Origin of the sequence: Spirosoma pollinicola, from assembly GCF_002831565.1 — a bacterium.
GTDB lineage: Bacteria > Bacteroidota > Bacteroidia > Cytophagales > Spirosomataceae > Spirosoma > Spirosoma pollinicola.
Genome location: NZ_CP025096.1, coordinates 3344943 through 3402613 on the forward strand (window position 1 = coordinate 3344943; position 57671 = coordinate 3402613).

General features: G+C 47.5%; 49 protein-coding genes (2 of these 49 cut by a window edge). 25 read left to right on the top strand and 24 right to left on the bottom strand.

Annotated features, from left to right (window positions below):
* The 6 genes from CWM47_RS13930 to CWM47_RS13955 all read right to left on the bottom strand — a co-directional run.
* Positions 1-456, bottom strand: the start of a protein-coding gene (locus CWM47_RS13930) for a Gfo/Idh/MocA family protein (protein WP_100988550.1). It extends 645 nt beyond the left edge of the window; the window shows 456 of its 1101 coding nt (coding positions 1-456); its start codon is at positions 454-456; its stop codon lies beyond the left edge, outside the window.
* 20 nt (positions 457-476) lie between these two features.
* Positions 477-1682 carry a trans-sulfuration enzyme family protein gene (locus CWM47_RS13935; RefSeq protein ID WP_100993871.1) on the bottom strand — a complete coding sequence of 402 codons (1206 nt, stop codon included), beginning with the start codon at positions 1680-1682 and terminating at the stop codon, positions 477-479.
* Between the two features lie 46 nt (positions 1683-1728).
* The gene (locus tag CWM47_RS13940; protein ID WP_100988551.1) at positions 1729-2766 is read right to left on the bottom strand and encodes a sulfite exporter TauE/SafE family protein; all 1038 of its coding nucleotides are present in this window, start codon (positions 2764-2766) and stop codon (positions 1729-1731) included.
* A gap of 200 nt (positions 2767-2966) precedes the next feature.
* Positions 2967-4133, bottom strand: a complete 1167-nt coding sequence (locus CWM47_RS13945) for a DUF819 family protein (RefSeq protein ID WP_100988552.1) — start codon at positions 4131-4133, stop codon at positions 2967-2969.
* A gap of 431 nt (positions 4134-4564) precedes the next feature.
* Complete coding sequence (locus CWM47_RS13950; RefSeq protein ID WP_100988553.1) at positions 4565-5758, bottom strand: S8 family serine peptidase; 1194 nt, start codon at positions 5756-5758, stop codon at positions 4565-4567.
* A gap of 132 nt (positions 5759-5890) precedes the next feature.
* Positions 5891-7720: a DUF2339 domain-containing protein gene (locus tag CWM47_RS13955; protein WP_100988554.1), complete on the bottom strand. Its 1830-nt coding sequence runs from the start codon at positions 7718-7720 to the stop codon at positions 5891-5893.
* Between the two features lie 142 nt (positions 7721-7862).
* Here CWM47_RS13955 and CWM47_RS13960 point away from each other — a divergent pair, with 142 nt between their 5' ends.
* Complete coding sequence (locus CWM47_RS13960; protein ID WP_100993872.1) at positions 7863-10832, top strand: leucine--tRNA ligase; 2970 nt, start codon at positions 7863-7865, stop codon at positions 10830-10832.
* A gap of 49 nt (positions 10833-10881) precedes the next feature.
* On the opposite strand, the gene CWM47_RS13965 is transcribed toward CWM47_RS13960, so the two are convergent.
* Entirely contained in the window at positions 10882-11898 is a 1017-nt protein-coding gene (locus CWM47_RS13965) for an LLM class flavin-dependent oxidoreductase (protein ID WP_100988555.1), read from the bottom strand.
* 229 nt (positions 11899-12127) lie between these two features.
* On the opposite strand from CWM47_RS13965, the gene CWM47_RS13970 reads away from it, so the two are divergent.
* Positions 12128-12988: a glycerophosphodiester phosphodiesterase family protein gene (locus CWM47_RS13970; protein WP_100988556.1), complete on the top strand. Its 861-nt coding sequence runs from the start codon at positions 12128-12130 to the stop codon at positions 12986-12988.
* 137 nt (positions 12989-13125) lie between these two features.
* Here CWM47_RS13970 and CWM47_RS13975 read toward each other — a convergent pair whose 3' ends face one another.
* Positions 13126-13770 (bottom strand): NAD(P)-dependent oxidoreductase, encoded by a 645-nt coding sequence (locus tag CWM47_RS13975; protein ID WP_100988557.1) that lies wholly within the window; start codon positions 13768-13770, stop codon positions 13126-13128.
* A 65-nt stretch (positions 13771-13835) separates the two neighbouring features.
* Positions 13836-14243, bottom strand: a complete 408-nt coding sequence (locus CWM47_RS13980; protein ID WP_100988558.1) for an RrF2 family transcriptional regulator — start codon at positions 14241-14243, stop codon at positions 13836-13838.
* 186 nt (positions 14244-14429) lie between these two features.
* On the opposite strand from CWM47_RS13980, the gene CWM47_RS13985 reads away from it, so the two are divergent.
* Positions 14430-14810, top strand: coding sequence for a ribosomal maturation YjgA family protein (locus tag CWM47_RS13985; protein ID WP_240625902.1), 381 nt, complete (start codon positions 14430-14432; stop codon positions 14808-14810).
* A 68-nt stretch (positions 14811-14878) separates the two neighbouring features.
* On the opposite strand, the gene CWM47_RS13990 is transcribed toward CWM47_RS13985, so the two are convergent.
* Together CWM47_RS13990 and CWM47_RS13995 are read right to left on the bottom strand one after the other, a co-directional pair.
* Positions 14879-16480: a carbon-nitrogen hydrolase family protein gene (locus CWM47_RS13990; protein ID WP_100988559.1), complete on the bottom strand. Its 1602-nt coding sequence runs from the start codon at positions 16478-16480 to the stop codon at positions 14879-14881.
* Between the two features lie 115 nt (positions 16481-16595).
* Positions 16596-17627: a threonine aldolase family protein gene (locus CWM47_RS13995; RefSeq protein WP_100988560.1), complete on the bottom strand. Its 1032-nt coding sequence runs from the start codon at positions 17625-17627 to the stop codon at positions 16596-16598.
* A 247-nt stretch (positions 17628-17874) separates the two neighbouring features.
* On the opposite strand from CWM47_RS13995, the gene CWM47_RS14000 reads away from it, so the two are divergent.
* The 3 genes from CWM47_RS14000 to CWM47_RS14010 all read left to right on the top strand — a co-directional run bounded on the left by CWM47_RS14000 (position 17875) and on the right by CWM47_RS14010 (position 20179).
* Complete coding sequence (locus CWM47_RS14000) at positions 17875-18840, top strand: OmpA family protein (protein WP_100988561.1); 966 nt, start codon at positions 17875-17877, stop codon at positions 18838-18840.
* 83 nt (positions 18841-18923) lie between these two features.
* A complete protein-coding gene (locus CWM47_RS14005) occupies positions 18924-19415 on the top strand; it encodes a hypothetical protein (RefSeq protein ID WP_100988562.1) in 492 nt (163 codons plus the stop codon).
* A gap of 26 nt (positions 19416-19441) precedes the next feature.
* Positions 19442-20179: a hypothetical protein gene (locus tag CWM47_RS14010; RefSeq protein WP_100988563.1), complete on the top strand. Its 738-nt coding sequence runs from the start codon at positions 19442-19444 to the stop codon at positions 20177-20179.
* Positions 20180-20250: 71 nt separating this feature from the next.
* Here CWM47_RS14010 and CWM47_RS14015 read toward each other — a convergent pair whose 3' ends face one another.
* From CWM47_RS14015 to CWM47_RS14025, 3 genes are all read right to left on the bottom strand, one after another.
* A complete protein-coding gene (locus CWM47_RS14015; RefSeq protein ID WP_100988564.1) occupies positions 20251-20982 on the bottom strand; it encodes an endonuclease III domain-containing protein in 732 nt (243 codons plus the stop codon).
* A gap of 266 nt (positions 20983-21248) precedes the next feature.
* Positions 21249-21644, bottom strand: a complete 396-nt coding sequence (locus CWM47_RS14020) for a LytR/AlgR family response regulator transcription factor (protein WP_317046732.1) — start codon at positions 21642-21644, stop codon at positions 21249-21251.
* A gap of 238 nt (positions 21645-21882) precedes the next feature.
* A complete protein-coding gene (locus tag CWM47_RS14025; protein WP_100988566.1) occupies positions 21883-25917 on the bottom strand; it encodes a hybrid sensor histidine kinase/response regulator transcription factor in 4035 nt (1344 codons plus the stop codon).
* 141 nt (positions 25918-26058) lie between these two features.
* Between CWM47_RS14025 and CWM47_RS14030 the strand changes: the two genes are divergently transcribed.
* The 5 genes from CWM47_RS14030 (at position 26059) to CWM47_RS14050 (ending at position 31015) form a co-directional block, all read left to right on the top strand.
* The gene (locus CWM47_RS14030; protein ID WP_100988567.1) at positions 26059-26511 is read left to right on the top strand and encodes an SRPBCC family protein; all 453 of its coding nucleotides are present in this window, start codon (positions 26059-26061) and stop codon (positions 26509-26511) included.
* A gap of 211 nt (positions 26512-26722) precedes the next feature.
* Positions 26723-27967, top strand: a complete 1245-nt coding sequence (locus tag CWM47_RS14035) for a dicarboxylate/amino acid:cation symporter (protein WP_100988568.1) — start codon at positions 26723-26725, stop codon at positions 27965-27967.
* A 98-nt stretch (positions 27968-28065) separates the two neighbouring features.
* Positions 28066-28503, top strand: a complete 438-nt coding sequence (locus tag CWM47_RS14040; RefSeq protein WP_100988569.1) for a chromate transporter — start codon at positions 28066-28068, stop codon at positions 28501-28503.
* A 187-nt stretch (positions 28504-28690) separates the two neighbouring features.
* Complete coding sequence (locus CWM47_RS14045; protein ID WP_100988570.1) at positions 28691-29608, top strand: ABC transporter ATP-binding protein; 918 nt, start codon at positions 28691-28693, stop codon at positions 29606-29608.
* Between the two features lie 81 nt (positions 29609-29689).
* Positions 29690-31015, top strand: coding sequence for an ABC transporter permease (locus CWM47_RS14050; protein ID WP_100988571.1), 1326 nt, complete (start codon positions 29690-29692; stop codon positions 31013-31015).
* 93 nt (positions 31016-31108) lie between these two features.
* Here CWM47_RS14050 and CWM47_RS14055 read toward each other — a convergent pair whose 3' ends face one another.
* Positions 31109-34054 (bottom strand): TolB-like translocation protein, encoded by a 2946-nt coding sequence (locus tag CWM47_RS14055; protein ID WP_100988572.1) that lies wholly within the window; start codon positions 34052-34054, stop codon positions 31109-31111.
* Between the two features lie 282 nt (positions 34055-34336).
* Entirely contained in the window at positions 34337-35767 is a 1431-nt protein-coding gene (locus CWM47_RS14060; protein ID WP_100988573.1) for an aldehyde dehydrogenase family protein, read from the bottom strand.
* A gap of 134 nt (positions 35768-35901) precedes the next feature.
* Between CWM47_RS14060 and CWM47_RS14065 the strand changes: the two genes are divergently transcribed.
* The 8 genes from CWM47_RS14065 (at position 35902) to CWM47_RS14100 (ending at position 46288) form a co-directional block, all read left to right on the top strand.
* Positions 35902-37104: a helix-turn-helix domain-containing protein gene (locus CWM47_RS14065; protein ID WP_100988574.1), complete on the top strand. Its 1203-nt coding sequence runs from the start codon at positions 35902-35904 to the stop codon at positions 37102-37104.
* Between the two features lie 276 nt (positions 37105-37380).
* On the top strand, positions 37381-38139 hold the full coding sequence (gene truA / locus CWM47_RS14070; protein ID WP_100988575.1) for a tRNA pseudouridine(38-40) synthase TruA: 759 nt from the start codon (positions 37381-37383) through the stop codon (positions 38137-38139).
* Positions 38140-38309: 170 nt separating this feature from the next.
* Positions 38310-38912, top strand: coding sequence for a nucleotidyltransferase family protein (locus CWM47_RS14075; protein ID WP_100988576.1), 603 nt, complete (start codon positions 38310-38312; stop codon positions 38910-38912).
* A 27-nt stretch (positions 38913-38939) separates the two neighbouring features.
* Positions 38940-39515, top strand: coding sequence for a DinB family protein (locus CWM47_RS14080; protein ID WP_100988577.1), 576 nt, complete (start codon positions 38940-38942; stop codon positions 39513-39515).
* A gap of 25 nt (positions 39516-39540) precedes the next feature.
* Positions 39541-41862 (top strand): glycoside hydrolase family 65 protein, encoded by a 2322-nt coding sequence (locus tag CWM47_RS14085; protein ID WP_100988578.1) that lies wholly within the window; start codon positions 39541-39543, stop codon positions 41860-41862.
* A 174-nt stretch (positions 41863-42036) separates the two neighbouring features.
* Positions 42037-43101 (top strand): hypothetical protein, encoded by a 1065-nt coding sequence (locus CWM47_RS14090; RefSeq protein ID WP_100988579.1) that lies wholly within the window; start codon positions 42037-42039, stop codon positions 43099-43101.
* Positions 43058-45544, top strand: coding sequence for a hypothetical protein (locus tag CWM47_RS14095; RefSeq protein WP_157815964.1), 2487 nt, complete (start codon positions 43058-43060; stop codon positions 45542-45544). The genes CWM47_RS14090 and CWM47_RS14095 overlap by 44 nt, the downstream gene beginning before the upstream one ends.
* A 111-nt stretch (positions 45545-45655) precedes the next feature.
* Positions 45656-46288, top strand: a complete 633-nt coding sequence (locus CWM47_RS14100; protein WP_100988581.1) for a class I SAM-dependent methyltransferase — start codon at positions 45656-45658, stop codon at positions 46286-46288.
* Between the two features lie 40 nt (positions 46289-46328).
* Here the strand turns inward: CWM47_RS14100 and CWM47_RS14105 are convergent, their stop codons facing one another.
* The 3 genes from CWM47_RS14105 to CWM47_RS14115 are packed head-to-tail and all read right to left on the bottom strand — an operon-like array spanning position 46329 to position 48718.
* Positions 46329-47069 carry a hypothetical protein gene (locus CWM47_RS14105; protein ID WP_100988582.1) on the bottom strand — a complete coding sequence of 247 codons (741 nt, stop codon included), beginning with the start codon at positions 47067-47069 and terminating at the stop codon, positions 46329-46331.
* A gap of 27 nt (positions 47070-47096) precedes the next feature.
* On the bottom strand, positions 47097-48194 hold the full coding sequence (locus CWM47_RS14110) for an AMP-binding protein (protein WP_100988583.1): 1098 nt from the start codon (positions 48192-48194) through the stop codon (positions 47097-47099).
* 56 nt (positions 48195-48250) lie between these two features.
* Positions 48251-48718 (bottom strand): QcrA and Rieske domain-containing protein, encoded by a 468-nt coding sequence (locus CWM47_RS14115; protein WP_100988584.1) that lies wholly within the window; start codon positions 48716-48718, stop codon positions 48251-48253.
* Positions 48719-48837: 119 nt separating this feature from the next.
* Here CWM47_RS14115 and CWM47_RS14120 point away from each other — a divergent pair, with 119 nt between their 5' ends.
* The gene (locus CWM47_RS14120) at positions 48838-49296 is read left to right on the top strand and encodes a DUF2452 domain-containing protein (protein WP_100988585.1); all 459 of its coding nucleotides are present in this window, start codon (positions 48838-48840) and stop codon (positions 49294-49296) included.
* 88 nt (positions 49297-49384) lie between these two features.
* On the top strand, positions 49385-50209 hold the full coding sequence (menB, locus tag CWM47_RS14125) for a 1,4-dihydroxy-2-naphthoyl-CoA synthase (protein ID WP_100988586.1): 825 nt from the start codon (positions 49385-49387) through the stop codon (positions 50207-50209).
* A 72-nt stretch (positions 50210-50281) separates the two neighbouring features.
* On the opposite strand, the gene CWM47_RS14130 is transcribed toward menB, so the two are convergent.
* A complete protein-coding gene (locus CWM47_RS14130; protein ID WP_100988587.1) occupies positions 50282-51184 on the bottom strand; it encodes a DUF2911 domain-containing protein in 903 nt (300 codons plus the stop codon).
* 65 nt (positions 51185-51249) lie between these two features.
* Here CWM47_RS14130 and CWM47_RS14135 point away from each other — a divergent pair, with 65 nt between their 5' ends.
* The 4 genes from CWM47_RS14135 (at position 51250) to CWM47_RS14150 (ending at position 53704) form a co-directional block, all read left to right on the top strand.
* Positions 51250-51789 (top strand): NUDIX hydrolase, encoded by a 540-nt coding sequence (locus CWM47_RS14135; protein WP_100988588.1) that lies wholly within the window; start codon positions 51250-51252, stop codon positions 51787-51789.
* 79 nt (positions 51790-51868) lie between these two features.
* Complete coding sequence (locus tag CWM47_RS14140) at positions 51869-52270, top strand: hypothetical protein (RefSeq protein ID WP_100988589.1); 402 nt, start codon at positions 51869-51871, stop codon at positions 52268-52270.
* 122 nt (positions 52271-52392) lie between these two features.
* Positions 52393-52767: a DUF983 domain-containing protein gene (locus CWM47_RS14145; RefSeq protein ID WP_100988590.1), complete on the top strand. Its 375-nt coding sequence runs from the start codon at positions 52393-52395 to the stop codon at positions 52765-52767.
* Between the two features lie 31 nt (positions 52768-52798).
* The gene (locus CWM47_RS14150) at positions 52799-53704 is read left to right on the top strand and encodes a carbon-nitrogen hydrolase family protein (protein WP_100988591.1); all 906 of its coding nucleotides are present in this window, start codon (positions 52799-52801) and stop codon (positions 53702-53704) included.
* A gap of 46 nt (positions 53705-53750) precedes the next feature.
* Here CWM47_RS14150 and CWM47_RS14155 read toward each other — a convergent pair whose 3' ends face one another.
* The 4 genes in view from CWM47_RS14155 to CWM47_RS14170 are tightly spaced (at most 57 nt apart) and all read right to left on the bottom strand, a layout consistent with a single transcriptional unit that may run on beyond the window.
* Positions 53751-55391 (bottom strand): S8 family serine peptidase, encoded by a 1641-nt coding sequence (locus CWM47_RS14155; protein WP_100988592.1) that lies wholly within the window; start codon positions 55389-55391, stop codon positions 53751-53753.
* Entirely contained in the window at positions 55378-56067 is a 690-nt protein-coding gene (locus tag CWM47_RS14160) for a hypothetical protein (protein ID WP_240625903.1), read from the bottom strand. The genes CWM47_RS14155 and CWM47_RS14160 overlap by 14 nt, the downstream gene beginning before the upstream one ends.
* A gap of 25 nt (positions 56068-56092) precedes the next feature.
* Positions 56093-56596 carry a hypothetical protein gene (locus tag CWM47_RS14165; protein ID WP_100988594.1) on the bottom strand — a complete coding sequence of 168 codons (504 nt, stop codon included), beginning with the start codon at positions 56594-56596 and terminating at the stop codon, positions 56093-56095.
* A gap of 57 nt (positions 56597-56653) precedes the next feature.
* On the bottom strand, positions 56654-57671 hold the 3' portion of the coding sequence (locus CWM47_RS14170) for an acetate and sugar kinases/Hsc70/actin family protein (protein WP_100988595.1). The gene runs 29 nt beyond the window's last position; the window shows 1018 of its 1047 coding nt (coding positions 30-1047); its start codon lies beyond the right edge, outside the window — the gene reads right to left on this strand; its stop codon occupies positions 56654-56656.

Sequence of the window (57671 nt, forward strand, 5' to 3'; positions counted from 1 at the left end):
TTCATAGTTCGTGAGCAGTTGAATTTTGTGCTTCTTCACCAGTTCTGCCATCTGTTTGGCATCGGCAAACGTGGTGGCCAGCGGTTTTTCAACCATTACATGAATACCGCGAGGGGCGCAAACGATTACCGTTTTCTTATGATCGACAACTGGCCCGAAATCGGTTACGGCTTCGGGTTTGGTTTTGTCGAGCATTTCTGTTAGCGTTGGGTAAACCAGACTCATGCTGAACCCATGCTGTTTTGCCAGTTTTTCGGCTAGCTCCCGATTCGGTTCGGCAATGCCTACGATTTCGATGTCGGTCTGCCCCGTTTGCCTGAATGCCTTATTCAGAATGCCATGAACATGGTCATGTGCCATACCAGCTATGCCTATCCGAAGAGGTTTTTTAGGTGACTGGCTGTAACTGACCTGGGCTAACAGGAGCAAGAGTACGTAGACAACTGGACGAATCATGACGGATTGATTTAGGTTTGTTATACCTTTTCTTTAACCGCTTCGGCCGACTTTTCTACTGCCTGTGTGAAATCGTCGATCAAATCTTCAATAGCTTCCAATCCAACCGAAATCCGAATCAGGCCCGGTGTAATACCCAAAGCGGCTTTTTCATCAGGTTTGAGTTTGGCATGGGTCGTCGTGTTCGGGTTCGTGACAATGGTGCGCGAATCGCCGAGGTTTGATGACAGAGTGGGAATTGTCAAGGCGTCGAAGAAGGCTTTCACCCGGTCGAAACCACCTTCCAGTTCAATCGTTACAATGGCACCGCCCGCGCTCATCTGGCGTTTTGCCAGATCATACTGCGGGTGGGAAGGCAGGAATGGATAAAGTACCCGCTCCACGTCGGTGTGGGTGTCCAGGGCTTCGGCCAGTTGCAGGGCGTTGCGGCAATGGCGTTCCATGCGAAGGTCAAGTGTTTCCAAACTCTTGGATAGAACCCAGGCATTGAACGGCGACAGAGCAGGGCCTGTATGGCGCGCAAAGAAGCGAATGGGTTGAATCAGATCGGCATGGCCAACGACAATGCCGCCCAGAACACGGCCCTGACCATCCATATATTTGGTAGCCGAATGCACCGATAAATCGGCACCATAATCAATGGGAGTTTGCAGAATTGGCGTGGCAAAACAGTTGTCTACGTTTAGAATAAAACCGTACTTCTGCTTTAAACGCCCCAGCATTTCCAGATCAACGAGTTCTAAACCGGGGTTAGAAGGCGTTTCCAGATACACCATGCGAGCGGCTGGTCTTCCGGTATTCGCCTGAATGGCCGCTTCCCACTCCGCTTCGCTGGCGCTGGCATCCACATAGGTATGCGTAATACCCCACTTGCTCAGAATCTGGGTGATGATCTGGTGCGCCGATCCAAACAAAGCCCTGCAAGCTACCAAATGGTCGCCCGATTTTAACAAACCAGCCATGCTCGCGAAAACAGCCGCCATTCCGGTAGCTGTGGCAATACCATCTTCGGCATTTTCCAGCATGCAAACCTTATCGACAAATTCCGTCACGTTGGGGTTTGAGAAGCGTGAGTAGATATTGCCATCTTCCGTTTCATCAAACAAGGCTTTGCCCTGTTCGGCACTTTCGAAAGCAAAACTCGACGTTAGATATAACGGAACGGAATGTTCACGATTTCCAGACTTCTCCGCCTGGATGCGAATGGCTTTGGTTTGTTTTTTCATATTATTTGTGGTGTCGGTTTTGAGAAACCGACACCACATCAAGTGGCTAAAAGAACTTAATAATTTTCCGCAAACTTACGAGGATAACCACAATTCCGACCAATATCATCATGGTTTTGATCGGTAGTTTCTGCGACAAACGGGCCGCAATCGGGGCCGCGATCATACCCCCTAAAATAAGGCCGAGTATCACCATGCCGTAGTTGTCCAGTCCGGCATACAATGCAAACACGACAGACGAAGCAAACGACACAAAGAACTCGGCCAGATTTACCGAACCAATGGTATAACGTGGGTGCCGCCCCGAAGCAATGAGAGTTGAGTTAACTATTGGTCCCCAGCCGCCCCCGCCAATGGCATCGACAAAACCGCCGAACCAGGCTAACAGGCCAATTTGCCGGACGGGTTTCTTCTTCGCGTTTTTCGTCAATGCTTTTTTGAGAATCAATATCCCCAATATCGCCGTGTAAACAGAAATTGCCGGACTTAAGTATTTTGCGACCACTTCCATGTCGGCCAGTTTGGTAATTAAAAAGGCACCCAACGCAGCGCCAATGACTCCGGGAATCAGGATAATCTTAAATAACCGACTATTTACGTTACCAAATTTAAGGTGCATATACCCTGATACACCACTGGTAAAAATCTCGGAACTGTGTACACTTGCCGTGGCGAACAATGGGCTGATACCTACACTTGTCAGAAAGGTAGTTGCCGTGACACCGTAAGCCATGCCTAAAGCTCCGTCAATCATCTGAGCCACAAACCCGGCCATGATAAAGTAAAAAATTTGGGGTGTAAGATCAATGCTATTCGCCAGGAGCGTTAGCCGACTCAGGGTAAAGTAGCTGAACAGGAGATGCCCAACGAGCATTAACGCGAGAGCTGAAAAAGCATAGATTGCAATTTCAGTGCGATTACGTCGGCGTAGTAATGGGCTGGACGAACCTGTTTGCACATTGGCATCTGGAAATGCCGCCCGCAACGCATCGGCCTGAGTGGCTGCATTGTCTCCCTGGATGCTGATCGTCAGACCATTAAGGTTTAAATTCTCTTTTTCCGTTACGAGCGAGTCGGTAGCCATGTCGGTCTGTAAGACAATCGGTAATAATATAGGTAATAAACCCTATCGAGTTTATAGATTATTTTTCTTATGAAAAACGGCACGTTGAAGTGCCGCTAGCTGAGCCAACTTTTAATAGCCTTACAACTTGAGAAGGGCTTAAAAAGTGCTGCAAAGGTACAGAAATGATGAGCACAGATGCAAATTGAAGAGGAAACAGCCTAGGCAGCTCGAAGGACTTCGGCCACTACAATGCCCAAATAACTTCCAATAGCATTGCCCAGAGTTCCGACCAGTACGGCAGGAAGTTGTAAATCCGGGCGATTAAGACTTTTGGCGAGCGCCAACGCAGACGTTGCCCCGCCAACATTGGCCTGTGACGCAATGCCCAACACGTCCCAATCCTGCTTGAAAAAAGCGCCGATCCCGAAAAGGATAACTGCGTGAATGAGTACCAGCGTCAATATCATGCCGAAAAGTATGATCGCTAATTGCCCATCATGAAGAAGTGTAGCAATGTCGCAGTATGCACCAATAACAGCCAGGAACACGTAAATGCCGAACAAGCCCAAAAGTCGGCTTCCACGCAACTTGTTCACAACCCGAAACTGAGCCAATACAAGGGCTATAGTGGTTAGGATCAGTACGAATGGAATCATTGGTAATATGGCCGCTAGTTGTTTAGACAAAAAGATGGAGCCAAAACCCAGGGCCAGCAACAATGCAAGATCACTGGGATTCATGGTTTCTGCATCAGTAAATGGATTGGTATCACTCTGTTCATCGCCCAACTGGAAAACTGTTTCCGTTGATGATGCGCTGCTCATTTGCTTACGAGGGAAATATTTTTGAAGTATGCGGGGTAACGATAGTGTGGCAGCCATCCAGAGGGCCGTCATAATATTGTCGGCAGCAGTAGCCGCAATAAACAGGTTTCCTGCCTTGGATACGCCATAGTGGAGGGCAACCGCATGGAAATTAACACTCCCTCCAATATACGTCCCGGTGAACATACCCGCTAGTGCATAATACAAGTTCCCGACCGTGTTTGGCGCCGAAAATAGCCATACACTTACAAAAACCCCAATGACCGTACCCGCCGAGCCGACCAGAAACATGGTGACCATTGGCAACCCTGCCTGCCGTAAGTCCTTCAGATTAACACTTAGTAGAAGAAGGAATAATGAGAAGGGAGCCAGGTAACTGAAAATACTTTCGTAGACGGGTGTTTCTGTAGTAGGAATTAAATGAAAGTTGGCTTCAATGGCTGTGAGTATGATGACCAATAAAGCTGTTCCAATGTGGTGAAAGCCAGGTTTACGAGTTAGCCATTCGCAAATAACAACATTGAGGCAAAGCACAAAGAGAATGAAAATAGAGTCAACCACGCAAGTTTGTATATTTAAATGAAGAGTAATGTGAAAAGCTTTGAACTGCCCACACTATTAGCGGCCGAATATAGGAATTAACAAAATAAGATTGGGTTATAAGTATGTATTGTAAAATATTAAAGGGTTAAAGATGTACTTTGTGAAATAAGAATAGTATTTAAAGCGAAAATTAATATTTAGTATAAATTTAGCTCATACGAAAGTCAAAAATTATTAATTGGCTTATAGTTAATTCTCAAAATTTTGGGAATAGCTATAGCTCAAACCCCTGTATATGTGGCACAATCAACCAAGCTTTCAGACTGAAAGATTGGGTTTGGACTTGCTAAAGTCGTGGTACAACCCACGACAGGAATTCATTGTGCCTAACAACATCGTTCAGTTAGCTTAGCATTTGTCAAACAAATCGTGCGGGTGCTCCCAACAGATCACTCGCCCGCCATTGGGTCGGGTGTTCCGTCGTGATCGCCCGTAACGGTTCCGTGTGTGGGCAAGTTACTCCCTCTGATCAGCAATAAACCTGCCACATGAGGAGCTGCCATCGAGGTGCCACTTAAGGTTGCATACTTGCCGCCAATGTAGGTGGAGGTAATGCGAACCCCATACGCACAGACGTCGACACTGCTGCCAAAGTTTGAAAACGAGGCAAACTGGTTAGCACTATTCATCGCTGAGACGGTAAACACATTGGCATGATTTACCCGCGCCGGAGAATAATTGTCACTGTTCTTACCCTCATTGCCGGAGGCAATGGCAAAGAAAATACCTGCATTGGCTGCCTGTGTTATAGCTCGGTCGAGCGTTGCCGATGTGCCCTCACCCCCCAAGCTCAAATTAACAACGTCGCCTGCCTTCCCGTTTTGCCCCACATAATTCACCGCCTGAATAATTCCTGACAGCCGTCCCTCACCGTCTTCGTCCAGAACTCTGAGTGATACCAGCGTGGCACCCGAAGCAACACCTGTTACACCGATGCTGTTGTTTTTGGCCCCTATGATACCGGCCACGTGGGTACCGTGCCCATTTTGGTCATCGGCCGAAGTTTGCCCACTCACGAAGGAGCGGCTGCGCTCGGTGTCCACGTTCAAATCGGGGTGATTGAGTTGAATACCCGTGTCAATGATCCATGCCGTTTTTGTGGTCTGCAAGTCGCCCCGGCCGTAGCCCGTTTGTTGAATATTCCAGGGTAACGTCGTGGCCGTTGTTACATCGACGAAATTGCACATGGACATAATCCGATCAGGCTCAACTAATAGTATAGAAGGGTCCTGCCGTAATTTCTCCGATTCACCCTCGGTTAGGGTAGCCAGAAAACTGGTTTGTTCACCCGTTGCCAGTACATCTACCTGTGTGTTTGCAATCGAATAGGTGGTCAGCAACTGTTGGGCGAGGGTTTCGGTGGCGGTAATGCGGGCGTTTGGAGCGACCGGCAGCGTTTGTGATGGTTTGTATGTAACAATATACGCACCTGTAATGGCCGTTCCGTTCTTGGAAGAGGCTTTTACCAGACAGTCGGCCGAAATACTGGTTGGCTCAACAGCGCTATCGGTCTGGCAACCAGGTAAAATACAGGCAAGTAAAGCGACATTGATTAATGTCGAAAACGAGAAAAAACGTCGCATGAGTATCTACGAAATAGACAAATGAAGAAATTATCAATCGTAAAGAGTCACGCCATGCGTCATTAATGGATTGTTTCTAATTGGGTATACGCCTGAAGGCGACGGGCCGTTGCGTATTTTAGTATATAACGATTATTTTCTGCTGTCAAGTGTAAGAAAAACAACGCGGCCAGCCTCCGGGAATCGGGTTTCGGCAATCGGTTGACCGTATCGCTTGTAAAATTGAGCCACCTGCTCCGGCAAGAGTAAATCGACATACAAATTGATGCCCGCAAATTTATTCTTCCGAAGAAACGAATCCATAAACTGCCAATCCTGATTCGTGAAAACACGATCGGGAGTAAGCAATTGGGGCCAGCCCTCGCGAAGGAAAGGTTTAATCTGATCGGGGTGGAGCCGACCGAAATATTGACCCACCGTGCTTTTATCATAAAAGCGTCGATAGGCGAATACGGCGTTCTGCTGTTTATAATAGGGGCATAGCCCTTCTTTATCGCCGACGCCATTGGCGCCAATGGTGCAAAAAGGCCAGTCGAGTACGGCTTCGCCGGGTTGTTGCTTTACAACAGCACAGTATCGAAGTAAACTATCCGACGCTACATTGGTACCAATAAAAAGGCGTAATGAATAACTCGTGTACCATTCCAGGCCCATTAAGGCGACCAGCAAGGCGCAACTAAGTTGACCGGGTAAACGGGAAGGCCACCGAAGTGGAAGAGCCAGCAATACCAGCATTACAGGATAAATCAGACTGGCTCGCCCGCCATGCCGGTTAAAGCTAAACCAGGGAAATAGTTTCAGGGTTGGTAGAAGGACCGGATGATAGAGAAGACACAGCACCAGCATACCAGCAACTGGTAACCACTGACTTATCTTGTGCCGGGTCTGCCACCAGCCAACCCCTGCGGCTATCGTTAAATATAAACCAGGACTGCCTTGCCCATAACTTTCGAAGGTATCATGAAACCATTGCTGATAAGGAATAGAGAAACTATCAAGACCTCGCAAATGCGGAAGCAACAGGCGTGCCGGGTGCGACCAGGCGGGTAGTTCGGGTACCAGACCAAAATCGAACTGCCAGGCTGTAAGAGCAATTTGAAGCGTAAGCGGCAGGTAAAGCCAAAGGCTAAGTGCCACCAATCCGGTCAACCCAATAATTGCCCAGCGATGCTGACGCCATTCAGTACGCATATAGCTTGCTGCAAGCACCGGCCATTCTGATATGGTTGAAAACTGCTGAAAGAAACTTACCAGTAGAACGGGCAGGACAAGCGTCGTAAATGTTAATGCGAACCCAGCCACGTAGGCCAGTTCCTGGCTGAGTACCTGAACGTGAAGCCATACCCATAGAATGAAAAAGGGGAGAGAAACCGGTTTTCGATCAAGTACGTCAAGCAACAGGCTGTATGTCGCAATCAGGCAAAGAGCTGTCCAGTGAGCAACACAGACGTTCATGTGAACCGGAAATTTCCAGAGTGCATAGACGTTGAAAATGGAGACAATCAACCCGGCTACAAATGATTTTCCGGCACCAAAACGGGACCGTAACAGCAGAAACGTTCCAACGGCCGTTACGACCAGACTATATACATAGTAATATTGAAGATAGGGGCCTGGGCCGCCAAACAGCCAACTGCAAAAGGCATACCAGTAGTCACGCTCGAAGCCCCAGTCTAAAAAAGCCTGATTGGTGCCATAGGGGTAAAATGTTTGTGTATTGATGAGATTAAGGTGGGGAAAGGGGAAAAAATGCAGATTCTTTCCAAAAAAATACCCTACATATTCATATTGATCTGTATCATTTCCATCGGAGAGCGGATGGCTAAAATCGCCTACGACCCAACAGGTCAAAACGGCTATGAGGGTGCCCAGCACAACTGTCCAGGGCCAACAGGGTTGGGAGGAACGGCTGGTAAGCAGACTTCTGGCCGATGAGGGAGTAGGAGGGCTAACCTGATTCATTTGAGAGTTTGTGCAGTCATCGTTCGGTAGGATAAGCAAAAGTCTTCTTAAACGGCTATTTTTGCAAGAAAACTAAGTGGTGTGTCTTTTCGACCGCACTTTAATTAAGCGAATTATGCGGCTTCCTGGCCGCACTACTATTATGGCCGACTATAACCACCGTGAGACCGAACAGAAATGGCAACGGTTTTGGGATGAAAATCACACCAACAAACCCGCAGAACAGACCAACCGACCAAAGTATTATGTGCTTGATATGTTTCCGTACCCATCTGGGGCCGGGCTGCATGTAGGGCACCCGCTAGGTTATATCGCTTCGGATATTGTATCGCGTTACAAACGGCTTAAAGGTTATAATGTACTGCACCCGATGGGTTTCGATTCCTTTGGTCTGCCTGCCGAACAATACGCGATTCAGACAGGGCAGCACCCGGCCGTAACGACCGAAGCCAACCTGACCCGGTATATTGAGCAACTAAAAAATATAGGCTTTAGCTATGACTGGAGCCGCGAAGTCCGCACGTCTGACCCATCTTACTACAAATGGACGCAATGGATTTTTATGGAGCTGTTCCGCTCCTGGTACAATAAGGAGACGGACAAAGCTGAGCCGATCGACACCTTGCTGGCCAAATTTTCGGTCAATGGCACGAAGGGTGTTCAGGCAGTTTGCGACGATACTGTTTCTTCGTTTACCGCCGATGAATGGAATGCCCTCTCCGAAACGGAACAGTATGCTATTTCCCTGCACTATCGGCTGACTTACCTTGCCAACGCGGTAGTGAACTGGTGCCCGGCCCTGGGTACAGTTCTGGCCAACGACGAGGTGAAAGATGGCGTCTCTGAGCGGGGCGGTTACCCCGTTGAGCAGAAACTGATGCGGCAGTGGATGATGCGTATCACTGCTTATGCCGACCGCCTACTGACGGGCTTAGACACGATTGACTGGACAGAATCGCTGAAAGAACAACAGCGTAACTGGATTGGGAAATCGGTAGGGGCGAGCGTGCGATTCCCGCTTGCCTCCGCTAGTCAACAATTTATCGAGGTATTTACCACTCGCGTCGACACAATTTATGGTGTTACGTTTATGGTGCTGGCGCCGGAGCACGAACTTGTGGCCGAGTTAACTACCCCTGAACAAAAGGAGGCCGTTGATACCTACATCAATGCGGCAAAATTACGGTCTGAGCGCGATCGTATGGCCGATACAAAAGCGGTTTCGGGTGTGTTTACGGGCAGCTATTGCGTTAATCCGTTCAACGAAGAGAAAGTCCCCATATTCCTGGCCGACTATGTGCTGGCGGGTTATGGTACGGGTGCTGTTATGGCCGTTCCGTCGGGCGATAACCGCGACTGGAACTTTGCCAAACACTTCAATTTGCCCATTGTGCCAATTCTGGATAGCCAGAAAGATATTGAGCATCAGGCTGATAATACCAAAGAGGGTCGTTACATCAACTCGGGTATGATTAATGGCATGACCTATAAAGAGGCTATCGCTACGCTAACTGCCTGGCTGGAAGAACGGGGTTTGGGCAAAGGGAAAATCAATTTCCGGATGCGCGATGCCGTCTTCAGTCGTCAGCGGTATTGGGGCGAACCGGTTCCTGTCTATTTTAAAGAAGTGGGCGACGGGCAGGTTTTGCCCTACCTGATCGACGAAAGCGACCTTCCGCTGGAGTTACCCGCTGTTGACAAATACCTGCCAACCGAAACCGGAGAACCACCACTGGGCCGCGCCGAAGGTTGGAAATACAAGGGTAAATATGAGTATGAGCTTAGCACCATGCCTGGCTGGGCGGGTTCGTCCTGGTACTGGTATCGGTACATGGACCCGCAAAATAACAGTGAGTTTGCCAGCAAAGAAGCAATCGACTACTGGCAGAACGTGGACCTTTACATTGGCGGCACCGAACACGCCACGGGGCACTTACTGTACAGCCGTTTCTGGAATAAGTTTCTCTATGATCGAGCCTACGTGCCACAGGATGAGCCATTCAAAAAGCTTATCAATCAGGGGATGATTCAGGGGCGGTCAAGCTTAGTCTATCGCATAAGTTACGTAAATGGGATTGGGCAGAATGATGAAGGTGAAAACTATATAAAGCTGCGTCAGATATACATCCCTTACAATCTTGTTAAAGAATTAGTAGTGGACAATAATGCTCCTAATACTCTTAGAAGTATTGTTGCTACGCAGTTAGGCCAAGAAGTAGCAGATAAACTAAATTTTACAGCTCCTGATATTAGCAAGGAAATAATTAAAATTTCGGAAGGTATACGTGTTCCTATCCAAGCAGTGAAAAATGACGTACTTGATATTGAAATTTTATCACAATTGCGACCTGATTTAACGAAAGACGCTGATTTTATTGATGCAGATAAATTTACCTGCAACTACGAAATTGAGAAAATGTCAAAACGTTACTCTAACGTTGAGAACCCTGATGACATCGTAGAGAAATACGGGGCTGATGTGCTGCGTCTTTACGAAATGTTCCTCGGGCCGCTCGAACAGGCCAAGCCCTGGAATACCAACGGTATCGACGGTGTGTACCGCTTCATTCGCAAATTCTGGCGGTTGTTCTATAAAGACAACGCAGAAGGTGTGAGTCAATGGATTGTAACGGACGAGCAGCCAACCCCTGCCGAACTGAAAGTCCTGCATAAGACTATCAAAAAGACGGAAGAGGACATTGAGCTTTATTCGTTCAATACGTCGGTGAGTTCATTCATGATCTGTGTAAACGAACTGGCTACGCTAAACTGTCATAAGCGGGCCGTATTGCAGGATCTGGTTCTGTTAGTGTCACCTTATGCGCCCCACATTGCCGAAGAACTTTGGGCCGCTTTGGGTCATGAGCCGGGTACGCTGTCGAAAGCAGAATTTCCGATATTCAACCCGAACTATCTGGTTGAGGATGCGTTCGAGTATCCCATTCAAATTAATGGCAAAGTCCGCACAACGATTAGTTTCGCCATCGACCGGGCGCCCAACGAGATTGAGCGCGAAGTATTGGCCGACGAAATCGTGCAGAAATGGATGGAGGGTAAAACACCCAAAAAAGTGGTGGTCGTACCGAAACGGATTGTAAACGTAGTGTTGTAAGTAAAAGGGTCGGATTATGAATCCGACCCTTTTACTTACAACACTACGTTTATACCGCAACTGACTCAAATTGCTGGGACGTCAGTGCTTCCCGCACTTGAGCGGTTAGAGTGAGCGAATGCTTACGAGCCTCGTGGTCATAAATAGGAGCGGTGATGATCAACTCATCAGCTTTCGTTTGCGAAATAAAACTCGCCAATACACTCTGAACCGTTTCCGGCGATCCAACTGCTGAGCAGCGAAGCATCGAGTCAATATTGGCTAGTTCATAATCGGGCCAGTTCTCCTCAATATTATTAACGGGTGGCTGCATCTGTCGGGCTTTTCCGCGCCGGATATACAGAAACTGCTGTTGAACCGACGTGAAGAGACGCTGGGCTTCCTCATCTGTATCGGCAGCAATAACATTGACCGCCACCATTGCATAGGGCTCCTTTAAGTGTTCGGACGGTTTGAACTGCGTCCGATAGACCTGTAGCGCCCGTAACAACTCAGCCGGGGCAAAGTGGGAGGCAAACGCATAGGGTAATCCCAGTATAGCGGCCAGTTGTGCTCCGAATAAACTTGATCCTAAAATCCAGATTGGGATGTTCAATCCATTGCCGGGTACAGCCTGAACAAACTGATTGGAGTCGTCGGGTTGAAAATAACGCTGTAGTTCAATTACATCCTGCGGGAAGGTGTCCGGTCCAGTCAGGTTACGGCGTAATGCCCGTGCGGTTGCTTGGTCAGAACCCGGTGCTCGACCCAGTCCGAGGTCGATCCGGCCGGGATAGAGCGATTCAAGTGTGCCAAATTGTTCGGCAATGACAAGTGGGGAGTGATTTGGGAGCATAACCCCACCAGACCCTACCCGAATGGTGTTGGTGCCCCCGGCTACGTAGCCAAGAACTACCGATGTTGCTGCACTGGCAATGCCCGGCATGTTGTGGTGCTCGGCCAGCCAATAGCGGTTATAGCCCATCCGTTCAGCATGTTGGGCAAGATTTAATGTATTTCTTAATGCCTGGGTGGCGGTGTCACCTTCAACGATAGGCGATAAATCCAGAATTGAAAAGGGAATCATACGACGTTGCTAAAATGTTGCCTTACTTTTGTGGCTATATAGACCCGCACCAGCAACCTGGACAGATTTTTAGGATGATTAAGATTTATAGAATCTTTTTGACCTCATATAGATCATAAAAATCCGTCCGGACCTTCGGTGCGGTTCTATATTAACAATACTGGTTATTGGAACGGTTCCAGACTAGCAGGCTTTCCAATATCTATAAAACACTTCTCTGGCATACGAAATGACCACAAAACACCTCATTCTACTTGGCCTTAGCATTGGGCTGATTACCTGTTCTCCCAAAACGTACACGAAAATACCGGCAGGCAAAGCGTATGAATTCTTCAGTTATAAGCCCAACCAGGTTGCCAAAATTTCGGCGCACCGGGGTGGGGGCGATCTGAAAGGATACCCGGAAAATTGCATCGAGTCGTTTACATATCTGGCGAAACAGATGCCGGTTATTATTGAGTGCGATATTGACCTGACCAAAGACAGTGTTATGGTTATGATGCACGACGCTACCCTCGACCGTACAACCACCGGAACCGGCAAACTAATTGACCGGAACTACACCGAACTGGCACAATACAGGCTGGAAGATAATATGGGCAATAAAACTCCTTATAAAATCCCAACTCTGGAGGAGGTGCTACGCTGGGGTAAAAACAAAGCAACCTTTACGCTCGATGTGAAGCGAAATGTGTCTTTTGCAAACGTTGTGGAGATGATTCATAAAACCGGTGCAGGCGACTATGTGGCGGTCATTACCTACAATGCGCAGGATGCTGCCAAACTCAATAAATTAGACCCGAACCTGATGATTTCGGTAACCATCCGTAACCGCGCTGAATACGACCGATTACGCGAACTCGGTGTTCCCGATAACCGGATGGTCGCTTTTGTGGGCGTTAAAGAGCCCGAAGCCGATTTGTACAAATTTCTACACGAAAAAGGCATTGCCTGTATCCTGGGCACGTTGGGTAACTTGGATAAACAGGCAGCCGCGAAGGGGGACCAGGTCTATAAAAAATTCGCCGAAAACGGAGCTGATATCATGTCGACAGATCGACCTTTGGAAATGGCAAAGGTGCTATATTGACTGATCCAATAGGTGAATAGAGAGGAGACTAAATAGAGGTTAACCACAGAGGCACAAAGTGCACAGAGGATTGAGCCCTCTGTGCACTTTGTGCCTCTGTGGTTAACCTTTCATTTTTTGTAAATTGGCTTTAAAAATTAATACCCCAGCGTAAATCGCTTCTGAATAAACTGCGGCTGCTCGATTTCATCCAAAACGGCTATCGCTAAATCGTTCACCGAAATGGCACTCACACCCTTTTCGTCAAAAACAGGTTGCTCAGTGCCCAGACGGAATGTTCCCGTGCGCTCACCGGGAGCCAGATTGATGGCCGGGCTTACGAACGTCCAATCCAGTGCCGTATTCTTTCGAAGAATGTTCAGGTAATCACGAGCGGCAGTAGCGCCCGCTTTCCACTCGGCCGGAAATTGGGGGGTATCTACTAATTGAACGCCCGGTGCTGCTTCCAGACTACCCGCTCCGCCAATAACCAAAAGCCGCTTAACGCCAGCCTGTTGTGTGCCTTTTTCGATAGCTTCCGATCCTTTCAGGAAGTCATCGTATAAATTTGGATTTGTCCAGCCCGCGTTGAACGAATTCAAAACGGCGTCGTGCCCGGCCACAAGCTGAGCCAGGGCGTCTGCATTCTGTGCATCCCCCTGCTTTATGGTCAGTTTGGCGTTGGTGAGTGTAATTTTTTCGGGATGACGAACGATTGCCGTCACTTCATGACCACGCGTCAAGGCTTCGTCTAAAAGGGCTGTTCCAACAAAGCCTGAGGCTCCAATTATTGCAAGTTTCATAGGGGTATGCGGTTAAAATGAACGATTTATTGTAATAAAATATGTTACAGTTTTGGGTAAAAAATTTAGTCGAATTTTCGACTGAAATCATCAAGCGTACTGGCACCTAATTTCTGAACGAGAGCTGCTTCTGCCTCCTGGTATAAACTATTTAGATGCTGGTCGATCTGCTTTCCAACGGGACAGTTTGGGTTTGGATCATTGCGGGATGTTCCCAAAAAAGCACCCTGACGTGTAGCCAGAAATACATCTGAGACGCGAATCTGCCTGGCCGATTTAGCTAATGAACTCCCACCATTCTTACCCTCCCGACTGATAACCAGTCCATTCGTGCGCAGGTTACTGATTTCCTTGCGCACAAGGACCGGGTTAATGTTAATGCTACCCGCAATAAAGTCAGACGTCAGCCATTCGCCATTGGCTTTGGCCAGTAGCGTTAGGATATGCATCGATATGGCGAAACGTCCGTTCATTTGTGTAATATTTATTGTTACAGATAAGCGCCGAAAAAAATTCCCGGTGCATCTAAAATTTTTGACAAAGCCTTGTGGTTCTAGTCAAAAAAAGGGTTTTATAGGGTGGAGTCAATTTAAAAGATGAAGAGAGACCAGTATAAGGCAGTGCCTTTCAGGAGTAATCGATTAGTTTATGGATTATTGATGACTATCACCTTGCTACTGGGATTAGGATCAAGGTACTTTTTTGGCGAGATAGCCATTATAAAGAATTACATAGGAGACGTGCTTTGGGCACTCATGGTCTATTTTGGCTTTGCCCTATTGTTCAATAAATGGCCAGTTAAAGTCATTGCGCTAACGGCCATTGCATTCTCTTTTAGTATTGAAATCAGCCAATTATATCATGCTTTTTGGATTGACAGCCTGAGAGCTACACGTCTGGGCGGCCTAATGCTGGGTTTTTCGTTCGTCTGGAGTGACCTGCCTTGTTATTGTATGGGGGTGTTGATTGGGGTATTAGTTGACTTATATTTAATCCGGGCTGCGAAGCAGGGTGGCCACAAACAGTCAATTCGGGCATAATTGGAAAAATTTAGTCAGGTACAGTCTAAATTAAAAAGGTTCTTTCGTTAAGAAAGAACCTTTTTAATTTATAAGTCTGAGACAACGATCAAGGGAGCAACCTGTTCGGGGTCGTTATCGGGCGATGCTTTTTTCTGTTTCAGCGCTTTCTTGGCGGCCTTTTTCAGTGTCACATCGTATAAATCTGTTCGACGGTCTTTTAATACCTGCACTGAACCGTGCTCATGAAGTTCCTTTAATAAACTCAAATCCACATCGGCAATAAGTACCATTTCGGTATTGGTTGTGGCTTCGGCTTTTACAGCGTTGGTAGGAAACTGGAAGTCGGAGGGGGTAAATACCGCTGATTGGGCATAGTTAATGTCCATATTCTGTACCCGAGGCAGGTTGCCTACACAGCCGGAAATAGCTACATAACATTCGTTTTCAATAGCTCTTGCCTGGGCGCAGTGACGTACACGTGAGTAACCATTCTGGGTATCGGTCAGGAAAGGGACGAACAGAATCTGCATTCCCTGCTGAGCCAGAATCCGACCCAACTCTGGGAATTCAACATCGTAGCAAATCAGCATACCAATTTTGCCGCAATCGGTGTCAAACGCGCGGATTTCGTAGCCACCCACCATGCCGTAATGCTTCACTTCATTAGGCGTGATGTGAATCTTGCGATATTCCTCAAAGGTGCCATCGCGTCGGCAGAGGTACGCAACGTTATAAAGTTTCCCGTCATCGTCGACAAGTGGCATGCTGCCACCCACAATATTAACGTTGTAGGAAATCGCAAATTCGCAAAGTTTTAAGCGGACAGCTTCTGTAAAATCAGCTAGCCTGCGAATCGCCACTGGCTCTGGAAGGTCGTTGAAATCGGCCATCAGGGGCGTATTAAAAAACTCCGGCAACACCATAAAGTCGGCCCGATAGTCGCTGACGGCATTCGCGAAGAACTCAACCTGCTCCAGGAACGCGTTCAGATTTTTGAACAAGCGCATTTGCCACTGAATAACGCCCAACCGGATAATGGAGTCAGTGTGCGGGCGTTTGTCTTTTTCGGCAACATAATAAATGTTGATCCACTCCAGTAAGGTCGCGTATTCCTTTGATTCTGTATCGCCGGGCAGATACCCCCGCAGCACCTTCCGTACGTGAAAATCATTGGAGATCTGGAAGGTAAGCGTCGGGTCGTATATCTCCTTCTGCTTTACCTTGGCAATGTACTCGCGGGGCGAAAGTTCATGCGAGAACTTATTGTAGTTAGGAATACGGCCACCAGCCAGAATGCCCTTCAGATTCAGCGTTTCGCAGAGTTCCTTACGGGCATCATAAAGCCGCCGACCCAGCCGTAAATCGCGGAAGTCGGGATGCACAAATACCTCGATACCATACATGAAATCGCCTTCGTCGCTATGTGTTTTAAACGTATAGCCACCTGTAATTTCATGGTACGTATGGTTGTCTCCGAACTTCTCGTAATTAACGCGGATCGAGAGCGCACAGGCCACGACTTTTCCGTCAACTTCAACGCAAAATTGACCTTCAGGAAAGATATTAAGTAATTTATTGATTTTACTTTTCTCCCAATAATCACCCCCAATACCACTATATACCTCAATCATGGCCTCCTTAAGGTCGTGATAATCTTCTTTCTGTAATGTTCTCGTTTGTATATGCATAATGTCAGAACCGGGATTTTACTAAGATTTATAGGATTAAATAAGATTTTCAAATCACACTGAAATCCTTTACTTTTCGAGTAGCATTTCTTTGGCGGTAATCCTGTTTAATCGGTTAAATCTTAGTAAAATCCCGGTCAAGTAGAGTTTCCATTTCTGCCAGCATCACGTCCGTAAAATCCAGATGCGTTACAAAGCGCACCAAATGTTTCCCAAACGCAATACCGCGAATACCTTTTGTTTCTAGCATTTTAACATAATCTGCGGCCAGGATGGTTTCGGGGAGTCGGAAAATGACAATATTCGTGTCGATGGACAGTATTTCTTCTACTTCGGGCAAACGTTCGAGAATTGCCCCGATTTTTCGGGCGCGGGAGTGGTCCAGTTTCAATCGGTCAATATGATGGTCAAGGGCGTAAATACCCGCTGCAGCCAGAAACCCGGCCTGCCGCCAGCCGCCACCCATCAATTTTCGAAAGCGCCGGGCCTGACGAATAAAATCGGCTTTGCCGAGCAGGAGCGAACCCACCGGGCAACCAAGCCCTTTAGATAAGCAGATACTAATTGAATCGAATAGCTGTCCGTACGCCAAGGTTGGCTCTCCTGTTTCAACGAGCGCGTTGAACAAACGGGCACCATCTAGGTGTAGAATGAGGCCGTTTTCATCGCATAGCTTCCGAATGGCTGCAATTTCGGGTAGGGTATAGTAACAGCCACCACCTTTGTTGACTGTATTTTCCAGCACCACCAGCCTTGAGAGGGGTTTGTGCGAGTCGGCAGGATTATAGATGTACTCCCGGATAAGATCGGGGGTGAGTTTGCCATTTTGGCCGTGGGCCAGACTTACAGACGCAAGGGCATTGACCGATATTCCCCCGCCTTCGTATTGGTAAACGTGTGAAAGATAATCACAGATTACATCATCGCCGGGGCGGGTATGCGTACGAATCGCCAGTTGGTTAGTCATGGTACCCGACGCGCAAAAAAGAGCCGCTTCCATACCAAACATGGAGGCCGCCTTTGTTTCAAGGGCGTTAACCGTTGGATCATCGCCAAGAACATCGTCGCCAAGTTTGGCAGTAAACATTGCCTCGCGCATAGCGGGCGTGGGTTGAGTAACGGTGTCGCTACGAAGGTCAATAAGCATTCCTTTAAAAATCAGGCTGTATAAAAAGAGCAAGTTAAGGACATACCCGGCTACGGGAAGTATGGTTTAGTAACTTTTGTGAAGTTACATCTCAGTATGTATAAATTATGTGTAAGAAAAGTGTCCATAAATTACGTTTATATTGCTTTTGCGCCACATACTGCTATTTTTGAGCAACCTTTTCGATGAATTCCGTCTCATATTGGAATTTAGAATTTAATACCTGTACTAACCTTCAGCCTTATTTATGTTTACACACAAAACTCCCTGGGTTATCCTGCTTATTCTATGGATGATGGGCTCCACATGGTGGCATGTCTGCAAAATAAAGCAACTATGCGGAAATGATGCTCAGCCAGTAGCCGTCTCTGCTGACTCAACACTCGACATAACGCCGGTAAAGACGCCTGGATTTACGATAGCAGATGAAGATTACTTTCGCCTGAATTTTCCCGGCAATTTCAGCTTTGCCAAATCAGGTGCTAACGCTAATATGAATTCGCTGGGTGGTTCACTTGGGTCAATGATCACCTATATAAAGGTAAGCCCAAACCGGACGCTAGAAATTATCGGTTATTACTCTAAAGGAGAAGCTAATACGACCACGTTTCCCAATTTAGGCTTGGCTCGTGCCGAAGGCATTAAGCAATATCTGATACAACAGGGTATTTCGGCCACGTCTCTAACTACAACCGGAGTTGAGCGTGATATCCCGTTTACCGCTAAAGGTGATTCGCTTGTGGGCGGGCTTGACTTTGTGTTCACAGGAACAGCAGACGCTCCTGCTACAGATTCAGTTACAGCACCAACGCCTGTTACCATTGCAGAACCAACAACTGAAAAAGAACTGGCAGCGAGTGAAAAATTTACATCGGTGTTCAAGCCAATTGACCTGTATTTCCCACTTAGTGTGGCTAACTACATCAAAACTGATGAAACGAAGAAGTTTTTTGAGGAAGCAACTAAATATCTGGCAGAGCATAAAGATAAAAAACTCCTGTTAACAGGTCATACTGATAGTTCTGGTCCTGACGAAGTGAACATGAGGCTCTCGCTTGATCGCGCCAATCAGGTAAAATCAAAACTTCGCAAATCGGGAATAGAAGCAGACCAGATTGCCGTTAAAGCCAAAGGAGAAACAGAACCGAAAGCCGACAACAGCACTATATCTGGGCGTAAAGCCAATCGTCGGGTCACGGTAGTTGTTGAGTAATCCTGGTTTCGAAACGTATTTAGTTTACTAAGTTGGGGCTCTTCCCAAAACAGTATACGCCAACACTATAAATTCTTACAATTATGTTTGAAATGAATCCCCTCAATTTACCTGATGCCCAATTACAGCAACTACTCATGCTGGTTGTGGCTGGTATTTTGGGCTTTATAATTGGGTATGTCTCCCGGCAACGAACAATTAGCCAGCTTGAAGGCGATTTGGCCAGTACAGAACGTGATGTGGAAGATTGCTATCGGAAACCCAAAGTACCGGTTAGCAGTGCAAACGATGAAGAAACAGTTGTGTTAAATCGGATAGCTGCCCGTGCCAACGAAATTAATTTCACCCGGATTGGCGTAGCAATGGCAGACAGTGCCGACGATCTGAAAGTCATTGTTGGGGTTGGCCCATTTCTGGAGAAAAAGCTGCATGCACTTGGCATCTATACATTCCGGCAGATAGCCAATTTTAATGAGGAAGACATAGACCAGATAAATGATCTGATCGAGTTCTTCCCGGGCCGTATTGTTCGGGACAACTGGGTCGGACAAGCCGCTGAATTGGCCAGAAAATAACAAAAAACTTAAACAAGAATCCTATTATGTTTGGATTAGATCCTTTTAATGAAACGGTGGCCATCACCGAAATATTGATTTTGATGGCTTTTGCTGCCTTAGTTGGCTGGCTGTTGGGGCGGTTGATACTTGCCGGTCGGGTTAGTTCGCTTCGCATGGCGATTTCGGAAAAAGAAACTGAGCTGGCAAATTGCCTTCAGTCGAAAACGGTCGCTCGTCTTTCTGTTGTTCCACCAATTGCTCCAGTGTACACTGCCCCCATTGTCCAGGTGCCACCAGCCTTCGTTCATGCAGACCCGCTGTTACCCGCTTTCTCAAATGACGATACCCCCGAATTGATTGACGAGGATGTAGTGATAACCAACATCAGTTCATCGCTCGATATACCTGCTGTTGTAGTGCCGCCCATTGAACCGACCTTAGTGCCAGTAGCACTTCCGGTAGTGAGTACTACCGATACTTCGGAAGCGGCCGTGCTGAACCGCATTGCCGCCCGCTCCGGTGAAGTAAACTTCGATCGGATTGGACGTGCCACAGCAACAGAAGCAGATGATTTGAAAGATATTGTAGGCGTAGGGCCATTTCTGGAGCGTAAATTACACAGCCTGGGTATTTACACATTCAGACAGGTTGCCAATTTTACAAAAGAAGACATAGATAAAGTTAATGAGCTTATCGAGTTCTTTCCAGGCCGAATTGAGCGAGATAACTGGGTCGAGCAATCGAAAATGTTCTTCGAACGTAAGTACGGAACACAGAATTAAACAGTTGTAAGAATACACGAAGGCCCGACTAGTTTGTACTAGTCGGGCCTTCGTGTATGTATTGATGTCCATTAAGGATTTGTAGACTTCTTTTTCCGGATTGGCGTACTGCTTAATACCATAGTTCTGCCTGTTTGAAAATAGTCGCACATATCCTGTAAAACACATTCGTTGCATTTTGGGTAATACCAGGTGCATACGCGTTGACCATGCCAGTAGAAATGCTTGTGAAAATTAAACAGTTGCAGGGCATCCTCTGGTAGATAAGCTAAGAGGATGGAGTGCGCCTTTTCTGCGCTCACTTTTGGACCAATGAGGCCTAACCGCTGTGTAACCCGGTGAACGTGCGTATCAATAGGAAGTACAGGTTTTTTAAATTTGAACAGTAGCAGGATCGTAGCCGTCTTTAATCCGATACCGGGCAAAGCCGTCAGCCAATTCATAGCTTCTTCGGTTGATAAGTCACCCAGAAAATCAATATTAGCCGCTCCTGTTTCCCGGATGAGGTGGGTAAGCAGATTCTGGATATAAGGAGCTTTTATTTCGGGGTAATTAGCTGTCTGTATGGCGTCGATCAAATCGGGGAGAGGTGCGTCACGAACCTGCTCCCAGTTTGGAAATCGCTTGCGCATTGTGACATAAGCGGTCATCTCATTGGCATGTGTCGTTCGGTGCGATAGAATGGTGCCAATCAGTTCATGCATCGGATCCGTGTACCCTTTTATTTCCTGAATGCCATATAACTGATTCAGTTGCTCGTGGGCATCAAGCGTTTTAGTGGCTAAGCTTGGACTGGACTGCATACAAAAAAACCGGGTTGAACAAACATATGTATGCCTGTTCAACCCGGTCCTGGCGAGAATGTTTCTGCCAAACTTAGTGCGTTGATCCCCGTCGAGTTTTGTAGGTTCTCGAAATCAGTCATGTGCAGAAAACGATCTGATTAACTTCCACTACGTAAGGAGCTAATCAGATCGTTTTCTGTATGTGACTACACAGCCTACCACCAACCAGGATACTTATATACTGGCTTAAAATACCAAGATGGATAAAAAGCGAAAAGGAGAAGTTAATTCAAATTCGGGCGGTTGTTAGTTAACTGACGACGTACCAAACTCCAGCGACGACGGGAAACTGGCAGAACCTCACCGGTTGTTAGATGAACAAGACCACCAGTATCAGTGCGTTCCAACCGTTCAACAAAGCGCCGATTGACAACGCAATTGCGGTGGAGACGAATAAATAGCTCAGTAGGCAATTGTGGGGAGTAGTACTTTAGCGTACGCGGCATAAGCATACGTTTACCATCTGACCAGTTTAACCAGCTATAATTAGCTACAGCCTGAAGGTACACTAAGTCAGTTACTGAAAATAACTGACGGCCCGTTTCGCGAAGATAAAGCTTAAGCGGAGGCCACTCCACTGGGGTGGTTCTGTTGGAAAAGGAAAAGGCAGACATGGACATACGTGCGAGTATTAACTTTTCAGATACAGTTGAAATAAACGTAACTGATGCAATACTATGGCCGGTACAATTGTAAGTCTTGCTCTTTCGTAACAAGCGCTATAAAATTTGTAACATCACATGCATAAGATTATTTAAAATACATATGGTTTACTTGTAAGTCGCTAAAGTCTATGGTATTAGGTATTTATTTTTTATTTAAGTAGTCTAAAATGCAAATCCAATGATTTTACGTTAACTATTTTATTAGCTCCTGTCGATGCTGTTCGACATACTCTGACGGGGTCATTAAGTAGTGTTCCTTGAAGACTTTTGAGAAATAGGCTGGTGTGTCAAAGCCTACCCGATCGGCAACTTCAGAGATAGACCCTCCAATTAATAGTAACTCGGCTGCTCGTTTCAAACGAACTACACGAATCAGCTCATTTGGTGTCAGGCCGGTCATCGCTTTTACCTTTCTGTTAAGGTGCATTCGGCTCATGCCAATGGCGCTAGCCAAAGGCTCCACCCCAAACGTTGAATCGTCCAGATGATGTTCGAGGAGCGTATAAATCCGGTTCATGAAATCATCTTCGGGAGCCTCGCTAGTTAGTGGTAGATAGCCCTCGCCCAATAGCTGGGTCCGGTAATAATGACGAACTTGCTGTTGATGCGCCAGCCGGTTTCGAATGCGTCCGCGTAACTCCTCCATTTGAAAAGGTTTCGCCAGGTAATCATCAGCACCTGCCGATAAACCTTCCAATCGACTTTCGGCCGAAATTTTAGCTGTTAATAGCAAGATTGGAATATGGCTGGTAATCGGATTGCTTTTTAGTTGGCGGCAAAGTTCATACCCGTTCATCTCAGGCATAAGGACATCGCTGATGATAAAATCCGGCCCGGTAGTTATAGCGGTTTCAACGCCCGCTTTGCCATTGTTTACTCGTTGCACCCGCCACTCTGTATTCAGGGTCGTAACAACGAAGTCGGCAATGTCATCATCGTCCTCAACCAGCAACACGAATGGCACTTTTTCATCTTTGATGCTATGGTTCGCAGGGAGTAGTTCATATCCCGGCATGGGTAAGGGGAGATTGCCTACAGACGTAGAGATCGTGTCGCGACGTGCCTGTCGGAAGGGAAGTTCAACGGTGAACGTTGTTCCAAGCGTAGGGTTACTTTCTACCGAAATCGTTCCCTGCATCATTTCAACCAGTTCTTTCACCAGGGCCAAGCCAATTCCCGAACCACCAACCGACCTTTCTGTCATTGGGTCCGCCTGATAAAATCGATTAAAGATGTGTACGACCTGATGTTCAGGAATACCCGCCCCTGTATTGTACACCATTATTCGCACGAAATCCGTATTCGTTGAGTTTGATAGAGTTGAGTCGGAGGGCACTACAAACGTTGACACCGTTATCGTTCCGTATTCATTCGTAAACTTCAGCGCGTTTGAAAGTAGATTCGTTAGAATTTTTTCTATCTTATCCGGATCAAACCAGTAAAAAGGTTGGATGAAATTGTGGGACTGCTCCAGCTTAATATGCTTACGCTGAGCTTCTTCCATAAACACAGTTACAGTTCGATTAATAAAATCCGATAAATCGGCGGCCGTGGGGTTTATCGTTAGATTGCCCGCGTCAAGTTTTGCCAGATCGAGTAGCTCGTTTATCAATCGCAGAAGTCGGTTCGCATTTCGATAAATCAGGGATAGCCGGTTATGATAAGGTGAGTCGGCCGAATCATTAAGCACTTGTTCCAGCGGGGTGAGAATCAGGGTTAAAGGCGTGCGAAATTCATGGGTTATGTTCGCGAAAAATCTGGATTTAATCTCATCCAGATGCTTTAATTGAATGGATTCCTGCTCCCGTAGTTCCATCCGACTGGTTAAGCGAATACGATTGATGCGTACTTTAAGAAAAAGGACAATTGCACCAAGCAGGAGTAAAGCATAGCCCATATAAGCCCACCAGGTTGCCCAAAGGGGAGGTGAAATGATGATGCGTAATGAATGGGTATGCGGACTCCATACGCTCGACGTATTAGATGCATTGACAACGAAGGTATACGTGTTGGGTGGGAGATTCGTATAAGTTGCAGTGGATTGATTACCGCTATAAACCCAGTCTTTGTCCAAGCCAACCAGTTTATAGCGGTACTGGTTTTTATGGCTTTGGTTAAACTCAAGAGCAGCAAAATCAATAGACAGGAAGTTCTGCCGATGATCTAAATCAATTTCTACGGTTTCATTAATATCCTCTTGAATAGGTGAACCAGGCGTGGTGGCGTTCACCAGTTGGTTGTTAATACGTAAGGCCGTAAGTGCTACTGTAGGTTTAATGGAGTCTTCCCTAACCTTACGCGGGTCGAATGTGGTATAGCCTCCCGTACCGCCAAAAATGAGCCGTCCATCGGGAAGAGCAACATCATGAAATTGTTTAAATTCTTCATCTGGCAAACCATCATCGGCCATGTAGTTCCGGGCTTCATTGGTGCGCGTATCAAATCGGCAAAGACCGCGGTTGGTACTGAGCCACAAATGACCGTTACCATCTGTTCGAATGGCATAAATTACATTATTGGATACGACCTGACCAACGGTAAATCGCTGAATCTTACCCGTCATTTTATCGAGCCGGCATAGGCCTTCACCGAAGGTGCCAATCCACAAATAATTATAATGGAGAGGGTCCTGAGCCAGACACAGGAGGGCGTCGCCGGGTAGCGTTCGGGCATCATTACCACCACTGTGCCAGTGAATGAGTCGTTTAATGGATAAGTCGGCCCGCAGCAAGCCGTGGTTCTTTGTGGCCAGGTAAACGCGGCCCCCATCAACAACCATGGCCATAATTTCATAGGGGTGGTTAGGTGGTAACGTTAAGGGAAACGCAGTAAAATTTTCCTGGTCCGGATTATACCGAACAACGGCTCGGTTGTGCGGTCCTAATAGTCCCCAAAGTTCACCCTGTGCCCCGGTCGACATGGCCGTCAGGCGAAAATCGCCATTCAGCAACCAGCGGGATTCAATACCTTTGGGCTTAACCGGAGCAAAGGTCTTCTTCGATGTGCTATACTGATACGGAACCTTTTGCGGGGTTGTGATCCAAAGGTTTTTACGCCGGTCGAACTGATAACGCATGTTTGCCGATGACTCCTGCCGAATACTTGCTGGAATAGCATCCAGCGGTACACTATATTGTTGGGTCAGCCAGTCTGTCTGAAAGTTTTGCTGGTAAGGCATAGTCTGAAACGGACGCTTGTTGAGGTCATATTTGATAACCCCATCGCCATTCAGGCCAATCCAAAGCACATTTGTACGGTCAACTAAGATCGATACGGCAGAGAAGCGGCCTAGTTTAGGGGGTTGGTATGTTGCTGTTGAGAGACTTGCACGGTCACTGGGTTCAGAAAGTAAGGACACTAGACCGGTTTGGTCTGTATACCGACTTTGGTTTATATAGTCAACGCCCCGAAAGTCCCTGGCGAAAAGGGGTATATTTGTTTGCGAACCCGGCAACTGTACAACTTGCCGAACACGCCCATCTTGCGAGTCAAAAAGCGCGAAACGTCCTGGAAAACCAAGCATCAAATCACCAGAGGCTCGTTCATGCAACCCATATACTTCATTTTGCGGTAACCCCTGAGCCTGGCGAAAACCGGCAAACTGCCCGGATGCCGGATCAAATTTGAAAAGGCCATCCTGTGCTGCCAGCCAAAGTTGATTAAAACGGTCGAGTAGCAGGGCATGCAGGACACGCTGAACCGTATCACCTTTTATGGCCCAGTGCCGGTGTGAAATTGTACCATTTGCATTCAGCCTGAAAAAGCCGTTCGTTTGTGTTGCCACCCAAACATTGCCTAAGTGGTCGGGTTGAATACCAACAAGCTGATCGCGTCCAAGCGCCCGTTGAAATGGTATGGAATAGGAAATGTGTTTAGCTTGCTCGGTAACCGGATCGAAGGAATCGATATTGTTATTTTCTGTACGAAGCCAAAGGGTATTCTGTTTGTCGTCTTTTATCTCATAAATACTACTGAACGACAGGGTTTTGCTTCGTTGCGGATCGTGAGTGTAAATACGGAAATGAACACCGTCATACCGGCAAAGCCCATCACGTGTTGCCAGCCAGATAAACCCGCGGTTGTCCTGTATCAGGGATTTGACAAATCCCTGGGGGAGGCCATTTCGAACAGTAAGGTACTCCGGATCAGGCGTATCTTCGGCTCGTAAAGGGAAGCTGAAAAGCAACGTTACAAACCAGCAAATCGCCCAGCTTTTAAGGCGATACATGTGTATATCTATCAATTTTCCGATTACGCTTTTATTATGTGTAAAAAACCGTGTTAGTACGTCGCTTTTGGTAAAAGCTTTGGGTTTTTTCCACCATTGTTCGTTTCTTTTACTTTAAGATTTCTTCTATGTTCGCCTGTTATGCATATTTTTCTTGAAACCAAAGTCGATCAATCACTCCCGGCCGTTTGGGCTGGTTTCAATCGTACTCTTTTTGAGCGTCTTAGTCCACCTTTTCCACCGGTGAAGGTTGTACGCTTTGACGGTTGCCTGCAAGGCGATATAGTCCACTTGCAATTAAATTTTCTCCTCTTTCGTCAGGATTGGATCAGTCGAATTATTGATCAGCAAACCAGCGTAGAAGAAATTTTCTTTGTCGATAAAGGCATTAAGCTGCCTTTTTTCCTAACCTACTGGCAACATCATCATCGGCTTCAACGTTCGTTTGACGACTCTTCCGATAAAACGATAGTCATTGATGATATTACGTTCAAAACACCATTTTTATTGACAGATTACCTACTATATCCTATTCTATGGATACAGTTTGCCTATAGAAAGCCCATCTATCGACGTATGTTCCAGAGTTCATAATTTAGGTAATGTGTTAACATAATTTGTTAATTGTGTCGCATGATGAATTACGGCTATCGAATTTACAAATAATAGTTACTCTTCACATAAGTTTTCTTGTAAAGGTTGTTAATCTGAAGGTCTGTTCAGAAAATCCCATCATAAACCTACTTTCTGAACTGCTCAGATTCCTTTACATTTGTCTATGAGGGTTCTTCTTTAATCTTACTGCATGAAACTACCTAATCTAACGACGCGTATTTTTCTGGGCCTGGTAATCGGTATTGCCATTGGTTATTTTTTTCCGGCTACTACTTCAGGGTTTTCGGGTACCGATCTTAATATCTTATCCAAGGTTTTTCTGAGGCTGATCAAAATGATTATCGGGCCTCTGGTTTTTGCGACGCTGGTTGTAGGTATAGCGAAACTTGGTGATTTTAAAGTAGTTGGCCGAATCGGCCTGAAAACGCTGGGCTACTTTTACTTCGCTACTATCCTGTCGCTGTTGGTGGGTTTACTGGTGGTAAATATTATGAGACCAGGCGAGGTGATGCAGCTTAAATTACCCGCTAAAGGTACTGATGTGGGCATTGAGACCACAAAATTGTCATTCGAGACCTTTATCACGCATATTTTCCCAACCAGTTTTGCCGAATCTCTGGCCAATAATGAGATCCTGCAAATTGTGGTATTTAGTATCTTCTTTGGTATTGCCGTAGGGTCTATAGGGCCCAAGGGTAAAGTTATGATTACGGCGCTGGATGCTCTTTCGCATGTCATGTTTAAAGTTACTAGCTATGTAATGGGCTTTGCGCCTTTCGGTGTTTTGGGCGCCATTGCGGCTGTTGTAGCGCAACAGGGCTTAAGTATCCTGGCGGGCTACGCCTACCTTATTTTGTGTTTCTTTGTCGGCCTGTTTTTCTTTTTATTCGTGGTCCTGTGGGTCATCTGTCTAGTTGCCGGTATTCCCTATTTCAAATTATTAGCCGTCATTAAAACGCCAGCGCTGTTATCATTCAGTACGGCAAGTTCGGAGGCTTCGTTTCCGCAAACAATTGAAGCGTTACGGAAATTTGGCTGTTCGGAGCGGATCATATCATTTGTCCTGCCCCTGGGATATTCATTCAACCTGGATGGTTCGATGTTATACATGACATTTGCAACGGCATTTATTGCCCAGGCTTACGGCATTCATTTGTCCATTGAGCAGCAAATTGCCATGATGCTGACGTTAATGATCACTTCTAAAGGGATTGCGGGTGTGCCTCGGGCGTCGCTGGTGGTTATTGCCGGAACCATGTCGATGTTCAACTTACCCATCGAAGGACTTGCCTTATTGTTGGGTATTGACCAGATTCTGGATATGGGCCGCTCGGCAACGAGTGTGGCGGGTAATGCAGTGGCAACCTGTGTTATTTCAAAATGGGAGGGTGAGTTTATGACACAGCCTATTGAAACAGATGAGGTTGCTGTTTAAAAAATCGTTGGGCTTTATGTAGGTTGTTCGAAGGAACGTGTAAATTCAGGCAGTTGAAAATCAACCATTCATCTCTTTTACCTAAACTTTTTCTGATAATGGCCCAACCTGCCGTGCTGGAAGCCGAACTGGCTCCATATTTTACTACAAAAGCCCCTTTTCAGTTTCCTTACAACTTCCGGGAAGGTTTTGTGAAGTACTGGCCTATCGTATCGCTTGTACTATTGGTGTTAACCATACCGGCGATCCTAGTCTTTTTAGGGATAGGTGTAGCGTTTATGCCTGTTTCATTCATGGAAGGAGCAAACCTCGGTTTTGCATATTCCATTGGTATGGTTATCAACATTGCTCGATTGGTGCTGGGTATTATGGCACTACCCGGCTTATTCAACCGGAAGCGACAAGGTTGGGTATTTGCCTATTACGCCCAAATTCTGAGTGTAGTCGTCAGTATTTTTTCATTTAGTCTGATTGGGATCATTCTGGCACTCTTATTTCTGATGCTGCTTTTTCAAGTTCGGGAATATTATAACTAAATATAGCTTGACAAATCATAAAAAAGGCCACAACCCGCTCAGGTTGTGGCCTTTTTTATAACCGTTTGTACGGCCTGTTGACAGTTCATCCGTATATTGATTGCCATTGCCTGAGCGAAAACCGTAGATTGGTGCGATCAACCCAGGTACAAACACATATACTCCCTAAACTAACTGAATATCGTTGATGAATAACATCCTCGAAACCCACCACATTGTTAAACAATATGCTGAACATCGAGCCCTGGACGACGTGAGTCTTTCTGTGCCGAAAGGGTGTATTTTTGGCCTTCTTGGCCCAAATGGGGCTGGTAAAACCTCCCTCATCAGGATTATCAACCAGATTACAGCACCCGATTCCGGGGAGGTGATCCTAGATGGCGAGCGGCTGAATCCAAGCCACATTAAGCGGATCGGCTATTTGCCCGAAGAGCGGGGGCTTTATAAGAAAATGAAAGTTGGCGAACAATTGCTTTACCTGGCTCAGCTTAAAGGACTGAGTGAAAAGCAGGCAATGGATAAGCTGAAGATCTGGTTCATTAAGTTCGACATTAAAGCCTGGTGGAACAAAAACGTAGAAGACCTTTCTAAAGGAATGCAGCAAAAGGTGCAGTTCGTTGCAACGGTTATGCACGAACCCGACCTGATTATTCTGGACGAACCCTTCTCTGGCTTTGATCCCATTAATGCCAATCTTATTAAAGACGAGATTCTGGAGCTGCGCGATAAAGGCAAGACGATTATCTTTTCAACGCACCGCATGGAGTCCGTTGAGGAATTGTGCGACAATATTGCCCTTATTAACCGGGCGCACAAAGTGCTCGACGGACCAAAACGGGCTATTAAAGAACAGTTTAAAACACACACCTATCACGTTGAATACCAGGGCGAACTCGAAACACTTCCAACCGCCTTCGACGTGATCAATACGCGCCCAACCGACGATGGTTTCCTGCGGGCCGACATCAGGATTCCACCTGATGCCGCAGTCAATGACCTTATCCGATACCTTCTCGACCGGGTCGACGTCCGGTCATTTGGCGAGAATATACCCAGCATGAACGACATTTTTATTCAGGCAGTTGGCGAGGTGCCAACAACCTAACATCGACCTTTTTGGTCGTGTGTGTCTACCTACGATTCATTTTACAGCTTACTCCACCGACCGGTACGGTCGGTTCTACAGATGCATACAATTTTTCTCATCATCAAGCGCGAGTACATGGTTCGGGTGCGCAAGAAGTCGTTCATCATCATGACGATTTTAGGACCATTATTGATTTTTGGCTTTTACGCCATTATTGGTTGGGCGGCTGTCAGCTCGATCAACCAGAAGAAAATTGCGGTTATCGACCAGAGCGGTCGGTTTGTTGACCAGTTTAAAAACGACGATGAAACGGTCTTTTCGTACCCGAAACAGTCGCTTGCTGTAGCCAAAAAGGCATTTGTCAAGCAGGGGTATGATGCGCTGGTGTTCATTCCACAAAATGTGATCGAAGAGCCGAAAACGGTTCAGATTTTCTCGGAGAAAAGCGTTAGCCTATCGCTGCAAAGCAACATCGAGCGGGCTATTTCCAAAGAGATCGAAACCATTAAGCTAGAGCAGGCGGGTATTACCCAGAAGGTAATTCAGGATGCCAAAGTGAATGTCGATGCCCAAACGATTAGCATGAGCGACGATGGCGAAAAGAGCAACAACGGCATAGCAACGACCATTATCAGTGGATTCTGTGCTTTGTTAATCTACATCTCAGTGCTCATTTACGGCACGCAGGTGATGCGGGGCGTAATGGAAGAAAAAACCAATCGCATTGTCGAGGTAATTATCTCGTCGGTGAAACCCTTTCAATTAATGCTTGGTAAGATCATCGGTGTTGCGCTGGTTGGTCTGACTCAGTTCATGCTTTGGATTATACTGACAGTTGGCCTTATGACGATAGGCTCCAAAATTATCGGACAGCCTAAAGAAACGGCTCAATCACAAATGGCAGCCCGCATGAATGGTATGCCCGGAGGTCAGGAAGTGCAGAGCAAGATGGCCACGGCTAAAAACCCGGTTGCCGACGTAATGGCAGCTATCGAGACGCTCAATTTGCCCTTGATCGTTAGCTGTTTTCTATTCTATTTTTTAGGCGGTTATTTGCTATACAGTGCCCTTTTTGGGGCTGTGGGCGCGGCTGTCGACAACGAGACCGAGACGCAGCAATTCATGTTTCCGATCATGATGCCAATCATTGCTGCTATCGCCTTCGCTCAAATCGCCGTTCGCGACCCCGATGGTCCTCTGGCATTCTGGACATCAATTATCCCGTTTACATCACCCGTTGTGATGATGGTCAGAATTCCATTTGGTGTACCTGTTTGGGAGTTAGCCCTGTCGATGATTCTGTTAGTATTAGGATTCGTTGGCACCACGTGGCTAGCCGCCCGCATTTACCGCGTCGGTATCCTGATGTATGGCAAAAAGGTATCTTTCAAAGAGCTGTCAAAGTGGGTGTTTTATAAGGGATAATTTGTAATGAAGAATGAATAGTGAAGAATGAATAATAGACTATTTGTGTATTATTATTCACTATTCATTCTTCATTATAATTTTTACATTATTTTAAAACCCTATATCGATTACCAGGGGTTGAACCAGCCATTGGCCGGTTGTTAGATTATAGATGGTTCGGAAACCAGCCTCGAATGGAGTCCGCAGGCGAAGAGTGTTGAAAACAAACGATACATCGAGACCGGTTGTCTGATACGTACGGTGTTGGGTTTCATAGCCGCGTAATCGATTGTACACATCACGGACTTCAAGCAGTGATTGTCCGTTTGCCGCATCATAGAAGCCACCGGCTTTGATCCGTTGCACATATAGCCAGCGTCCCAACGTCCAATGGGTGTCGGCAATAGGTAGCCGGTATTCTATGCTGCCCGCTCTTATCTGATCGTCGCTAATATAGAGTTGCCCACGCGGATAAAAGACAATCGGGCTGAAGCGATAAGTACCCCTTGCCTGTTCCTGGTAGCCCGCACGCAGCCGTAGCGAATGGTGTTTGGCTAAACCCGGGAAAAATAAGTTCGCCTGAACGCCCCATTGCTCACCCGTTAATTTTCCGCCAAAGGGCGTTGTTCGGTAATTAGCCGAAAGGGTTTGTCCCCAACGTGGAGCCACATCTCGTTTACTCTGACGGAGCAATCGGGAATAACTAAACCCATAGGTCAGCGCATTAAGCGATCCGGCAGAACCTACTTCAGTAACGTACCGGAAGGGTAAGTCGTAGCCCGTTACGTGCAGGTAATTATAATAGGCCGACAGGTTAATTCCCTGACTATATTTAGAATTGGTTAGTTCGAGTGGTAAACGAAACCCCGCCGTTAGCTGGTCATATTGCCACCGATCGGTACGCAGACTATCAACGGGTTCTATTCGGTCGATGTACAGGGAGGTTCGGCGGCTTCCGTGCTGAAAGCTTAGGTCGATAATCGGGTAAAGTCCCTGATAGCTTACTATGGCGTAGGCATTTCCGGCCTGTTCGGCCTGATTGTAGGTATAGCCCACACCAATTTGAGTGGTGCTCAATAAGTCCTGCGAACTAACTCCTACCGACAATGCCTGACCTGTGCTCCCAAGAACCGGCCCCCAGCTATATACATTCACCGCATTAGCCAAGCGCCGAAAGCGGGTGGGCGGGTAAGCCTTTGCACTTGAATCGGTCAGCCAGGCCCGACTTAAAATCAGACGACCCTGAGCCCCCCCCGGTTCTACATTAGCCAATGAGTCGAAATTTCGAGCGGGCGATTGGCTGGCGGGTTCAGAGACAGGTTTCCAGTCGGTAGCAGTCAATGGCATGTCTGAAATTCGGTAGCCCGTTGCCGAAAAATCCTCGAAGGCCAGCCGTGATCCCGATGGCGAAATGCTTGCATGGTAAGCCGCCAACGGTCGCGATGTAACCTGAAACACTTTTTTTGACTGGAGGTCTACGGCATAAATATTGTCGATGCCTGAGCGGGGAGAATTATACAGCACATAATTTCCCCAGGGCTGTGGGTGGCTGATATTTTCATTGGTTCTTGGTAGTAAATCGAGGTGCGTATTTGATTCGCTATCAATAGACTGTAAGGTCTTCTTTCCGTCTTTAAGGGCTACTGTAATGATGGTTTTGTTGTCGTCTTTCCAGCGCGGATGCTGGTAAAAGGCGTTCTCTGGATTGACAATTGTTTTTTGAATGCGGCCCGTTTTGGCGTCGAGAACCAGCAAATGAATTTTGTAACGGTCGGTATTTTCAACCACGACCAGCTTCGTGTTATCGGGCGAGAGCGCAACTGCCGTAAAGCGGGCCCGGTGGGTTAGCCGCGTGAGTTTTCTGGATTTTAGATCGAGCAGTCGGATGTTGGAATAAATACGCTGTCCCCAGCGTGGATCATAACCAAACTCAATCCAACACGCTTTAGTCGCTGTGGCCGACAATAGGGTAGGGTCATTTGGGAAACCCTGAACAAATACTTTTTTCTCTCGTCCATTTTTATCCAGAATAACAAGACGGGGCGTATCGCCAAGACCGCTTTTAACGCAAATAACAGTAGAGTCGGTCAGGAATTGCGGGTACCGGTAATTCGTGAATACAGGTCGTTTTGCTAGCTGTTTTTCTGCAATTACCGGAAACGTCGCAGCCGGTGTCAACACTAAACCCTCCTGTTGTTTTTGCCACGTTTTAACCAGATCGTTTATCGTTTTTTGATACAGGTCTTCTACACTAAGCCCGGTTTCATCCCTGATACTGGCCGAGAACGCAAACGGCCAGGGGAAGCGATGATAGTTCCGGTTTAATACCCGGCTCCAGACATCAGAGCCATGAGTTCGTTTGAGGTAAGTTGTTAGAAAATAGCCCAATACATAGTGATTTGGTACATTGTCGCGGTAAGATCCACCAACGGATTTTGGGTAGTCGAACCGTTTTCCGGCGAGGAGATTCGCCCGCATACCGAGGTCGAAATTAGGAATCCGCCCGCGACCACTTGTGCTCAGGAGGGTTTCGTTACTAACGGCGTCGCCTTCGGCAAACCAGTCGGGCACGGTTGCCAGAGTCAGTCCCAAACCTGTGTTTCCAAGAATCGAATAAAGCGTGCGTCCATATCCCTGAAGGGCTTTTTCATTTTGAACAACGTGCCGGTATTCATGAACAGACAACAGATCGAGCCAGTCGAGGGTGCCAAGCAAACCGGGGTCCTGCGGGGCAACCGCAAAAAACTCCGACCGTCGTGGAAAAAGCGAAACAAACCCATTACTATTTGTTGTCTGGTTCTGAAGCAAAACCGAAATAGGTCGGGGCTGTACTTGAAGCGATGCAGTGGTTGGTTCATACAAGCTTTCGAGCCGGTTCGCCGTTTGCTGGGCTGTGGAGTCCAATCCGTTGGGATACAGGACCTGAAAGTGGGGCGTTTTCAGTCGATACCAGTGCAATCGGGTTGGGTTCTGGTCGAGTACGGGTAGGGTTTGTGTAAGGGCTCTAAAACCGGCCAATACCAATAAAATTGTCAGGAGGGGAAGTCGTCGTACCATCTGGTTTCAATGTACGAGATTTTAACGAAAAAAAGCCCCGCGTGTTTAAGGCAGGGCGTTAACGTAGCGCGGCTGTAAAGCCGCGTGAATCTATCCTAAGGTATAAGTACCTAAGCAAAATTTTAACCACAGAGGCACAGAGAGCACAGAGCTTCAATTGGTTTATTATCAGGCCATTGAAGCTCTGTGCTCTCTGTGCCTCTGTGGTTAAAAATTTTGCTTAAGTCGGTATGTCAAATCATGCGTAACGCAAACTACGCGGCTGGAAAACCGCGCTACTTGCTACAAATACTTCACAACAAAGTTTATTAACTTCTTTACCTTATCTGTGTAAGGTGGGTAAATGAATTTCATGGTGCCGAAATCGCGCTGCATTACGCCCCGCTGGTTGGAAAATTCCTGAAAACTGAAGAAGCCATTTGATTTGCCCAATCCACTATTGTTAACCCCACCAAAAGGTAGCTCGACATTACCGAATTGTAATAGGGTGTCGTTTATGACCGTATCACCAGCGGAGGTACGATCCAGAATATACTGCGTTGTTTTCCGATTGCGGCTGTGAATATAGAGCGCCAGCGGCTTCTCGCGTTGGTTGATTATGCGTAGCGCATCGTCCAGATTGGCGTACGTTAATACCGGCAGCACCGGGCCAAAAATCTCCTCCTGCATAACCAGCATATCGTCTGTCACATCTTCGAGAACGGTGGGCTCAACGAAGTTTGTTTCGGCGTTCATTTTGCCGCCATGTGTAATCGTTGCCCCCTTGCTAACCGCATCGTCCACTAACTCCCGAAGCCGATTGAAATGGCGGTTATTTACGATACGGGCATAACTGTCCGATGCTTCAACCGGCTTGCCGTCGGGGCTGTACATCGCCACTATCGTGTCGCGAAAGGCCTGCATAAACGGTTGTTTAACAGATTGATGGACAAGTAGATAGTCAGGAGCAATACAGGTTTGTCCATTGTTGAGGCACTTGCCCCAGGCCAGTTGTCCGGCAGCTTGTTTTATATCAACCGATTCATCGACGATAGCGGGCGACTTACCGCCTAATTCCAGCGTTACGGATGCCAGATGTTTGGCGGCCGCCGTCATAACAACTCGCCCCACGCCGGGGCTTCCGGTAAAGAATATATGATTGAACGGGAGGTCGAGCAACGCTTTTGATACCTCAGCATCGCCTTCAAAAACGGCCACCTCGTTGGCTGGAAACAATTCCGTAATCATCCGTTTTATCAGACTGGCTGTGTGCGGAGTCATTTCTGATGGTTTTAAAATGGCCACATTGCCAGCCGCAATGGCTGATACCAACGGACGAATTGCCAGGACAAACGGATAATTCCAGGGCGAGATAATGAGCACGTTTCCTTTGGGCTCATGAAGCAAACGGCTTTTTGTACCAATCAGCGACAGCGGTGTTGGCAATTGCTGGGGTGTCATCCAGACCTTCAAGTGCTTGATGGTGTGCTTGATTTCGGCGTTTAAGGCCATCAATTCACCTAACATCACTTCTGCAGATGGCTTACGGAAATCATCATACATGGCTCGCTGAATATCACCTTCGTGCGCATTTACCCAGGACTGGATACGGCGAATACGCTCGATACGCTGATCCGCCGTGGTCAATGCCAACTGAGGAGCATACCGGCGTTGGGAATCAAACGTTTCCCGCAGATCGTCGCGCAGGTCAGTTTCAGAGAGTAGGGGAGTCATGATAGAACGATTCGTCTGTAAACAAGTCAAAAGTATGTGCTAAAAATACAAAAAAGTAGCAGGAAAGGCCGTTATTGGCATTTAAAAAACGAAACGATTATCTTAGCTGAAACTTTAGCAAACCCTAAATCTGGATGACGCTCGTCAGTGACAACATCCGCTACCTGCGCAAACTGAATGGTCTGACGCAGGAGCAATTTTCTCGAAAAATTAATATAAAGCGTTCGTTATTAGGTGCTTATGAAGAAGGTCGCGCTAATCCGAATGGGCAAAATATTCAAACCATAGCGAAAGCGTTCAACACAACCGTTGAACTGCTGACACGACAGGATCTCCGTAAGCTTCGCGAAACGCCAAATCTCAGCATCCCGCTGGGTCAGCCAACGAAAGCCGGTGAGTCACATTCGCCAACAATTCGAACCGATGGCAAGGTAGATCCAGATGAGGACGATCCGTTTCAGCATCCCGATTTCCCGGACATATTTGCCCAGCCTTCGGCCCCCGTTCCCGAACCTCAACCGCTTTCATCGGTACTGAACAAGTATTATCGAACGCAGGATGAAAATCGGCCTGCGCCTGCTCCGCCGGTCATTACGCCCCCGGTGCGGCCAAACCAAGGCGTGAACGAACGGTCTCAGCCAACGGCTTTTAAGACGGAACCAGCTGCCTATCAGTCGCCCGATCGCGGTCGATCGTCGCTGGATGAGCTATTTAATTCGCAACCCGAACCTCGTTTGGCTCCACCAGTAACGCCATCCGCCACGGGTCATCTGGCAGAGACATTGACGTTCAACAATGTATATGAAGGAGCGACAACATCGCCCCGGCAAAACTCAATGGCCCAGCCTGTTGCCCCAACGATTCCGGTGGTGATGCAACGGCAGTTTGCCGAGTATAATCAACGGTATCAACAGGCGGAGTTTATTCATCGACTTCCGGCCATGCATTTGCCAACCCTGCCCGAAGGGCATTACCGGTCGTTTGAAGCCGGGGCTGATTTTGTTTTTCCTGGGGCTTTGCTGGTAGGAAAGTTCATCAGAAACTGGTTCGACATTGCTGATGGTAAACTATATGTTCTGCTTATTCAGCCGCAGCGATCCGACGCTGGAACGGGAATCTGTTGCCGCCGGGTCTATAATCAGGTAAAAGTGAAGGGAACGCTTCTGCTTACCGCCGACCGGGCCGATATTCCTAACCGGGAAGTTGCGTTAAAAGACGTTCTGGAAGTGTGGGAGGTGACGGCCTTCGTTAGCCAGCAACTACCTCCGCCAGTACCCAATACAGATAGACTCAAGCAATTGGTCGATGAACTTCGATTTGAAGTTGAACGATTGTAATTCGTTGCGTTGCAAGAGTATATGACTGCCGTTATATCAGGATTTCAGATAATTATCTGAATATGAAAACTCTTTCAATTATAAAAAGTTAGGTCAGATACGATCAGGTGATAGGTAGACTACAAGATCAGATAAATTTCCTGTTTATACTTATTTCTTTTAAAGGTTTTCGTTCCTTTCTCTTTTTAAAAGGGGGCTTTGGATGCAGGTGTTTTCCTGAAGCCAGAGCCCCTAACCGTTTTTGACTGAGCGATAAACCCTACTTTTGCGCTTATTATGCGCTATTTTCTTCAACTGGCATACAAAGGCACAGCTTATCATGGCTGGCAACGACAGCCTAACGGCCTGAGTGTTCAGGAAGTACTCGAAACTGCCCTGTCAACAGTACTGCGGCAACCCATCGCCATTGTTGGCAGTGGACGTACCGATGCAGGAGTTCATGCGGGCGAGCAGTTTGCTCATTTTGACTTGGACACCCCACTGCCCGACAATTTACTTCGGTCGATAAACAGCATGATTCCGGCGGATATTGCTGTGTATGATTGTTTCCCCGTTCGGGCCGACGACCACGCCCGATTTACGGCTACTTCCCGCTATTATCAGTACCATATCAGTAGGCAGAAAGACCCATTTCGAGATGGTCTGGTCTATGTATTTACACTGCCTCTATCGGTTGAGCGGATGAACGAAGCCGCTAATCAACTACTTCATCATACTGATTTTGAGAGTTTTAGTAAAGTAAAGACCGACGTTAAGACATTCAATTGCCAGATTGAACACGCCTACTGGGAGCAAAAGCCAACGGGCGATTTAGTCTTTCACATCAAAGCCAACCGGTTTTTGCATGGTATGGTGCGGGCCATTGTTGGTACTTTGCTCGCAGTAGGGCAAGGGCGTTTAAGCGTTGATGACTTTAATCTGATTATTCTGGATCGTGATCGTAGGCGCGCAGGCCGGGCAGCTCCATCCGAAGGCCTATCATTGGTTGAGGTTAGTTATCCGGTGGAGGTTTTTGCCCAACGGAAACAACGCTAGTTCGCCATCATGCAGGTATTTTATGTGCAAAAAGAGGCTCATCAATGCTGGACTAGCTAAATGAGAGTGGTAAACCAGTACGATAGGTTTTTAGGCCGCTCGCATATTCTTTGCTAACCAAACCCGTCTTTTGCACTTTATCTAGTATCTTCCAACAAAAAAGTCTTCCCTTGAAAATCGGAACTATCATCTTAGCCGCTGGCGATTCATCCCGTATGGGTGGTGAACCCAAGCAGTTAATAAACTATAAAGGCCAGTCGCTTTTGCGTCGGGTAACAGAAAGCGCATTGGCGTTACAACGCGGCCCGGTTGTTGTGGTTTTAGGGGCAAATCGTATGGAGATTGTTCCTGAGCTAAGCGATTTGCCTATAACGCTGGTCGATAATCCGCGCTGGCCAACCGGGCAAGCTTCTTCATTGAAAACGGGACTGGCCGCTTTATACCTGACGCATAAAGACATTGAATTTGTCCTGGTTCTGCACGTCGATCAGCCGCTTGTGTCGCTTGGTTTGCTGTTGCACATGCTCGATGTACAAATGGAGCAGGGTAAAGGGATCGTTGCCTGTCGATATGATACCCAGCTCAGCGTTCCTGCACTTTTTCACCGGGACTATATCACCGAACTGCTACAACTGGAAGGTGATAAAGGGGTTAAATGGGTAATTGTCAAACATAGAAATGACTGCTCTGAAGTTCCTTTTGAAGCCGGCGCTATTGATCTGGACTCAAAACGCGACCTGGAATTATTTCAACAGGTGAGTATGGAGTTATAGATTTGCGACCCTTGCGTTTAAAGAATCATGCAAAAATTCGGTACATCTCAGGACCTTCAGGTGCGTATCAGGGCTGTTCTCGATACGGTTGATCGGGAGTTTTCGTCCCTTACCGATGAGCAGCTTCGCTGGAAACCCGCGCCCGACAAATGGAGTATTGTCGAGTGTTTGCAGCACTTGAATTTGGCCGAACGCTTCTATATCCGTAATATTCAGCACAAAGTTGATGCGTTAGGGTTTATACAAACTGCCCCAGTTGATCAGTCGCTCGAAAGCGATTGGATAGGTAAAGCGTTTTTATATGTCGTTGACCCACAGATAAAAATCAAAGTGCCGGCACCGGGTACGGTACGCCCCCGCTCAGCCTCCGACCTGTTGCCCGCTGATGTCATGACGCAGTTTGTTGATCTTCAAACGTTGTTACATACGCTGTTGGACAAAGCCGTTTATCTGGACTGGAATCAGGAGAAAGTCATGTCGTTGTTTGGTAACTGGCTAAAAATAAGAGTAGGTGATGCCATCAGAATGCTGGTGGCCCACACAGAAAGGCACATGAAGCAGGCCATGCGTGTGAAAGTTGAAATGGATACCTTTGTTAGATAGGATACGTATACACTAGTTGATTTGAATGAAAAATTATATTACTCAGGACGCCTGGAATATTATTGAAGAAGGATTCCATCGTGATTTTAATGAAATTACCGAAAGTGTGATGTCGATTGGCAATGGCCGACTTGGACAACGAGGTAATTTTGAAGAGAAGTTTACCGGTAAATCCTTACCGGGAAATTACGTTGCCGGGGTTTATTATCCCGATAAAACCCGCGTGGGCTGGTGGAAAAATGGGTATCCCGAATACTTCGCCAAAGTGCTGAATGCTGCCAACTGGATTGGTATCGACATTGATATTGATTACGAATCGCTTGACCTGAACCATTGCGAAGTACGCGACTTTCGGCGGGTGTTAAATATGCAGGAGGGCTACCTCGAACGCTCCTTCGTGGCCATACTCAAAACGGGAAAAGAGATACAGGTAAACTCCCGGCGGTTTTGCTCCATCGTCGATGATGAAGCGGGAGCTATTCGCTACGCCATCAAACCGTTGAATTTTGACGCTAAAATTACCATAACGCCTTACATAAATGGCGACATTCGGAACCGCGACGCGAACTATGACGAGACGTTCTGGGATGAGGTACGAAAGGAAACGGGCTACGGCGAAGCCTTCATCGAACTTCGTACCCGCAAAACCGGCTTTCACGTTGCTACGGGGATGTGCGTTGAAATTGAGCAGGATGGCGTAAAGGTCGATTACCAGTCGCAGCCGATTAAGTATGAAAAATATGTAGCAAATCGCATATCGCTCGACTGTCGGAAAAATCAGGAAACAGTGGTGTATAAATACGCCGTAAACCTGTCGTCGCTGAATTACGACCCGGATACCATCATCAAAGATGCTCATCAGTACATCCAGCGGATCACCCGAAAGGGCTACGAGAAGATGCTGTTTGAACAGAAACAGGCATGGGCCGATAAGTGGAAAACGAACGACATCATCATTGAGGGCGATATAGCGGCTCAGCAGGGCATCCGGTTCAATATTTTTCAGATGAACCAAACCTATACCGGTGAAGATGAACGATTGAATATCGGGCCAAAGGGCTTCACGGGCGAGAAATACGGCGGGTCGACCTACTGGGATACCGAAGCCTATTGCCTACCGTTCTACCTCGCTACCGCCGATCAGAAAGTAGCAAAAAATCTGCTGGTTTACCGATACAAACAACTCGGGAAAGCCATCGAAAACGCGCAGAAGCTAGGTTTCAGGGCTGGTGCTGCCCTGTATCCAATGGTGACCATGAATGGCGAAGAGTGCCATAACGAGTGGGAGATCACCTTTGAGGAAATTCACCGGAACGGCGCCATCGCCTATGCCATTTACGACTATGTTCGCTATACTGCCGACGAGCAGTATCTGGTCGAGTATGGACTGGAAGTACTCATTGCCATCAGCCGTTTCTGGAGCCAGCGTGTCAACTGGTCGAAGGCGAAAGAGCAGTATGTGATGTTGGGTGTGACAGGGCCTAACGAGTACGAAAACAACGTCAATAATAACTGGTACACCAACTATATTGCTGCCTGGACGCTTCGGTACACCATCGAAGCCGTAGCCAAAGTGAAGGCGCTGGATCCCGAAAAATATGCCGACCTGATTGACCGGATTCACTTCCGCGAAGAGAAAGAGCTGGCAACCGCCCGGCAGATTGTTGAGAAAATGTACCTGCCTGCCGATGCCGAAAAAGGTGTTTTCCTACAACAGGAAGGCTTTCTGGATAAAGACCTGATGCCCGTTTCTGATATTCCGAAAGGGCAGCGGCCTATCAACCAGAACTGGTCGTGGGATCGGATACTGCGGTCATGCTTTATCAAACAGGCCGACGTATTGCAGGGCTTGTATTTCTTTGAAGACGAGTTCGATACAGAAACGCTCAAGCGAAATTTCGACTTTTATGAACCCATGACCGTTCACGAATCGTCGCTTTCGCCCTGCGTTCACTCCATTCAGGCGTCGAAATTAGGCATGAAAGAAAAGGCCTACGAGATGTATCTACGCACTGCCCGGCTCGACCTCGACGACTACAATAACGACACCGAAGACGGGTGCCACATTACGAGTATGGCAGGCACCTGGCTGGCCGTTGTGAAAGGTTTTGGGGGCTTCCGTATTGAAAACGACCGGGTAATTCTCAATCCCTATTGCCCGGATAACTGGCAGTCGCTGGCATTCAAGATTCGTTTCCGGGGGGCGTTGCTACAGGTAACAACTACGCAACAGGACGTAACGGTACAAAATTATTCGGCGCAGCCCGTTACAATTAGCGTGCTTGGCAAGGACGTGACGGTCAAAGGCGAGAGTCAGAAAACGGTGAATGTGAAGGCAATCGCATAAAGTAAATGTTGGTTGTAACTTACAGCACACATAAAAGCCTCGAATTGTGGTTTATAGCCATGATTCGAGCTTTTGCTTTTAGGGACTGCCTGAATCGATCGGCAATCAGATGAATGGCCCGCGTGGTGCTTGCCGTTCTAAATTATAGTTGGCATAATTGTAATTTCGCCCCGCATGAAAATCGTAACGAGTTGGGTTAAGGCATGTTTTGCGGGCGTGGGGTTATGGGCAGTACTCGTAAACTGCCAATCGTCGGACCACGGAACGCAAAGTGCTCCCCGGCAACTAACGCCCGCATTTTACCATTGGAAATCGACCTTTGCCCCAACCCATTCAGAAATACGGCAATTAAAAGACCTGAACGTTCAGAAATTATACATTCATTTCTTCGACGTTGACTGGGATAGCCGAACCCATAAGCCAATACCCAAAGCCTTCGTTAAATTTCGGCAAAAAGCACCGGGTAGCATCGTCCCGGTTGTCTTCATTACCAACCGAACCCTCCTGAACCTGACGCCTGCGGCATTACCGGAACTGGCCATAAATGTTTCGCGATCTATTAGCCGCATCAGTCAACAAAATGCTATTCGGTTTCAGGAAGTGCAGTTCGATTGCGACTGGAGCGTCAGCACGCGCGACCGTTATTTTCGCCTGTTAACCCTGCTGGCTAAGCAGCTTCGCTGTCCGCTTACGGCAACCATTCGCCTGCACCAAATTAAATACACCGATCAAACAGGCATTCCGCCCGTATCGCGGGGAATGTTGATGCTGTATAATGTGGCCGATTGGAAACGGGCCGACACGCGCAATTCCATTTATGATGCTGAGATTGCCAGTCAATACCTGTCTTTTGTGCCAACCTATCCCTTGCCGCTCGATGTTGTCCTGCCGCTTTTTCGATGGACGGTGGTGTATAGGAACAACCGATTTCTGACGTTTCTGAGCAATGTGAACCGAACAGCACTGGCGGGCAGTAACTTTCTGGCGGCTCAACCCGACAGTATGCGGTTTGTTGCGCTGCGCGATACGGCTGCATGGGGGCTTTCAATCCGACCCGGCGACCTGTTTCGTGCCGAAGGCGTTACGGCCAAAACGTTGGTGAACGAAAAAACTAAACTGTCACGTCAGATTCGGAACCAACGGATTACATTTGCCTTATACCACCTTGACTCCACTGTACTTTCTGCTTATTCTCGTGAAACGCTCAAAACACTTCTGGTTCCCCATCCGCTTCCGTAAGCCTGCGTTATTGCTGGCTATTCTGATTGGATTTGCCTGTGGCCCCTCATTCGACCCAAACGAGTTTATGAGTTTTTTTATGCCCGAAGCGGGTAATACCCTGACCGATGATAGCCGCTATTTTTTTACTCCCCAGTTTTATAATGATGCGGAGATAGCCGAACAGTACGACGATAATCCGGCCCCAGTTATAGACGAAAATATAAAGGCTTGGTCGGTTTACATGGGCGGTGAGCTGCCGGATAGTCTGATCAGCAAAGCAATTTATGGCGAAGAGGCCGAAGCCGTTCGGGTGCTAACGTCGAAATTAGAACGAAGCAAACCTGCTGCGCTGGAGTATATAAACTTTGCCTGGGATGCCGATAATGGGCAGGGGAATCCCTGGAACCCGAACGCGTCACAAACCGATAGCACACAGCTCCCGGCACAACTGGAGAAGGCTAAAAAGGCCTACAGGATGTCGCGCGATGTCTTTTTGAAAGAACGATATGCGTTCCAGGCGGTAAAACTTGCCAGTGAATCGGGAGATCATAAACAGGCGCAACAGCTTTATGATCTGATGGTTACTCCTTTACCAAAAAAGACATTTATCAGCGACTGGGCGTTGTGCCGTCGGGCGGGGGCAAGTTTGACTTTGGGCGATACGGCAACCGCCGTTTATGAGTTCGCGCAGGTATTTGACCGTTGTCCGTCAAGACGGAAAGCCGCCGAAACAAGTTTGCGTAAATACGGCATTCGGTTTCAGGAAAAGGCGCTTAGTTATGCGAAAAATGATAGAGAGCGGTCGGCGGTGTACGCGCTTTGTGCCATTCAGCCGGGCATTCCGATGGGTGGGAAAGATGCGCTTGCCATGCTTGGGGAGATCGTTCGGTTAACGCCCAAAAATCCGTTGATCGAGCTGATTATGGCTCGGGAAATTAACCGCAATGAATACTATTATTTCATGACGGATGACGAATACCTCCGCAACAACCTGAGCGACTCCCCCGATTCGGCGGGTTTTGTTAACCGCAATCGTGAAGCCCCGTCCTATTTCGATAAACTCCGGTCATTCGCACTCGAATCTGCTGAAAATAAAGCCCTGAGTAACCCTGCCTTTTGGTACACTGCAACAGCGTATCTCGATTATATCGGCCATGATTATAAAGCAGCCCAAACGCATCTGGACCAGGCGGCTCAGGCTCCTTCGGACAATAGGGAGCTGAAAACGCAGATTGCCGTACAGCGTATGCTTCTGTTAGCGGCTCAGACAGAATCTATTACCCCCGATACTGAAGCTAAGCTGATTGGCTATCTGGAAGAGTTCGACAGTACAGGCAACTTTCGTCTGAATAACGCTTTCACGGCTGTGTGTAAACAGTTTGCTGTTGCCTACCAGCATAAAACGGAGCCTAAACGTGGCTGGCTATCAGGATGTAGCCGGTCGACAAAGCAGCCAGTGGATGGGGTCGATCAGGCAAAAGCATATCTGCTGACAGTGCTGACAACACAGCCCGGAGCAGGCACTTATTTTGCCAGCACAACCGACCCAACGGTTATTGAAGACACCGTTTCGGCGGCTACCATTCGACAAACAATTACCTACACCAGTCAACCGGGTTTGACAGATTTCGATAAACGATTGATAAAACTAGCGCAGATAAAACCCGAGAGCCTGAACCTGCTACTGGGACGGCGATTGATGATGGAACATCAGTATGCCGAAGCAGCAACGGCTTTCGCTAGCATAAATCCTAGACTGTGGCGAACAGCGCCTTTTTCCGTTTACTTTCAAATCAATCCCTTTGCTATAAAAATGCCTCGGTTGGTGTCAACAGATAAATCGAACGCGGGTAAAAACAGCGTAAACTTCCCTGCTGAATCAGTCGATAATCCATACACGCCCGTTGAATTTGCCCGGAGCATGGCCGAACTGGAAAAACAGGCTAAGGTGGCATCGGGCGACAAAGCCGCTGAGTTATATTACCAGTTGGGGTGTGGAGCCTGGAATTTGAGCTGGTACGGAAACGCCTGGCTGATGGTAAAGTCGTACTGGAGCGCGGGTGAACCGCCTGTTTATGCCGTTTCGGGTTCACCAGTCGATAAACAAAAGAAATTCGATGTATTGATGAATACCGATTATTATACCACCACACACGCCAAAGGGTACTTCGAGCAATCGGCGAAAGCGGCTACAACGTCTGCCCTTGCCGACCGCTCTGCCTATATGGCGGCCCGCTGTGAAGCTCACGCTTTCTCGATGCAACAGTCCATCGAACAAATCAGAAATGGCTACGTTTATGAGGAGGATTCTACGTTTGTGAAGAACATGACGGCCCTGCGCAAAGCAAAATATGCCAGTGCCTACGACGACTTTTTTAAAAACCACAGGCGTAGTTTGTTCAATCGGGAAATGATTCGTGAGTGCGCTATGTATAAAGATTTTCTGTCATTTGGAGAGTAAGGTTTTTACACAGAGATTCACGGAGAAGCCCTGAGATTCACAGAAACTTTATACTATTTTTCTCCGTGTGTTTCTGGGCTTCTCCGTGAATCTCTGTGTAAAAACCTTACTATGACTACTGGAAGTAATTTTAATTGGATTGCTCCGGTATACGATGCCCTGGCATTTATGGTATTCGGCCATCGGTTGCGACGAGCGCAAATCATCTTCCTGAATCGTATTCCAGCTAATGCTTCTGTGTTGATCGTGGGTGGGGGTGCGGGTTGGATACTGGAACAGGTGCTGCTGAAATGCCATCCCAAAAAAATCGTTTACCTCGAAACATCAAGCCAGATGGTGGCTCTCGCTGGTGGACGAATGCTTCGAAAATCCTTGACGGGTTTTGTCGATTTTCGGGTAGGGGATGATACCGCTTTGGTACCCGACGAACAATTCGACGTAATCATTACCTCTTTCGTACTGGACCTCTTCACCGAAACCACCTTACAAACCCGCTTTCTACCCCCCTTGCTCAATGTTCTTAAGCCAACCGGAATTTGGCTTGTAACAGACTTTGTTCAGCCGAAAGTCAGTTGGCAAAAAGCGCTCCTATGGGTCATGATTCGCTTTTTTCGCCTAACAGCAGGTATTGAAGCGAAAACATTAGTCAACTGGCAACAAGGTCTTCGTTTGGCTGGTCTGGTTCAAAAAGAACGACAACGCCAGGTAGGGGGTATGGTTTCGGCGGAGGTCTGGACGCGATAAGCTGTTCTTTTAAGCGCACCGAAATTTGCCTGTCAATTCGTTAAAGACCCCGAAACAGTTTGCCCAGCGCCCGGTAATCGCTTATTTCATACCATTCTTCGGTTCCCATATTTAGCCATTGTCCATCACGTTTAGGCCGTTTGAGCATGGCATCATCGGGGTCATAATCATAATTATATACTTGGCTCATCACATGTTGCAATGACGACCAGGATATCAATTTCGACTGTTCCCGCCTGCTTTCAAGGGTTGTGATTTTAACCGTTCGTTCTACGAAAGAAGCTGTTAAATGTAGCTCTAGCTCACCTTGCTGATTGTTCAGATCAAGGTAAATTAGTTCGAAGGGTCGCTCGCTGCCCATCGCTTCGTAGGTTGCCTGGATCAGCTCCTGCATCAAATATTGCCAATCTTCGGCTTTGGCTGGCTGGCCCGTAGTTTTATTGCCGTTCTCAGCCTCGATCGTAATAGCCCAGAAGTCGTCGTCTTCTTCTATCTCGTCTTCAACGACGGGTTGTAAACGCGTTTTACGCACCAGAGCGGCCAGCGATTCCCACCAGGCTTTGGGTAGACGGCCAGACCAGGCGTAATCGTCATCACGCGTGTACCCTTCGGCAATGAGTTCATCGTCGTCGATGTCGTCGCGGCCTGGATACGTAATGGCGAGATCAACCTGTATAGCATTGGCTGCGACGGTATTAATCGTCAGGGTATAAAAGTAGGAATAGGGTGCGGGTAGCGACCGTGCGGTCTGGTAGCGAATCTGGAGACTTTTGAAAGACATAAAACGTCGGTTAGCACGTGCACAAAGTTAGCGTATTTGCGCTACCGTCGCTTTTTGATCGACCTTGCCGGTGGGCGTTTCTAGAAATTGGGCTACTGTTATAACTTCTTTTGGTACGGAAAACGGGCCTAACGTGGCGCGAATGGCTTCCTGTGCCTGTTTCCATTGCTGCGGATTTATCGGCTCCTTCTCTCTCACAACTACAATTCGCTGGCCCAGTCGCTCATCAGGCAATCCCGTTACGAACAAACGATTACCGGGTCTATCCTCAATCGACGACTTATCTGCTGCCAGTATAGTCTGAATCATTTGTTCAATCTGTTCGGGCTGCACCTTAACGCCCCCACTGTTTATGATCCGGTCGGCCCGGCCCAGCAGCCGAAAGCGGGCATTTTCATGGGTAGCGCCCGCAATCAGGTCAACGACGTCGTTGGTTTGTACGCGCGTATAGTTGGTGGCGGCAGATGTAATGTGCAGACAATTGAGTTCATCTGTTCCGAGGTCAACACCCGGAAGAGCGGTAAAAAATTCACTCGCTTCGGAGCCGTTCAACCGTCGGAGAGCAATGTGTGAAACCGTTTCAGTCATGCCGTAGGTGGCGAAAACGGGCGATGTAATGACTTGTAATGCCTGCTCAAGTGAAGAACTCGTGGCAGCACCGCCTACCAGAACAGCCTTTGCCTTGTTTAAAATGGGCAACTTTTTAGTATCAGATGTTAAAATAGTTTGGAGTTGGAGCGGCACAAGGGCCGTGAACGCAAACTGGTCGGTAGCCGGGTCGAAGTCAATCAACGGATTACCTGATGGCTCAATAATCGTCATGGGTAAGCCAAGTTCCATTCCCCGAACGAGCATCATAATACCGGCTACGTAACGAATATTCAGACAGACGAGAGCTTTGTCACCCGCCTGTAAGCCAAGCGTTTGCCCGGTTAAATGGGCACTCGCCCGCATCTGCGCCCGTGTAAGCTGAATCGGTTTGGGGGCTCCGGTCGACCCGGACGTATGTAACGTGTATGTTTCTTGGATAGTCAACCAGGAGCGACAAAAGGCTAACGTTTCTGCCTCGTAAGGCGTTTTAGGCGTCGGCCACGCATCAGGATTAGTAGGGTCAAGAAACATCATCTTCCTGCATCGTAGTAAGGATGAACTGGAAACAAATTAGTTATCGTATTCATCCGTCAATTATGCACTCTTATCGTACCGGCACTAAGATTTGTTTCAACAGTGTACTGTGTGAGCGGAAGGGTGGCCGGGCCAACAATCACTTTACCACTGGTGTCGAAACGCGATAGATGAAGCGGACAATAGAATTGATTTTCAGTGGGTTTGTAAGTCAATTCTGTTCCCTGATGGGTACAGTCTGCCGAAACGGCTACATAGGCTCCAGCTTTGGTTTGGGCAATAATGACGTGGTTAGCAATCACATAACCCCCTTTAATGAGGAGATTTGCGTTGATCTTATCATCTAGACGAAGCGTGAAATCAACTTTCAGACTGGGGTCGGGTGTTGGGTCAGCGTTACCCTGTCCAGCGCAGCCCGACATACAGCGCGACAATAGAATGGCCCCAATACCAGTACCCACAAGGCGGAAAAATTCTTGTCGGGGCATTAAGACATTATCCATTGAATGCAAGGTGGTTTCCATACCGGTTTTAGTGTACTTTTGTGGTTATATACCTAATCAGGGTGTAAATATGCGTTATTTTTTGTCATTCAACGACAGCAAACAAAGACGTTTGCAGGGCAGTTACCCAATCAACAACTATGGAAGAAGCGAAAGTATTTATCAATCCTATTTCGCCGGATAAGGTCGCCGAATCGCCAGGCCTACTGGCTTATGCACACACGGCAGGCGGAGCGGTTATTCGTCCCGAAGACAAAGGTAAAATTACTGGCCGGGCAGTGTCTGCCATGCGGGAGCAAACGGATATGCAGCTGAGTCAGTTGTACAAACAGATGCAACTGCTGGCCGAACAGGCAACGGCTATCCGAAACCGTGTTGAAATTTCGGAACGAATTTATTCGGCGCAAATGAGTTTTGAACCCGTTGTTGGGCAAACGTATCACTTCTATCAGCGCAAAAACGGCACCGATCTTCTGTCAATGGTTGCACCGAACGAGTGGGGACGTAAGTTTCCGTTTGAGCGCTGTCTGGCCACCGTCCGGATGATGGCCGACCATACATGGGATGTATTTTATCACGAAGTTTCATTTAATGAGTGAAAGAATGAAAGAGCGAAAGAGTGAAAATGGCTTACGCTAGTTTTCGTTCTTTCGCTCTTTCATTCTTTCACTCTTTCACTCATTACTTATGCAAAGCAACTACCCCTGGGAACCGATAAAAGAGTACCAGGAAATCTTATTCAGCTACTACGAAGGCATAGCTAAAATCAGTATCAACCGGCCGCACAAGCGCAATGCCTTTACGCCACTAACCGTCACCGAAATGTCGGAAGCGATGGAATTGGCACGGGAGGACGAGCGTGTGGGTGTCATTATTTTAACCGGCGAAGGTGGAGAAGCTTTTTGTTCAGGAGGAGATCAGTCTGTTCGTGGGCATGGCGGCTATATTGGTCAGGATAAAGTGCCCCGCCTGAATGTGCTCGATCTACAAATGCAAATCCGTCGTATACCGAAGCCAGTTGTAGCCATGGTTGCCGGTTATGCCATTGGTGGGGGCCACGTGCTGCACGTGGTTTGTGACCTGAGCATTGCCGCCGAAAACGCTCGCTTCGGGCAAACCGGTCCTAAAGTCGGGTCGTTCGATGGCGGTTTTGGTGCGTCGTATCTGGCGCGGGTCGTGGGTCAGAAAAAAGCCCGCGAAATCTGGTTCCTCTGCGATCAGTATGATGCCAAAGAAGCGTTGGACATGGGTCTGGTCAATAAAGTTGTACCACTCGAAGAACTGGAAGAAGTGACAATCTCCTGGTGTCGCAAGATGCTGGAAAAAAGTCCATTGGCTCTCCGAATGCTCAAATCCTCTTTCAATGCTGAATTGGATGGACAAGCCGGTATTCAGCAATTAGCGGGCGACGCAACCTTGCTTTATTATTTATCTGAAGAAGCGAAAGAAGGGAAGGATGCATTCCTGGAAAAACGGAAACCTGATTTCAGCAAGTTTCCCAAGTTTCCATAAACCATATTTCAACAAAAAAGGCCTTACCGAATGAGCGGTAAGGCCTTTTTTGTTTGGGAAAACTAAAATTTATCAAGCCTTTTTCTTGCCTTTGCCGCTTTTCATGGCTGGCATGGCAGGCAGTTTTGCCTTATAGTCGGTGAGGCTCTTCTCAATGCCTTCTTTGAAGAAAGGGAACACCTGATCGTTCGATGATTGACCGAGTGCAAGCGATTTTTCGGCTAGTGGAACAGCATCGGTAAACTTGCCCATCTTCGCCAGAATCTGCGACTTGATGTAGAGGTTACGGAAGTTTTCCTGCTTGGCAATCGACTTGTCAATCCAGCCCAGAGCCTGATCCAGATTGCGCCCTTTCGACACATTATAGCTGGCAGCTGCCTGTAAAACGGCGGCATCGTCTGGTTTTTCGGCAACGGCTTTGTCGACATTGGCGGCTGAATTGGCGTTTACATCAACGCGTAGGTCAGCACTTGCTTTTGAATTTGCCCATAGGAAATTCATTTTAGCTGTACTGTCTGTCAGATCGCTGAAGCCAATGGTGAATGTTTCAGTTTTGTCGCTGTTTTCCATCGGTTGCAGATCAACGCGAAGAACATCCTGATCCTGCTTATAAGTGGCTTCTGTTACCGATTTGTCTTTGTTGAAAATCAGTGTGAACGCTTCTGCGGCTGGAATCGACATAATGGCGTAACTGCCTGCAGGTAATGTTTTGCCGTTCACCATCAGGTCGGTCGAGGTGGTGAAAATAGTAGCACTATTGGCACCTGTACGCCACACTTTGCCCGCTGGAACGAATGAACCAGTAAAAGGCTCGCGGCCTTTCAGACTTGGGCGTGAATAAGAAACGGTGATGTCGGTTGTGCCGACGGTCTGCATAATAGTAGCACCGGGGCTGGGTGACGGTAATTTAATTTGTGCGGTGGTTAATTGAGCAGCTAAACAAATGGAAGCTACTGTAAGCGAAAGTTTGCGCATGATTGTCTGTAGACTATTTAAAAATCTGCACCAAATTGCGACAATTTTCCCCGAAAAACCAACTTATGCATCGCAAACCGTTACTCTCGTTACTTGAACAACATGACGCTGCCGACGCCAATGAACAGGTAATGATACACCAAACGATTGAGTTTGTAAAAAAACATCCCGATTGCTTCGACCGATCTTTAGGTATAGGGCACATAACCGGCTCTGCCTGGATTGTTAGCCCTGATCGTGAGCAGGTGTTGCTTATCCACCACCGAAAACTCGACCGTTGGTTACAGCCGGGGGGGCACGCCGATGGCGATCCAGATGTAGCTGCGGTTGCTCTGCGTGAAGCCCGGGAAGAAACAGGATTAACCTCGTTAAGGTTGGTGAGCGATGCGATTTTCGATGTCGACATACACACAATTCCACTTCGCAAAGATGTTCCGGAACACCTGCATTATGATATTCGATTTTTGCTCGAAGCCGACCCTTTTGAGGAGTTCGGCGATTCTGAAGAAATTACAAATATTCGATGGTTTTCATTAAATCAGGCAGAAAAATTAATAGATTCCGAGTCAATTGATAGAATGATCCGAAAAAATACGTATAACTAGAAATGTAGTAGCTATTTTAATTGTTTTCTAATCTAGAAGCTTAGTAGCTTTGTTAGACAACAAGACCATAGAAATAGCCATGAAATTAGTTGCATTTTTGCTCGCTGGCATCAGCTTAACGGCGCTGTCGGAGCAAGCTTTCTCTCAGGATGACGGCGCGAAAAAACCGCTGAATAATCCCATGTACTCAAGCCATAACTACAAGCATCCAACTATGGCTGCGGCTGCACGGCGGCAGGAGACAAAGGCAGGTATTACCGTTCAGCAACCCACGCCGGGCAATGCTCAATTAGCGAACTACAAAAACCAGATGCCTACCCGGCAGCCAGTAGGGGGCGTAACCGTCGATCATATGCCTTCGGGTAGCCTGGCCGATCGGAATTACAAAATTCAGCGCGTCAGTGAACCTACGCCAATAGTGGTTTCTGAAGACTATATCGTTAAGAAACGTCGGACTGACAATCAGACAATTGGTAATTAATAAGAATGTTTACAAAGTCAAATATGTTACTCTTATACAGGATTAATCTTCGGGTGTACCGTTAATTTGTTAACACCAAATTGATGGTAAACCCGAAGATTGGCCGTAAAATGAAGTAAATCATGTCAAGTCATAGTCGATTACACAGTATTTTGTTTAATAAATGTCCCCGTTGTCAGCAGGGCGATTTCTTTGTCTCAAATAGTGCCTTCAGCCGCAATTTTGACAAGATGCATGATCACTGTCCGCATTGTGGGGAGAATTTCATGCCTGAGCCTGGTTTTTATTGGGCCTCTATGTTCGTGAGTTATGCATTCTACACAATTTATGCCCTGATCACCTTTGCTGTTGTAGTAAAATGGCTGGATATTGATCTTGATTATTACCTGATCGGATTAGTGCCTACCTTAATCTTGTTAACACCTTACTTTTTTCGACTGGCTCGGCGGGTCTGGCTATCTATTTTTATTTCGCCTAAATCTGCCTCAAGTTTATAAGGTGTTTCGCATATATACGATTAACTAATCTATGCAGGTAAAAGTAGGAGTGGTTCAGGCAACGCCCGTGTTTTTTGATAGTGCCAAAACGATTGATAAACTGGAGGCATTAGCCATCGATGGAGCCAGTAAAGGGTGCCAGTTCCTGCTTTTTCCAGAGTCATTTATTCCCGGTTATCCCCGGAAGTTTACGTTTGGAGCATCCATTGGTTTACGGACAAATGCCGGACGGGAACTCTACAAAACGTACTGGCAAAACAGTCTTCAACTGCCCAGCCCTGAGTTAGCCCGGCTGGAGCATATTGCCCGGGATAACAATGTTTATCTGGCCATTGGCATCACAGAACGAGATACCCTTAGCGGAAGTCTGTATTGCACCCTGATCTATATTTCGCCTATAGACGGGTATTTAGGAAAACATCAGAAAATTAAGCCGACGGGCGTTGAACGGCTTGTTTGGGCAGATGGAACCGGGAAACATTCGTTAGGGGTGTTCGATACGGCGATTGGCCGGTTGGGGGGATTGATTTGTTGGGAGAACTACATGCCGCTGGCCCGGATGCGTATTTACCAACAGGCGCCCCAGATTTACCTGGCGCCAACGGCCGATGCCAGAGCCAGTTGGCCCTCCACACTTCAACACATTGCCTGCGAGGGGCGTTGCTTTGTCCTCGGCTGCAATCAATTCTTTACCCGGAGCGATTATCCCGAAGCCTATCAGGAATTTCTTACCGATGATGATACCATACTTTGCCGGGGTGGTAGTGCTATCGTGTCACCACAGGGTGAATTTATGGCGGGTCCTTTGTGGGATGAGGAAGGGATTCTAATGGCTGAACTGGATCTGGACGAAGTTCTGAAAAGCAAGCTCGATTTCGATGTAATCGGTCATTATAGCCGTCCTGACTTATTTGATTTTAAGACAAGCACGCTCTGATCGACTGGCAAGTGATGGTTTCCGGCGTTGAAACAAACGGAAATAGCTAGAGCTTTACCACCTTAACCGTTCGCTTTTTATCGCCTGATACAAGGGTCATAAAATACATGCCGGCCGATAAATTCAGGTTGGGTAATGTAAAGGCACTCAGGCCCGCCGATGTGTATGTATTTTGCCAGATAACACGTCCGGTCATATTGGTGAGCGTAGCATCAAGCGGCACGTTCGCGTCAATTTCGCCCCATTGAACGCCAAGTTGCTGAGCATCCGTAAATGGATTTGGAAAGACGAGTAACTGCCCGAACGAATCGGCCAGGACAGATGCCCGCTCGAAATTTGGAATGCCATAGCCTAACTCACTATCCGGACTACCAAACTGACTACCCGACCGGCGTAACGCTTCGGTGACCTGGGCGGCTGTGAGTCGGGGGTGAGCCTGCCAGAAACCAGCTGCTAGACCCGCCACCAAAGGCGTGGCGAATGAAGTGCCGTTGCCTGATACCACCTGACCGCCCGGAGATCCGACAATCGTTCCCTGCCCGCGAGCCGCTAAATCGGGTTTCACGCGGCTATCGGCCGAAGGACCAAATGAACTGAATGAGGCCCGCTGTCCGGTTTGGGTAACGGCTCCAATGGCCAGCACGGATGCGGCATCGGAAGGCGCTGATAGATAGTGCCACGCATCATTGCCTTCGTTGCCAGCCGCCACAACCACAACCATGCCAGTCTCTGTCGCAATTTGCGCGGCCCGGCTACAAAGTGCCGTTTTCCCGTCCATATTTTGGTAGGTATAATTCGTCGTTGCATCATCGAACTGGGTGTAGCCCAGCGAGGAACTAATTACGTCGACACCGGCACTATCGGCATATTCGGCACCCAGAAGCCAGTTGGCTTCTTCGATCTGTTTTTCGGTTCCGGCATCTTCGGTACGGAGAAGAATAAACGACGCTTTGTAGGCCGTTCCATAAAGCTGCTTGTCGGCGGTGGCAGTGATGGCCGACAAGCAGGAAAGTCCATGCGAATCGTCTTCGTAAACACTCGCTTCTTTTTTGACAAAATCATAGGTTGCCAGAACCCGTTTCTCGTCGAAGACAGGTTTCAGAAAACTCACCTTATCGGCGTTCTGAAACCCTGCATCCAGCACGCCAATGAGCATCCCTTCGCCATGATAGCCCTGCTGGTGCATGATATCGGCCCCGAGTTGGGCAACCTGAACCTGCGAACTGCCATAATCAAGGGGTGCGTCGGATGTGGTGCCTGCCGTTGCAAATTTATTGATCGTCTTACTTTGCGATTCTGCGCCTAAGCGAGCGTTTGACAGCGATCTGCCAAACTCAAGCCCTTTTACGATGGGCAGTTTTTGAACGGCCGCGATGGTGGCGTCGGTCGCGTCAACGAGTACCGCATTGAGCCAGCGCGACGTATACCACACATTGGCACCTGCCTGTTTAAGTTGAGCGACATAAGTTGGATTAACAGGCAGATCGCGCTCCAGAATGCTGATTGCCTGCTTTTGCCGACGTAATATTGATCGTTGCGACAGAAACTGCTCCGGGCGATTCAGGCTATACGGCGAATTGGCTTTGTCGCGCAGCAGAACCAGATATTTGCGCGTTGACTGGCCAAAACTTTGAAGTTGACAGACTACCAGCAACACAAAAAGCCAACTCACTTTACTCCTTCCCATATGTCTTTATGCGATAAATTTGTCGAGTGCCATAATCAATCTGGTTCTTCCCAACACAAGTCTGTAAAGCAGTACAGAATTGCAGCGAAGTTCGTTCTTTATAAATTAAACCGACTTCTCTGGCATAAACAGCCAGGCGTTTCTCCTGCGAAACAAGGGTTGAATCGTCCTGAGCAACAACCGTAGCCGTTTCGTTGAACAGCTTGGTCAATACGCGAAAAGGCTGGTCTACGTTGCGTGCTTCATACATTTCCACATCGTATGAATTATGCCGGTTGCCGTTCCAGCGCAACCCGTTGCTTATCGGAATAAGTAAACTAACGACATCCTGACTGTTTTCGGTACGTATGGCTTCATTTGTGACCAATCGGGCCGACCAGAGAGAATCCGCCTGCCAGGGTTGGTCAGCAGTGGCTCGGCGGTAGCGCCGTAGTGGAAAAGCTGTTTGTCCGGTTACGTCGGTATACGCAACTCCAGTTACTTCTTTAAGTTGATACGATCGCTGAACTGGCTCCGTATGAAGGACGTATAAATTCTCCTGAACCTCATAAATAATGTAACGGCCGGTTTCCAGTGGAAAATAGTTCTGATCTGGCGTTACTGGCAATTCATTTGGTAAGCGGCAGCCCGATAGAACGGAGCAAAGAGCCAGAAGCACAATACAACCAGCAAGCACTTGCCTATCGTTTATCCTCATTTTCTCAAAAAATACGATTCCAGGCAAATCGAATAACCAGGAGTAGTGCCACAAAGCCTACCACAATATAGGTGAAGGGGACGTAGGTTATGGCGTAAATTCGGGTGCGGTCAATAAACCACATAATCCCCATTATAGCCGCTATCAGGGTAAGAAAGCTCGACAGTTTCCCAAACCCCGGAATATAATTGAAGGGCAGTTTGCGCCGAATCAGCATCAGGGTTGCAATCATTGTTAAGATGGGCAGTACCTGCAAGGCAAGGTTCATATCCCAAATGCTTTGACGTTCAAATAGAAACAAATAAATATTCAGCGTAAACGCGAAAATGCCGGGTATGCAGGCTAGATAAACCAGAACTGCATACACGTACCGCCACTTCCAAATGTCTTCGGCGGTTTCTCCCGACCATAGATTTATTAAAAAAGCTCCTGTCGGTATGGCCGACAGGAGCAAAAATAGTAATAGAGGCTGGCCCGACAGGGCCTCAAATACATCACGAAGCGTCATAAGGTGGGAGTTAAGCAGTATGTTGACAACTTACTACTTACAAGTAACTATTTAAAACTATTTCAATGTCAACAGATAACCAATTGTAAAATTGGCATCCCAGTCGAAAACGAATTGATTGCAACCCGTTGCGTCGGCAATGGATTTGTAAATGTTCAAGCCCGCTTTCGATTTAGCGTTTTCCAATTTATAGGCCGATGGAGCATCCAGGACAGTATAGCGCTCTTTCCCTTTTCGAACCGACTTGGCTAACTCAAACGGAACACCACCGATGATAAAACACGTCTTGCGATGGTCGGTTGGCACTTGTTTCGCTTTAGCCTGTACTTCCGAAGCAACGGCCTCGTCGCTGGTGTTATTTTGAAAGTATTTTGCTCCATACGTCTCCAGCGCTTTTGTTGCGCCACCTTCTTTCCACGAGATTTTAGTGTTGCCGGAACCAATATCGACAACGAATGAATTGTCGTAAAAATCAGTAGGCAGCACAGCTCTCAAGGCGAGTGAACCTTCCTGTTCCGGTGTAACTGTGTTAACAACGTAGTTCAGTGACTTAAGCACTTTTACGATTTTCGGCGTCCCTTCGGCCTTCACAGCGCCCGAACTAACCACAAATTGAATATCACGGCCACCTACACCAAAATCGAGCATTTTGCCGATGTAGCTTTTAAGGCCGGTACGGATATCCTCATCAGTAGCCATGTTCTCCATGACAAGACTGTTATTGAACTCCGCTTTTTCAAGTTTCCAGTGTTTCTGGTCGTCAATGCGCACAATGAATGAGTTAAACCCGCTGGCACCCAACTCAACCACGCCTTTTAGTTTACCATTTTGGGGTTCTGGTGCCGTGTAAGTAAAGGCCTGACCGGGTTGGTCGGTCGCTGTGCTTTCCGAGGAACCAGATGACGATGCGCTACTTTCCTCTACGGCTCCTTCAGCCGTTTTGTCGTCAGCTCGGGGCAGAGTTCCCGATTCGGTATATTCTTTGTCTTTGGGCGCTAGTTTGCGCAGGGCTTCATTACCGCCAAAATAACGGAAAGCGAAGAAAGCAGCGGCCAGAATAAGGGCCGTTATGAGT

What these genes read in the sequence shown, in the direction of transcription:
- CWM47_RS14155 (WP_100988592.1), bottom strand. Translation starts at nt 55,391, where the DNA reads ATGGGAAGGAGTAAAGTGAGTTGGCTTTTTGTGTTGCTGGTAGTCTGT.
- CWM47_RS14105 (WP_100988582.1), bottom strand. Translation starts at nt 47,069, where the DNA reads ATGTCTTTCAAAAGTCTCCAGATTCGCTACCAGACCGCACGGTCGCTA.
- CWM47_RS14025 (WP_100988566.1), bottom strand. Translation starts at nt 25,917, where the DNA reads ATGTATCGCCTTAAAAGCTGGGCGATTTGCTGGTTTGTAACGTTGCTT.
- CWM47_RS14130 (WP_100988587.1), bottom strand. Translation starts at nt 51,184, where the DNA reads ATGCGCAAACTTTCGCTTACAGTAGCTTCCATTTGTTTAGCTGCTCAA.
- CWM47_RS14035 (WP_100988568.1), top strand. Translation starts at nt 26,723, where the DNA reads ATGAAACTACCTAATCTAACGACGCGTATTTTTCTGGGCCTGGTAATC.
- CWM47_RS13995 (WP_100988560.1), bottom strand. Translation starts at nt 17,627, where the DNA reads ATGCTTATTGACCTTCGTAGCGACACCGTTACTCAACCCACGCCCGCT.
- CWM47_RS14010 (WP_100988563.1), top strand. Translation starts at nt 19,442, where the DNA reads ATGTTTGGATTAGATCCTTTTAATGAAACGGTGGCCATCACCGAAATA.
- CWM47_RS14000 (WP_100988561.1), top strand. Translation starts at nt 17,875, where the DNA reads ATGTTTACACACAAAACTCCCTGGGTTATCCTGCTTATTCTATGGATG.
- CWM47_RS14145 (WP_100988590.1), top strand. Translation starts at nt 52,393, where the DNA reads ATGTCAAGTCATAGTCGATTACACAGTATTTTGTTTAATAAATGTCCC.
- CWM47_RS13940 (WP_100988551.1), bottom strand. Translation starts at nt 2,766, where the DNA reads ATGGCTACCGACTCGCTCGTAACGGAAAAAGAGAATTTAAACCTTAAT.
- CWM47_RS14085 (WP_100988578.1), top strand. Translation starts at nt 39,541, where the DNA reads ATGAAAAATTATATTACTCAGGACGCCTGGAATATTATTGAAGAAGGA.
- CWM47_RS14065 (WP_100988574.1), top strand. Translation starts at nt 35,902, where the DNA reads ATGACGCTCGTCAGTGACAACATCCGCTACCTGCGCAAACTGAATGGT.
- CWM47_RS14055 (WP_100988572.1), bottom strand. Translation starts at nt 34,054, where the DNA reads ATGGTACGACGACTTCCCCTCCTGACAATTTTATTGGTATTGGCCGGT.
- CWM47_RS13955 (WP_100988554.1), bottom strand. Translation starts at nt 7,720, where the DNA reads ATGAATCAGGTTAGCCCTCCTACTCCCTCATCGGCCAGAAGTCTGCTT.
- CWM47_RS14115 (WP_100988584.1), bottom strand. Translation starts at nt 48,718, where the DNA reads ATGGAAACCACCTTGCATTCAATGGATAATGTCTTAATGCCCCGACAA.
- CWM47_RS13980 (WP_100988558.1), bottom strand. Translation starts at nt 14,243, where the DNA reads ATGAACGGACGTTTCGCCATATCGATGCATATCCTAACGCTACTGGCC.
- CWM47_RS13975 (WP_100988557.1), bottom strand. Translation starts at nt 13,770, where the DNA reads ATGAAACTTGCAATAATTGGAGCCTCAGGCTTTGTTGGAACAGCCCTT.
- CWM47_RS13990 (WP_100988559.1), bottom strand. Translation starts at nt 16,480, where the DNA reads ATGCATATACAAACGAGAACATTACAGAAAGAAGATTATCACGACCTT.
- CWM47_RS13950 (WP_100988553.1), bottom strand. Translation starts at nt 5,758, where the DNA reads ATGCGACGTTTTTTCTCGTTTTCGACATTAATCAATGTCGCTTTACTT.
- CWM47_RS14140 (WP_100988589.1), top strand. Translation starts at nt 51,869, where the DNA reads ATGAAATTAGTTGCATTTTTGCTCGCTGGCATCAGCTTAACGGCGCTG.
- CWM47_RS13935 (WP_100993871.1), bottom strand. Translation starts at nt 1,682, where the DNA reads ATGAAAAAACAAACCAAAGCCATTCGCATCCAGGCGGAGAAGTCTGGA.
- CWM47_RS13960 (WP_100993872.1), top strand. Translation starts at nt 7,863, where the DNA reads ATGGCCGACTATAACCACCGTGAGACCGAACAGAAATGGCAACGGTTT.
- CWM47_RS14020 (WP_317046732.1), bottom strand. Translation starts at nt 21,644, where the DNA reads ATGTCCATGTCTGCCTTTTCCTTTTCCAACAGAACCACCCCAGTGGAG.
- CWM47_RS14120 (WP_100988585.1), top strand. Translation starts at nt 48,838, where the DNA reads ATGGAAGAAGCGAAAGTATTTATCAATCCTATTTCGCCGGATAAGGTC.
- CWM47_RS13985 (WP_240625902.1), top strand. Translation starts at nt 14,430, where the DNA reads ATGACTATCACCTTGCTACTGGGATTAGGATCAAGGTACTTTTTTGGC.
- CWM47_RS14030 (WP_100988567.1), top strand. Translation starts at nt 26,059, where the DNA reads ATGCATATTTTTCTTGAAACCAAAGTCGATCAATCACTCCCGGCCGTT.
- CWM47_RS14135 (WP_100988588.1), top strand. Translation starts at nt 51,250, where the DNA reads ATGCATCGCAAACCGTTACTCTCGTTACTTGAACAACATGACGCTGCC.
- CWM47_RS14110 (WP_100988583.1), bottom strand. Translation starts at nt 48,194, where the DNA reads ATGATGTTTCTTGACCCTACTAATCCTGATGCGTGGCCGACGCCTAAA.
- menB (WP_100988586.1), top strand. Translation starts at nt 49,385, where the DNA reads ATGCAAAGCAACTACCCCTGGGAACCGATAAAAGAGTACCAGGAAATC.
- CWM47_RS14045 (WP_100988570.1), top strand. Translation starts at nt 28,691, where the DNA reads ATGAATAACATCCTCGAAACCCACCACATTGTTAAACAATATGCTGAA.
- CWM47_RS14090 (WP_100988579.1), top strand. Translation starts at nt 42,037, where the DNA reads ATGAAAATCGTAACGAGTTGGGTTAAGGCATGTTTTGCGGGCGTGGGG.
- CWM47_RS14040 (WP_100988569.1), top strand. Translation starts at nt 28,066, where the DNA reads ATGGCCCAACCTGCCGTGCTGGAAGCCGAACTGGCTCCATATTTTACT.
- CWM47_RS13970 (WP_100988556.1), top strand. Translation starts at nt 12,128, where the DNA reads ATGACCACAAAACACCTCATTCTACTTGGCCTTAGCATTGGGCTGATT.
- CWM47_RS14015 (WP_100988564.1), bottom strand. Translation starts at nt 20,982, where the DNA reads ATGCAGTCCAGTCCAAGCTTAGCCACTAAAACGCTTGATGCCCACGAG.
- CWM47_RS14050 (WP_100988571.1), top strand. Translation starts at nt 29,690, where the DNA reads ATGCATACAATTTTTCTCATCATCAAGCGCGAGTACATGGTTCGGGTG.
- truA (WP_100988575.1), top strand. Translation starts at nt 37,381, where the DNA reads ATGCGCTATTTTCTTCAACTGGCATACAAAGGCACAGCTTATCATGGC.
- CWM47_RS13965 (WP_100988555.1), bottom strand. Translation starts at nt 11,898, where the DNA reads ATGATTCCCTTTTCAATTCTGGATTTATCGCCTATCGTTGAAGGTGAC.
- CWM47_RS14005 (WP_100988562.1), top strand. Translation starts at nt 18,924, where the DNA reads ATGTTTGAAATGAATCCCCTCAATTTACCTGATGCCCAATTACAGCAA.
- CWM47_RS14080 (WP_100988577.1), top strand. Translation starts at nt 38,940, where the DNA reads ATGCAAAAATTCGGTACATCTCAGGACCTTCAGGTGCGTATCAGGGCT.
- CWM47_RS14100 (WP_100988581.1), top strand. Translation starts at nt 45,656, where the DNA reads ATGACTACTGGAAGTAATTTTAATTGGATTGCTCCGGTATACGATGCC.
- CWM47_RS14165 (WP_100988594.1), bottom strand. Translation starts at nt 56,596, where the DNA reads ATGACGCTTCGTGATGTATTTGAGGCCCTGTCGGGCCAGCCTCTATTA.
- CWM47_RS14150 (WP_100988591.1), top strand. Translation starts at nt 52,799, where the DNA reads ATGCAGGTAAAAGTAGGAGTGGTTCAGGCAACGCCCGTGTTTTTTGAT.
- CWM47_RS14060 (WP_100988573.1), bottom strand. Translation starts at nt 35,767, where the DNA reads ATGACTCCCCTACTCTCTGAAACTGACCTGCGCGACGATCTGCGGGAA.